This is a genomic window from Nonomuraea sp. NPDC052116, assembly GCF_040680035.1.
Classification (GTDB): Bacteria; Actinomycetota; Actinomycetes; order Streptosporangiales; family Streptosporangiaceae; genus Nonomuraea; species Nonomuraea angiospora_A.
This window is the reverse complement of record NZ_JBFAWA010000019.1, coordinates 56,578-113,858: the sequence shown is the minus strand read 5'-3', so window position 1 is coordinate 113,858 and position 57,281 is coordinate 56,578. Positions and strand designations below refer to the sequence as shown.

Annotated in this window: 49 protein-coding genes (1 of these 49 running past the window's edge); 27 read left to right on the top strand and 22 right to left on the bottom strand. The window is 71.0% G+C overall.

Annotation, left to right across the window (positions count from 1 at the left end; all coding sequences use genetic code 11):
* Positions 1–46: 46 nt before the first annotated feature.
* Positions 47–1,960: a hypothetical protein gene (locus AB0L65_RS32635; RefSeq protein ID WP_364253053.1), complete on the bottom strand. Its 1,914-nt coding sequence runs from the start codon at positions 1,958–1,960 to the stop codon at positions 47–49.
* A gap of 126 nt (positions 1,961–2,086) precedes the next feature.
* Between AB0L65_RS32635 and AB0L65_RS32630 the strand changes: the two genes are divergently transcribed.
* From AB0L65_RS32630 to nirD, 6 genes are all read left to right on the top strand, one after another.
* Positions 2,087–2,563: a GNAT family N-acetyltransferase gene (locus tag AB0L65_RS32630; protein WP_364253050.1), complete on the top strand. Its 477-nt coding sequence runs from the start codon at positions 2,087–2,089 to the stop codon at positions 2,561–2,563.
* Between the two features lie 207 nt (positions 2,564–2,770).
* The gene (locus AB0L65_RS32625; RefSeq protein ID WP_364253047.1) at positions 2,771–4,081 is read left to right on the top strand and encodes an MFS transporter; all 1,311 of its coding nucleotides are present in this window, start codon (positions 2,771–2,773) and stop codon (positions 4,079–4,081) included.
* 4 nt (positions 4,082–4,085) lie between these two features.
* On the top strand, positions 4,086–6,107 hold the full coding sequence (locus AB0L65_RS32620; protein ID WP_364253044.1) for a molybdopterin oxidoreductase family protein: 2,022 nt from the start codon (positions 4,086–4,088) through the stop codon (positions 6,105–6,107).
* Complete coding sequence (locus tag AB0L65_RS32615; RefSeq protein WP_364253041.1) at positions 6,104–7,498, top strand: FAD-dependent oxidoreductase; 1,395 nt, start codon at positions 6,104–6,106, stop codon at positions 7,496–7,498. The genes AB0L65_RS32620 and AB0L65_RS32615 overlap by 4 nt, the downstream gene beginning before the upstream one ends.
* Positions 7,495–9,921, top strand: a complete 2,427-nt coding sequence (nirB, locus tag AB0L65_RS32610) for a nitrite reductase large subunit NirB (RefSeq protein ID WP_364253038.1) — start codon at positions 7,495–7,497, stop codon at positions 9,919–9,921. Before AB0L65_RS32615 ends, nirB begins: the two co-directional genes overlap by 4 nt.
* Positions 9,918–10,238: a nitrite reductase small subunit NirD gene (gene nirD / locus AB0L65_RS32605; RefSeq protein ID WP_364253035.1), complete on the top strand. Its 321-nt coding sequence runs from the start codon at positions 9,918–9,920 to the stop codon at positions 10,236–10,238. Before nirB ends, nirD begins: the two co-directional genes overlap by 4 nt.
* Here nirD and AB0L65_RS32600 read toward each other — a convergent pair.
* Positions 10,193–10,861, bottom strand: a complete 669-nt coding sequence (locus tag AB0L65_RS32600; protein WP_364253032.1) for a response regulator transcription factor — start codon at positions 10,859–10,861, stop codon at positions 10,193–10,195. The genes nirD and AB0L65_RS32600 overlap by 46 nt on opposite strands.
* Positions 10,858–11,967, bottom strand: a complete 1,110-nt coding sequence (locus AB0L65_RS32595; RefSeq protein ID WP_364253029.1) for a histidine kinase — start codon at positions 11,965–11,967, stop codon at positions 10,858–10,860. Before AB0L65_RS32595 ends, AB0L65_RS32600 begins: the two co-directional genes overlap by 4 nt.
* Before the next feature lie 460 nt (positions 11,968–12,427).
* On the opposite strand from AB0L65_RS32595, the gene AB0L65_RS32590 reads away from it, so the two are divergent.
* Positions 12,428–12,946, top strand: coding sequence for a nuclear transport factor 2 family protein (locus tag AB0L65_RS32590; protein ID WP_364253026.1), 519 nt, complete (start codon positions 12,428–12,430; stop codon positions 12,944–12,946).
* A gap of 105 nt (positions 12,947–13,051) precedes the next feature.
* Here the strand turns inward: AB0L65_RS32590 and AB0L65_RS32585 are convergent, their stop codons facing one another.
* Positions 13,052–13,300, bottom strand: a complete 249-nt coding sequence (locus AB0L65_RS32585) for a hypothetical protein (RefSeq protein ID WP_364253023.1) — start codon at positions 13,298–13,300, stop codon at positions 13,052–13,054.
* Between the two features lie 130 nt (positions 13,301–13,430).
* On the opposite strand from AB0L65_RS32585, the gene AB0L65_RS32580 reads away from it, so the two are divergent.
* Positions 13,431–14,339: a hypothetical protein gene (locus tag AB0L65_RS32580; RefSeq protein ID WP_364253020.1), complete on the top strand. Its 909-nt coding sequence runs from the start codon at positions 13,431–13,433 to the stop codon at positions 14,337–14,339.
* A gap of 210 nt (positions 14,340–14,549) precedes the next feature.
* Here the strand turns inward: AB0L65_RS32580 and AB0L65_RS32575 are convergent, their stop codons facing one another.
* Complete coding sequence (locus AB0L65_RS32575; protein ID WP_357730370.1) at positions 14,550–15,209, bottom strand: FCD domain-containing protein; 660 nt, start codon at positions 15,207–15,209, stop codon at positions 14,550–14,552.
* A 92-nt stretch (positions 15,210–15,301) separates the two neighbouring features.
* Positions 15,302–15,706 (bottom strand): YbaB/EbfC family nucleoid-associated protein, encoded by a 405-nt coding sequence (locus AB0L65_RS32570; RefSeq protein WP_364253017.1) that lies wholly within the window; start codon positions 15,704–15,706, stop codon positions 15,302–15,304.
* A gap of 166 nt (positions 15,707–15,872) precedes the next feature.
* Here AB0L65_RS32570 and AB0L65_RS32565 point away from each other — a divergent pair, with 166 nt between their 5' ends.
* Both AB0L65_RS32565 and AB0L65_RS32560 read left to right on the top strand, forming a co-directional pair.
* Positions 15,873–16,181, top strand: a complete 309-nt coding sequence (locus tag AB0L65_RS32565; RefSeq protein WP_364253014.1) for a hypothetical protein — start codon at positions 15,873–15,875, stop codon at positions 16,179–16,181.
* Positions 16,181–16,936 carry a hypothetical protein gene (locus AB0L65_RS32560; protein WP_364253011.1) on the top strand — a complete coding sequence of 252 codons (756 nt, stop codon included), beginning with the start codon at positions 16,181–16,183 and terminating at the stop codon, positions 16,934–16,936. The genes AB0L65_RS32565 and AB0L65_RS32560 overlap by 1 nt, the downstream gene beginning before the upstream one ends.
* Before the next feature lie 17 nt (positions 16,937–16,953).
* Here AB0L65_RS32560 and ppgK read toward each other — a convergent pair whose 3' ends face one another.
* Positions 16,954–17,676, bottom strand: a complete 723-nt coding sequence (ppgK, locus tag AB0L65_RS32555; protein WP_364253008.1) for a polyphosphate--glucose phosphotransferase — start codon at positions 17,674–17,676, stop codon at positions 16,954–16,956.
* Between the two features lie 220 nt (positions 17,677–17,896).
* Here ppgK and AB0L65_RS32550 point away from each other — a divergent pair, with 220 nt between their 5' ends.
* Complete coding sequence (locus AB0L65_RS32550; RefSeq protein ID WP_350723076.1) at positions 17,897–18,952, top strand: TIGR03118 family protein; 1,056 nt, start codon at positions 17,897–17,899, stop codon at positions 18,950–18,952.
* A 281-nt stretch (positions 18,953–19,233) separates the two neighbouring features.
* Positions 19,234–19,917, top strand: a complete 684-nt coding sequence (locus AB0L65_RS32545) for a TenA family protein (RefSeq protein ID WP_364253005.1) — start codon at positions 19,234–19,236, stop codon at positions 19,915–19,917.
* Here AB0L65_RS32545 and AB0L65_RS32540 read toward each other — a convergent pair.
* On the bottom strand, positions 19,878–20,456 hold the full coding sequence (locus tag AB0L65_RS32540) for an HAD-IA family hydrolase (RefSeq protein WP_364253002.1): 579 nt from the start codon (positions 20,454–20,456) through the stop codon (positions 19,878–19,880). The two genes, AB0L65_RS32545 and AB0L65_RS32540, sit on opposite strands and share 40 nt — an antisense overlap.
* A gap of 108 nt (positions 20,457–20,564) precedes the next feature.
* On the opposite strand from AB0L65_RS32540, the gene AB0L65_RS32535 reads away from it, so the two are divergent.
* Positions 20,565–21,371 (top strand): DUF4253 domain-containing protein, encoded by an 807-nt coding sequence (locus tag AB0L65_RS32535; RefSeq protein ID WP_355194187.1) that lies wholly within the window; start codon positions 20,565–20,567, stop codon positions 21,369–21,371.
* A 46-nt stretch (positions 21,372–21,417) separates the two neighbouring features.
* On the opposite strand, the gene AB0L65_RS32530 is transcribed toward AB0L65_RS32535, so the two are convergent.
* Together AB0L65_RS32530 and AB0L65_RS32525 are read right to left on the bottom strand one after the other, a co-directional pair.
* A complete protein-coding gene (locus AB0L65_RS32530) occupies positions 21,418–22,251 on the bottom strand; it encodes an SAM-dependent methyltransferase (protein WP_364252998.1) in 834 nt (277 codons plus the stop codon).
* Positions 22,252–22,435: 184 nt separating this feature from the next.
* Positions 22,436–23,698, bottom strand: coding sequence for a Scr1 family TA system antitoxin-like transcriptional regulator (locus AB0L65_RS32525; protein WP_350723067.1), 1,263 nt, complete (start codon positions 23,696–23,698; stop codon positions 22,436–22,438).
* A 202-nt stretch (positions 23,699–23,900) separates the two neighbouring features.
* Here AB0L65_RS32525 and AB0L65_RS32520 point away from each other — a divergent pair, with 202 nt between their 5' ends.
* The 6 genes from AB0L65_RS32520 (at position 23,901) to AB0L65_RS32495 (ending at position 29,831) form a co-directional block, all read left to right on the top strand.
* Positions 23,901–24,647: a hypothetical protein gene (locus tag AB0L65_RS32520; protein WP_364252995.1), complete on the top strand. Its 747-nt coding sequence runs from the start codon at positions 23,901–23,903 to the stop codon at positions 24,645–24,647.
* Entirely contained in the window at positions 24,644–25,879 is a 1,236-nt protein-coding gene (locus tag AB0L65_RS32515; RefSeq protein WP_364252992.1) for a hypothetical protein, read from the top strand. Before AB0L65_RS32520 ends, AB0L65_RS32515 begins: the two co-directional genes overlap by 4 nt.
* A 12-nt stretch (positions 25,880–25,891) precedes the next feature.
* A complete protein-coding gene (locus AB0L65_RS32510; protein WP_364252989.1) occupies positions 25,892–26,104 on the top strand; it encodes a hypothetical protein in 213 nt (70 codons plus the stop codon).
* A gap of 84 nt (positions 26,105–26,188) precedes the next feature.
* The gene (locus AB0L65_RS32505; protein WP_364252986.1) at positions 26,189–26,893 is read left to right on the top strand and encodes a hypothetical protein; all 705 of its coding nucleotides are present in this window, start codon (positions 26,189–26,191) and stop codon (positions 26,891–26,893) included.
* Positions 26,890–28,056 carry an FAD-dependent oxidoreductase gene (locus AB0L65_RS32500; protein ID WP_350723058.1) on the top strand — a complete coding sequence of 389 codons (1,167 nt, stop codon included), beginning with the start codon at positions 26,890–26,892 and terminating at the stop codon, positions 28,054–28,056. Before AB0L65_RS32505 ends, AB0L65_RS32500 begins: the two co-directional genes overlap by 4 nt.
* 44 nt (positions 28,057–28,100) lie before the next feature.
* The gene (locus tag AB0L65_RS32495) at positions 28,101–29,831 is read left to right on the top strand and encodes a hypothetical protein (RefSeq protein ID WP_364252983.1); all 1,731 of its coding nucleotides are present in this window, start codon (positions 28,101–28,103) and stop codon (positions 29,829–29,831) included.
* A 57-nt stretch (positions 29,832–29,888) separates the two neighbouring features.
* Here the strand turns inward: AB0L65_RS32495 and AB0L65_RS32490 are convergent, their stop codons facing one another.
* Entirely contained in the window at positions 29,889–31,814 is a 1,926-nt protein-coding gene (locus AB0L65_RS32490; protein ID WP_364252980.1) for a Xaa-Pro dipeptidyl-peptidase, read from the bottom strand.
* Positions 31,815–31,886: 72 nt separating this feature from the next.
* Here AB0L65_RS32490 and AB0L65_RS32485 point away from each other — a divergent pair, with 72 nt between their 5' ends.
* Together AB0L65_RS32485 and hrpA are read left to right on the top strand one after the other, a co-directional pair.
* Positions 31,887–32,933 (top strand): ADP-ribosylglycohydrolase family protein, encoded by a 1,047-nt coding sequence (locus tag AB0L65_RS32485; RefSeq protein WP_364252977.1) that lies wholly within the window; start codon positions 31,887–31,889, stop codon positions 32,931–32,933.
* A 110-nt stretch (positions 32,934–33,043) separates the two neighbouring features.
* Positions 33,044–36,916 carry an ATP-dependent RNA helicase HrpA gene (gene hrpA / locus AB0L65_RS32480; RefSeq protein WP_364252974.1) on the top strand — a complete coding sequence of 1,291 codons (3,873 nt, stop codon included), beginning with the start codon at positions 33,044–33,046 and terminating at the stop codon, positions 36,914–36,916.
* Here hrpA and AB0L65_RS32475 read toward each other — a convergent pair.
* Together AB0L65_RS32475 and AB0L65_RS32470 are read right to left on the bottom strand one after the other, a co-directional pair.
* Positions 36,906–37,679, bottom strand: coding sequence for a Uma2 family endonuclease (locus AB0L65_RS32475; protein ID WP_364252971.1), 774 nt, complete (start codon positions 37,677–37,679; stop codon positions 36,906–36,908). The genes hrpA and AB0L65_RS32475 overlap by 11 nt on opposite strands.
* A gap of 46 nt (positions 37,680–37,725) precedes the next feature.
* Positions 37,726–39,729 (bottom strand): catalase, encoded by a 2,004-nt coding sequence (locus AB0L65_RS32470; protein WP_364252968.1) that lies wholly within the window; start codon positions 39,727–39,729, stop codon positions 37,726–37,728.
* 76 nt (positions 39,730–39,805) lie between these two features.
* Between AB0L65_RS32470 and AB0L65_RS32465 the strand changes: the two genes are divergently transcribed.
* Positions 39,806–40,459 (top strand): HAD family hydrolase, encoded by a 654-nt coding sequence (locus AB0L65_RS32465; protein ID WP_363966098.1) that lies wholly within the window; start codon positions 39,806–39,808, stop codon positions 40,457–40,459.
* Between the two features lie 104 nt (positions 40,460–40,563).
* Here the strand turns inward: AB0L65_RS32465 and AB0L65_RS32460 are convergent, their stop codons facing one another.
* Both AB0L65_RS32460 and AB0L65_RS32455 read right to left on the bottom strand, forming a co-directional pair.
* On the bottom strand, positions 40,564–40,890 hold the full coding sequence (locus AB0L65_RS32460) for a DUF5709 domain-containing protein (RefSeq protein WP_350723043.1): 327 nt from the start codon (positions 40,888–40,890) through the stop codon (positions 40,564–40,566).
* 147 nt (positions 40,891–41,037) lie between these two features.
* A complete protein-coding gene (locus AB0L65_RS32455; RefSeq protein ID WP_364252966.1) occupies positions 41,038–42,771 on the bottom strand; it encodes an ABC transporter ATP-binding protein in 1,734 nt (577 codons plus the stop codon).
* Between the two features lie 70 nt (positions 42,772–42,841).
* Between AB0L65_RS32455 and AB0L65_RS32450 the strand changes: the two genes are divergently transcribed.
* Positions 42,842–43,261 (top strand): MarR family transcriptional regulator, encoded by a 420-nt coding sequence (locus AB0L65_RS32450; RefSeq protein ID WP_364252963.1) that lies wholly within the window; start codon positions 42,842–42,844, stop codon positions 43,259–43,261.
* 3 nt (positions 43,262–43,264) lie between these two features.
* Here the strand turns inward: AB0L65_RS32450 and AB0L65_RS32445 are convergent, their stop codons facing one another.
* A complete protein-coding gene (locus AB0L65_RS32445; protein WP_364252960.1) occupies positions 43,265–44,302 on the bottom strand; it encodes an amidohydrolase family protein in 1,038 nt (345 codons plus the stop codon).
* Positions 44,303–44,363: 61 nt separating this feature from the next.
* Complete coding sequence (locus AB0L65_RS32440; protein ID WP_364252957.1) at positions 44,364–45,521, bottom strand: helix-turn-helix domain-containing protein; 1,158 nt, start codon at positions 45,519–45,521, stop codon at positions 44,364–44,366.
* Positions 45,522–45,627: 106 nt separating this feature from the next.
* Between AB0L65_RS32440 and AB0L65_RS32435 the strand changes: the two genes are divergently transcribed.
* The gene (locus AB0L65_RS32435; protein WP_364252954.1) at positions 45,628–47,730 is read left to right on the top strand and encodes a M6 family metalloprotease domain-containing protein; all 2,103 of its coding nucleotides are present in this window, start codon (positions 45,628–45,630) and stop codon (positions 47,728–47,730) included.
* Positions 47,731–47,847: 117 nt separating this feature from the next.
* A complete protein-coding gene (locus AB0L65_RS32430) occupies positions 47,848–50,328 on the top strand; it encodes a tetratricopeptide repeat protein (protein ID WP_364252951.1) in 2,481 nt (826 codons plus the stop codon).
* Positions 50,329–50,331: 3 nt separating this feature from the next.
* Here AB0L65_RS32430 and AB0L65_RS32425 read toward each other — a convergent pair whose 3' ends face one another.
* Positions 50,332–51,204, bottom strand: coding sequence for a hypothetical protein (locus AB0L65_RS32425; RefSeq protein WP_364252948.1), 873 nt, complete (start codon positions 51,202–51,204; stop codon positions 50,332–50,334).
* A 73-nt stretch (positions 51,205–51,277) separates the two neighbouring features.
* Here AB0L65_RS32425 and AB0L65_RS32420 point away from each other — a divergent pair, with 73 nt between their 5' ends.
* Positions 51,278–52,060 carry a tyrosine-protein phosphatase gene (locus tag AB0L65_RS32420; RefSeq protein WP_350723027.1) on the top strand — a complete coding sequence of 261 codons (783 nt, stop codon included), beginning with the start codon at positions 51,278–51,280 and terminating at the stop codon, positions 52,058–52,060.
* Positions 52,061–52,152: 92 nt separating this feature from the next.
* Here the strand turns inward: AB0L65_RS32420 and AB0L65_RS32415 are convergent, their stop codons facing one another.
* The 3 genes from AB0L65_RS32415 to AB0L65_RS32405 form a co-directional block, all read right to left on the bottom strand.
* Complete coding sequence (locus tag AB0L65_RS32415) at positions 52,153–52,710, bottom strand: RICIN domain-containing protein (protein ID WP_364252945.1); 558 nt, start codon at positions 52,708–52,710, stop codon at positions 52,153–52,155.
* Between the two features lie 353 nt (positions 52,711–53,063).
* Positions 53,064–54,104 carry a Gfo/Idh/MocA family oxidoreductase gene (locus AB0L65_RS32410; protein WP_364252942.1) on the bottom strand — a complete coding sequence of 347 codons (1,041 nt, stop codon included), beginning with the start codon at positions 54,102–54,104 and terminating at the stop codon, positions 53,064–53,066.
* A 209-nt stretch (positions 54,105–54,313) separates the two neighbouring features.
* The gene (locus AB0L65_RS32405; protein ID WP_350723021.1) at positions 54,314–55,213 is read right to left on the bottom strand and encodes a PAC2 family protein; all 900 of its coding nucleotides are present in this window, start codon (positions 55,211–55,213) and stop codon (positions 54,314–54,316) included.
* Positions 55,214–55,846: 633 nt separating this feature from the next.
* On the opposite strand from AB0L65_RS32405, the gene AB0L65_RS32400 reads away from it, so the two are divergent.
* Complete coding sequence (locus tag AB0L65_RS32400; protein ID WP_364252938.1) at positions 55,847–56,767, top strand: hypothetical protein; 921 nt, start codon at positions 55,847–55,849, stop codon at positions 56,765–56,767.
* 8 nt (positions 56,768–56,775) lie between these two features.
* On the opposite strand, the gene AB0L65_RS32395 is transcribed toward AB0L65_RS32400, so the two are convergent.
* Positions 56,776–57,281, bottom strand: the final stretch of a protein-coding gene (locus AB0L65_RS32395) for an ATPase (protein ID WP_364252935.1). Its footprint extends 1,600 nt past the window's final position; only the last 506 of its 2,106 coding nucleotides appear in the window; the start codon falls outside the window, past its right edge; its stop codon occupies positions 56,776–56,778.

The following is a 57,281-nucleotide window of genomic DNA, read 5'->3' as shown; positions in this document are numbered from 1 at the left end:
ATGGGAACCGCGCTCCGCCCCGAGGGCCGGTCCCGCCGCAGGTCAGCTACCGGGGCCGGTAGCAGCAGCGCAGCCCCGTCTGCACCGTGGCGCGCAGTTCCTCCCCGATCGCCTGGTCCACCGCCGAGATCCGCGCCAGCGCCCGCCTGATCGCCTTGCCCACGGCGATCCTGGCCCGCTCCTCGCTCCCCGTGAACGGCCGCGCCCGACCGCCGATGCCCGTCGCCGCCGTCAGCTCCGCCACCAGCCACTCGCGCTCCAGCCGCAGCCCCGCCGCCCGCTCCAGGTCGTTCATCGACTCCAGCTCGTCGATCTCCGCCTCCAGCTGGCCCAGCCGCTGCCGGTAGGTGTCCCTGGCCTGGTCGTCCAGCATCGGCTGGGCCGACCCGCCCTCGGGCTCGCGCGTCCACGACCCCGCGGCCAGGTCGGCGGCGAGGACCTCCCGGCCCGGATTGGCGACCAGCGTGGCCAGGTGCGCCATCCCGACGCTGTGGTCGACGAGCGCGAGCCGCCCGGCCAGCTCGACCTGCCAGTGCCGCCCGTGCCTGCGGAAGCGGCAGCCGTCCTGCCCCGAGGACGAGCGCCCGACCACGGACGGCAGCACCATGCCCAGCTCCCGGGCCTCCCGCGCGGCAGCGGCCTGCTCCCGGTTGGCCGCCTTGTCCCGCGTCCCGTCGCGCAGCGCCAGCGCCTGGCCCAGCCGCCACCTCGACAGCGCGGCGGCCGGCCAGTGCCCCAAGGCGAAGTTCCCCCGCACGGCCGCCCGCAGGTGCTCCACCGCCGTGGACAGGTCCCCGGTGGTGAGCGCGGCCATGCCCAGCGAGTGGTGCGCGGAGCCGAAGCAGGCCACGCCCAGGCTGGCGACCACCGGCAGGTCCGCGAACGGGCGCAGCAGCGCGTACGCGCGGGCGGCCGTGTCCGGGTCCTGCAGCAGGTGGGCGGTCTCCACGACGCAGTACATCGAGAGCAGCCAGGTGCTCGACCCCGGCATCTCCTCCACGCGCAGCCTGGCCAGGTGCCCGGCCGCCGCGCGCCGGTCGCCCGCGACGGCCGCGGCCAGCGCCAGGCCCGCCAGGTACGAGTTGTCGATCGGGCTCAGCGTGGGCGAGCTGACCAGGTCCGACAGCACGGGCAGCAGCTCGGCGGCCCGGCCCTGGAACCAGCGGATGGCGCCGAGCTGGCCGCCGTACCAGCCGGTCGCGTCCATGTCGCCGGCGGCCACGCCGCGCTCGAAGCACTCGCCGGCCCGCTTCTCGGCCTCGGCGAAGCGGCCCGCGCGGATGGTCAGCATGACCTCGATCGCCTCGACCACGTACCCGACCGCGAGGTGGTCGTGGCCGGTCAGCAGGCCGCGCAGCTCCTCCAGGCCGCGCTCCGCGTGCGGGTCCGCGGCCAGGTAGAGGTCGACCGTCCGCCACAGCAGGCCCATCAGCAGGTCGCCCCTGCGCTCGGTGACGGCCGCCTGGCCGATCAGCTCGCTCGCCAGCTCCAGCCTGAGCGCCGCGTGCTCGGGGCCGAGCAGGCAGTGGTGCGCCAGGCTCAGCGCCTCGGCCAGCGCCGCCCCGTCGCCGGAGCCCCTGGTCTCGGCCAGCAGCTCCATGATCGTGGTGTGCCGGCCCGCGCGGTAGTCCTCCTCGCCCCGCAACCGCACGCGCAGCCGCAGGGCCGGTGACGAGCGGGGGTCGATCAAGGACAGCGCGTGCCGCTGGCGGGCGCGTACCATCTCCGACTCCGCACATGTCCTGTGCTCGTGCACCCAGATCCCGCCCAGCCCCAGGGCCGCCCGCGCCAGCGACGACGGGTCGCCGCAGAGCTCGGCCAGCCGGTACGCCGAGTCGAACCAGCGCCGTGCGGTCTGCAGGTCGCCGTTCACGAACAGCGCCCGCTCGCCCAGCACGAGGGCCAGCTTGAGATCGGGGCACGAGGGCAGGAGTACCCCCGGTTGCTGTGCAACGCCCATCGGTTCCGCTCCCCTGTCCGATACCTTGCCTGAGCGTCTGCCACGGTCCCCGAATACCGTTCTGACAACTACGACGTTTGACACACTGGGCGGGTTCAATCCGGAGAGGGCCATACGCTGGGTGCCATGATTCGCCCCGCCACACCCGCCGACGTGCCCGAAATCGTCAACATGATCCGTGAGCTCGCCGAGTACGAGAAGGCCGCGCACGAGGCGAGGGTCACCGAGGAGCAGCTGCACACCGCGCTCTTCTCCGACCGGCCCGCCGCGTTCGTCCACATCGCCGAGCACGACGGCGAGGTGGCCGGCTTCACGCTCTGGTTCCTGACGTTCTCGACGTGGCGGGGCGTGCACGGCATCTACATGGAGGACCTGTACGTCCGCCCCCGGCACCGGGGTGGCGGCCACGGGGTCTCGCTCATGAAGGAGCTGGCCGGGATCTGCGCCGAGCGCGGCTACCAGCGCTTCGAATGGTCGGTGCTCGACTGGAACGAGCCCAGCATCGGCTTCTACGACAAGCTCGGCGCGGTGCGCCAGGACGAGTGGCTGAAGTACCGGCTGACCGACGAGCCGCTGCGGCGCCTGGCCGACCGCCAGGACTGATCGCTCACGTATCGTGACAAGCCACGCGTAAGATTACGGCTGATCATCAGCCCGTATTACGAGCAGGTTTCCTCCGTGACGCATGTGCGTGGCTTGTTACGCCGGTGAATCACACGTAACGAACGCACAGCCACGGATCGTCAAAGTGCGTAACGCGCGCTTCCTACTTTGGAGTTCCCCCCGGACGCCGAACGTAGGAGAAAGCCGATGGCGCGCTGGATCGCCGAGTGGCACCCCGATGACCCAGCTTTCTGGGAAAGCTCAGGCAAGCGCGTCGCACGGCGCAACCTGATCTTCTCGATCGTCGCCGAGCACCTCGGCTTCACCGTGTGGACGCTGTGGAGCATCGTGGCCACCAAGATGGGGGTCTACAAGTTCTCCACGGACCAGCTCTTCTGGCTGGTCGCGCTGCCCAACCTGGTCGGCTCGGTGCTGCGCGTGCCCTACACGTTCGGCCCGGCCAAGTTCGGCGGGCGCAACTTCACCGTGGTGAGCGCGGCGCTGCTGCTCATCCCGGCCGTGCTGCTCGGCGTGGCGGTCGGAAACCCGGAGACGCCGTACTGGCTGTTCCTGGTGATCGCGGCGCTGGCCGGGGTCGGCGGGGGGAACTTCGCCTCCAGCATGGCCAACATCACCTACTTCTACCCCCGCCACAAGCAGGGGGTCGCCCTGGGGCTGAACGCCGCGGGCGGCAACATCGGCGTCAGCTCGGTCCAGCTCGTCATGCCGCTGGTGATCGGCTCGCTCGGGCTGGCCGCGGCCGGGTGGTTCTGGATCCCGTTCATCGTCGTGGCCGGCGCCTGCGCCTTCTTCTTCATGGACAACCTCACCAGCGCCAGGGCCAACCCGCGCGAGCAGCTCGCGGTGGCGGGCAAGGCCCAGACCTGGATCATGTCGTTCCTGTACATCGGGACCTTCGGCTCGTTCATCGGCTACTCCACGGCCTTCCCGCTGCTCAGCAAGAGCCTCTTCCCCGAGGCCCCGTTCGCCGCCGTGGCGTTCGTCGGGCCGCTGCTGGGCTCGCTGATCAGGCCGGTGGGCGGCTGGCTGGCCGACAGGCTCGGCGGCGCCCCCGTCACGCTGTGGAACTTCGCCGGGATGGGCGGCGGCGTGCTGCTGGTCTGGGCGGCCAGCACCTCCGGCAACTTCTGGATGTTCTTCCTGTCCTTCCAGCTCCTCTTCGTCACCGCCGGCATCGGGAACGGCTCCACGTACCGCATGATCCCGGCCATCTTCCAGGCCAAGGCCGTCGCCGAGCGCGGCGAGGGCGAGGAGTCCCTGCTGTACGGCAAGCGCCAGGCCTCGGCCGCCATCGGCATCATCTCGGCGGTGGGAGCGCTGGGCGGGTTCCTCATCAACCGGGCGTTCGGGATGTCGTTCGCCGCGGCCGGGACCCCGGCGCCCGCCTTCCTCGCCTTCGGCGCCTTCTACGTGTCCTGCTTCGCCCTGACCTGGTGGTGCTACACCCGCAAGGTCGGCGCCTCGGTCGTGGCCAGCCTCGCCTATGCCCGGGTCTGACCCGATGAGTGAGCCCGTGAAGACACACTGCCCGTACTGCGCACTCCAGTGCGGCATGGAGATCGGCCCGGGACTGGCCATCAGCCCCAGGACCGACATCCCTGCCAACGCCTCCGGCGCGCTGTGCCAGAAGGGCTGGACGGCGGGCGAGCTGCTCACCAACGGCGAGCGCCTGACCACCCCGCTCCTGCACGGCGAGCCGGTGGAGTGGGAGGTCGCGCTCGACCACGTGGCGGAGCGGCTGTCCGCGATCCGCGCCGAACACGGCCCCGACGGCGTGGCCGTGTTCGGCGGTGGCGGGCTCACCAACGAGAAGGCCTACACGCTCGGCAAGTTCGCCAGGGTCGCGCTGGGCACCAGCCAGATCGACTACAACGGCCGCTTCTGCATGTCGTCGGCCGCCGCCGCCTCGATCAAGGCGTTCGGCATGGACCGCGGCATGCCGTTCCCCATCACCGACCTGGCCGAGGCCGACGTCGTGCTGCTGGCCGGCGCGAACGTCGCCGAGACCATGCCCCCGTTCGTGCGCCACCTGTCGGGCCCCCGGGTGATCGTCATCGACCCGCGGCGCTCCCAGACGGCCAGGCAGGCCTGGCTGCACCTGCAGCCCACGCCCGGCACCGACCTGGCCCTGGCGCTCGGGATGCTGCACCTGGCCATCGCCGACGAGCTCGTGGACGAGGCGTACGTGGCGGCCAGGACCACCGGGTTCGAGGAGGTCCGCACCTCGCTGGCCGCCTGGTGGCCGGAGCGGGTCGAGCGGATCACCGGGGTGCCGGTCTACCGGATGCGGCAGGCGGTCCGGGCGCTGGCCGCGGCGGGCAACGCGTACATCCTGACCGGCCGCGGCGCAGAGCAGCACGCCAAGGGCACCGACACGGTCAGCGCGTTCATCAACCTGGCGCTGGCGCTGGGCCTGCCCGGGCGGCACGGCTCCGGGTACGGGTGCGTGACCGGGCAGGGCAACGGCCAGGGCGGCAGGGAGCACGGGCAGAAGGCCGACCAGCTCCCCGGCTACCGCAAGATCGACGACCCGGCGGCCCGCGAGCACGTCGCGGGCGTGTGGGGCGTCCCGGCGGACAGCCTCCCGGGGCCGGGGCGGTCGGCGTACGAGCTGCTCGACGCGCTCGGCACCCCCGGCGGGCCGCGGGCGCTGCTGCTGTTCGGCTCCAACCCCGTGATCTCCGCGCCCGCCTCCGAGCACGTGGCCGAGCGCATCGCCTCCCTCGACCTGCTGGTGACCTGCGACTTCGTCATGTCCGAGACCGCGGCGCTGGCCGACGTGGTCTTCCCGGTCACGCAGTGGGCCGAGGAGACCGGCACCATGACCAACCTCGAAGGCCGCGTCCTGCTCCGCAACCGGGCCGTGGCCCCGCCCGAGGGCGTCAGGAGCGACCTCGACGTGCTCGCCGGGCTCGCCGAGCGGCTCGGGCACCGCCTGGAGACCGAGCCGGTCAAGATCTTCGACGAGCTGCGCCGGGCGAGCAAGGGCGGGGCGGCCGACTACTCGGGCATCACCTACGAGCGCATCACCGAAGAGAAGGGCGTCTTCTGGCCCTGCCCCGAGCCGGAGCACCCCGGCACGCCGCGCCCGTTCCTCGACTCCTTCGCCCACCCGGACGGCCGCGCCAGGTTCGTGCCCGTCCAGCACCGGCCCGCGGCCGAGGAGACCGACGCGGACTACCCGATCTACCTGAGCACCGGACGGGTGCTCGCCCACTACCAGAGTGGCGCCCAGACCCGCAGGATCGCGCCGCTCGTCCAGGCGGCTCCCGAGCCGTTCGTCGAGCTGCACCCGGACCTCGCCGAGCAGCTCGACATCTCGCCCGGGGACGTCGTACGGGTCAGCAGCAGGAGAGGCGAGGGGAAGGCCGTGGCCAGGATCAGCGACGCCATCAGGCGCGACACCGTTTTCATGCCCTTCCACTGGGAGGGCGCCAACCGGCTCACCAACCCGGCGCTGGACCCGACCTCGAGGATGCCGGAGTTCAAGGTCTGCGCGGTCAGGGTGGAGAGGGACACATGAGGCTCGTCGTCGTCGGCAACGGGATGGCCGGGTCGCGGCTGGTCAGCGAGGTACGGACCAGGGACCCGCACATCAGGATCACGATCTTCGGCGCGGAGTCGCGCCAGCCGTACAACAGGGTGCTGCTGTCCAACGTGCTGGCCGGCAGCTCGCGTCCCGAGCAGGTGAGGTTGCTCGAATCCTCCTGGTACGACGCCCACAACGTCGAGGCCGCCTTCGGCGACGCGGTCGCCCACATCGACAGGGAGACCAGGCACGTGGTGACCGAGGGCGGGCGGCGCGAGCCGTACGACCTGCTGGTCCTGGCCACGGGCAGCGAGGCCGTCGTGCCGCCGATCCCCGGCGTGGAGCGGGCCATCCCGTTCCGCACGCTCGACGACTGCGAGCGCATCATGGAGGCCGCCGACCAGGCCCGCAGGGCCGTGGTCGTCGGCGGCGGCCTGCTCGGCATCGAGGCCGCCCGCGGGCTGGCCGGGCGCGGCCTGCCCGTGACGCTGCTGCACCTGGCCGGGCACCTCATGGAGCGCCAGCTCGACGTCGAGGCGGGCGAGGTGCTCGGCGAGACGCTCGCCGGGCTCGGCGTCGAGATCCGCACCGGCGTCAGCGCCGAGTCGGTGCGGGAGGACGGCGTCCGGCTGGCCGGCGGCGAGCTGATCGAGGCCGACCTCGTCGTGCTGGCCTGCGGCGTCCGCCCCGTCACCGGGCCGGCCGCCGCGGCGGGGCTGGAGGTGCGGCGCGGCGTCGTCGTGGACGACGAGCTGCGCACCGACGACCCGTCGATCTTCGCCATCGGCGAGTGCGCCGAGCACGACGGCACCGTGTACGGCCTGGTCGCCCCCGCCTGGGAGCAGGCCTCCGTGGCCGCCGACGTGATCACCGGCGGCAAGGCCCTCTACCGGGGCTCCCGGCTGGTCACCAGGCTCAAGGCCAGGAGCGTCGAGCTGGCCGCCATGGGCGAGACCCAGCTCACGGAGGAGCACGCCGAGGTGGTGCGCTTCAGCCACCGGGCCCGCGGCACCTACCGCAAGCTCGTCATCCGCGACGGGCGGCTGGTGGGCGCGATCCTGCTGGGTGAGAGCGACGCCGTGGGGACGCTCACCCAGCTCTTCGACCGGGGCGCGCCGGTGCCGGGGGACCGGGCCGGGCTGCTGTTCCCCGGGCTGTCGTCGGCGCCGGTGGCCGACAGCCCGACGCTGATGCCGGACGCGGCCAAGGTCTGTCAGTGCAACAACGTGACCAAGGGTCAGATCAGGGCGTGCTGGGAGGCCGGGGCCCGCGACGTGGCCGGAGTGGCGGCCGCGACCAGGGCGACGACCGGATGCGGAACCTGCCGCGACGCCGTGGAGGGCATCGTCGGCTGGCTGTGCGAGCAGGAAGGGATTTCAGTATGAGCAGGATCGTCGTCGTTGGGTACGGGCCGACGGCCCACCGGCTCGTCGAAACCCTGGTGGACAAGGGCTTCGACGGCCGGATCACCGTGATCGGGGAGGAGCCGCGCCCGGCGTACGACCGGGTGGCACTGACCTCCTACCTCTCCGGCGTCACCGTGGAGGACCTCACCTACGAGGTGCCCGCGGGGGTCGTGACGAGGCTGAGCAGCCGGGTCACCGGGATCGACCGGGAGGCCCGCGAGGTCACCCTGGCCGACGGCGCCACCGAGCCCTATGACGTGCTCGTGCTGGCCACCGGGTCGGCGCCGTTCGTGCCGCCGGTGCCGGGCGCCGAGCACGCCTTCGTCTACCGCACCATCGACGACCTCGACGCCATCCGGGTGGCCGCCAAGGACGCGGTCGAGGGCGTCGTGGTCGGCGGCGGGCTGCTCGGCCTGGAGGCCGCCGACGCGCTGCGCGCGCTCGGGCTGAAGGCGCACATCGTCGAGATGAGCCCCTGGCTGATGCCGCGGCAGGTGGACGAGGGCGGCGGCGCGGTGCTGAAGTCCCACATCGAGGGCCTCGGGCTCGGCGTGCACGCCGGGGCGGGCGTCCAGGAGATCGTCACCGCGGACGGCCAGGTCACCGGGCTGCGCAAGCCGGACGGCACGGTGCTGGACGCGCAGGTCGTGGTCTTCTCGGCGGGCATCAGGCCGCGTGACGAGCTGGCCAGGTCGTCCGGGCTGGCGGTCGGCGAGCGGGGCGGCATCGTGGTCGACTCCTCGATGCTGACCTCCGACCCCTCGATCTACGCGGTCGGCGAGTGCGCGCTGGTCGGCGGCATGGTCTACGGCCTCGTCGGGCCGTGCAACACGATGGCCGAGGTGGCGGCCGACCGGATCATGGGCGGGTCCTCGGGCTTCGAGGGCGCGGACATGTCCTCCAAGCTCAAGCTGCTGGGTGTGGAGGTGGCGCAGTTCGGGGCCATGTCGGGGGCGCTCGACGTCACCTACATGGACCCGGTGGGCGGTGTCTACAAGAAGCTGTTCATCAGCGACGACGCCAAGACGCTGCTCGGCGGCATCTGCGTGGGCGACGCCTCCCCGTACACGTCCCTGCGGCCCTTCGTCGGCAAGGCGCTGCCCGCCTCGCCGTCCGACCTGCTCTTCAGCGGGGCCGGGGCCAGCCTCGACCTGCCCGACGAGGCGCAGGTGTGCTCCTGCAACAACGTGTGCGCGGGCGACGTCCGCACGGCCATCGCCGACAAGGGCGTCACCGACGTGCCCGGCATCAAGGCCTGCACCCGCGCCGGCACGACCTGCGGCAGCTGCGTGCCGATGCTCAAGCAGCTGCTGGAGAAGTCGGGCGTCGAGGTCAGCAAGGCGCTGTGCGAGCACTTCACGTACTCGCGGGCCGAGCTGTTCGACATCGTACGGGTCCGCAAGATCACCACGTTCTCCCAGCTCATCACCGAACACGGGCACGGCAGGGGCTGCGACATCTGCAAGCCGGCCGTGGCCTCGATCCTGGCCTCGCTCTACAACGGCCACGTGCTCGACGGCGAGCGGGTCACACTGCAGGACACCAACGACCACTTCCTCGCCAACATGCAGAAGAACGGCACGTACTCGGTCGTCCCGCGCATCCCCGGCGGCGAGATCACCCCCGACAAGCTCATCGTGATCGGCGAGGTGGCCCGCGACTTCGGCCTCTACACGAAGATCACCGGCGGTCAGCGCATCGACCTGTTCGGGGCCCGGGTCGAGCAGCTGCCGGAGATCTGGCGGCGGCTGGTGGACGCCGGGTTCGAGTCCGGCCACGCGTACGGCAAGGCGCTGCGCACGGTGAAGTCGTGCGTGGGCTCGACCTGGTGCCGCTACGGCGTGCAGGACTCGGTGGGCATGGCCATCGCGCTGGAGCTGCGCTACCGCGGCCTGCGCTCGCCGCACAAGCTCAAGTCGGCCGTCTCCGGCTGCGCGCGCGAGTGCGCCGAGGCCAGGTCCAAGGACTTCGGGATCATCGCCACCGAGCAGGGCTGGAACCTGTACGTCGGCGGCAACGGCGGCTTCAAGCCCCGCCACGCCGACCTGCTGGCGACGGACCTGAGCTCGGAGAAGCTCATCAGGACGATCGACCGGTTCCTCATGTTCTACATCCGCACGGCCGACCGGCTGCAGCGCACCGCCACCTGGCTGGAGTCGCTGGACGGCGGGCTCGACTATCTCCGCGAGGTGATCATGGAAGATTCGCTCGGCATCTGCGCCGACCTGGACGCGCAGATGGAGAACCACATCGCCACGTACGCCGACGAGTGGGCGGCCACGCTGGACGACCCCGAGAAGCTGAACAGGTTCGTCACCTTCGTCAACGCCCCCGGCGTGCCCGACCCGTCGATCGTCTTCGCCAGCGAGCGCGGCCAGATCAAGCCGGTGATGGCCCGATGAGCTGGACGCGGATCTGCGACTACGAGGCCATGGTGCCGGAACGCGGCGTCTGCGCCCTGGTGGGCGGCGAGCAGGTGGCCATCTTCCGCACCCACGACGGCACGCTGCACGCGCTGGGCAACCTCGACCCGTTCAGTGGCGCGTACGTGCTCTCGCGCGGCATCGTCGGCAGCAGGAAGGGCGAGCCGACCGTGGCCTCGCCGCTGCACAAGCAGGTGTTCTCGCTGGTGTCGGGGCGCTGCCTGGACGAGGACGCGGTGTCCGTGCCGATCTACCGGGTACGGGTGGCGGACGGCGGCGTGGAGGTCGGCGGCTGATCGCCCGCCAGGACCAGGCCCAGGTCGTAGGCTCGCACGACGGCCTGGGTGCGGTCTCTCGCGCCGAGCTTGTCCAGGACGTTGCCGACGTGCGTCTTGACCGTCTCCCTGGTGACGTACAGGGCGGCGGCGATCTCGGCGTTGCTCAGCCCGCGGGCCAGGTGACGCAGGACGTCCAGCTCCCTGGGCGTGAGGTCGTGGGCGGCGGTGGCGCGCGGGCGCGGGGCGGCGATGCGGCGCAGCGCGTCGGGGAAGAGCACGCCGTCCCGCAGCCGGATCGCGGTGACCAGGTCGGCGGCGGGGGAGCGCTTGAGCACGTAGCCGGCCGCGCCCGCGCGTAGCGCGCCCCAGACGAGCTGGTCGTTCTCGAACGTCGTGACCACGACGACCCGGGTGCGCGGCGAGAGGCGGGCCAGCTCCCGGGTGGCGCGCAGGCCGTCCATGCGGGGCATGCGGATGTCCATGAGCACGACGTCGGCCGCGCGGCCGAGCTCGACGGCGGCGTGGCCGTCGGCCGCCTCCCCGATCACCTCGATGTCGTCGTACGGGGAGAGCATGGTGGCCCAGCCGGAGCGGATGAGCGGCTCGTCGTCGGCCAGCACCACCCGGATCCCCCTGCTCACGCGGGCAGTGTCGCCGTCACCCGCCATGTGCCGTCCACCTCCTCCCGCTCGAACACCCCGCCGGCCAGGCGCGCCCGCATCCGCATCCCCACCAGACCGCGCCCCTCCCCGGGCGGCGCGCTCCCGGCCACCTCGTTCTCCACGACCAGCACGACCTCCTTCCCACCCCTTCCAGCGCCGCCCCTGACCGCGGTCACCTCGGGGTCGGCGCGGTGCCGGACGGCCAGGTCCACCCGGACCCGCCCCCGCCCGTGCCTGAGCGCGTTCGTGACCGCCTCCCTGGCGATGGCGTACGCCGCCCGCGACGCCGCCTCCGGCACCCGCTCCACCGGGTCGGCACGGCACTCCACGTCCAGCCCGTGCACGAGCGCGCCGAGGGCGGCCAGCGTGGGCGCCTGCGCCGTACTGCCCTCGTCGAGCACCCCGAGAAGTACGTCCAGCTCCTGCTGAGCGCCACGTGCGGTGCCCACCAGGTGGTCCAGCGACCGCTGGGCCACCGGCACCGTCTCCTGCCGTCCCAGGGCCGCCTGGGCCGCCATGGCCTGCACCAGGACGACGCTGAGCGCGTGCCCCACCGAGTCGTGCAGCTCCAGCGCCAGGCTCTGGCGGCGGCCGAGCTCCTCGATCACCAGCGACGGGTCGGAGCGCAGCAGCCTGCGCGCCACCCGCTGCTGCCCGGCCCCCGCCAGCACCATCACCGCCAGCACGGCCACGGCCATGACGGACACCTGCGCCAGGTCACCCTGAGCGGCCTGCGGGCGGGTGAGCGCGGGCGCCAGCGCCAGCACCCCGGCACTCAGCGTCGCCCCCACGAACAGGTGCAGCGCCGTCAGCACCCGCAGATAGACCGGGTCGGCGCGGTCCGGCACGGCCACCCCGAGCAGCTCCGACAGGGCGATGACCTCCAGCCGCGGCACCAGGGGCAGGCATGCCACCAGCGCCGACGCGGGCAGGCACGCCGCCCACAGCAGCAGCACCCGCGCCAGGGACACCTCCGTCACGAGCGCCACCGCCAGGACCACCGCCACCGGCGTCAGCAACGCCGCGCCCAGCAGCTGGTAGAGCACCGCCTTCCAGGGCTTCCAAGGTTTCCAGGGAACCGCCACGGCTCCAGAAGCTAGCCGACGGGCCCGGGGACCGCCTCCCTCGCACGGGGGAACTGGCTCGTCTTCCGCCTGCTCAGAGCGGGGTGATGCCGTTCTGGCATATCGGCTGCGCCGACGCCAGGCCGAGGGCTATGCTCCAGTCTCCACCGGGGGGTAGACGTGCGGGCTTCGATGGGTCAGTGGCAACACGCAACGCCGTCCTGAATCGATGCTGTCGCAACGTTCGGCGTCCTCGCGCTGGGGGAGGGGTTCGGGGTTCGCCTGGATTCGCGGCACTGGACGGACGCTATCGGCGGTGCCCTGTGCGCTGGTCTCGGGGCGGCAACGATCGCAACTCTGACCGGTCTCAGCCAAATCCAGTGAACCGTTACCGTGAGTAACACCCCAACGAGCTAAAGGCGGCGTGCGGAGTGGCCAAACGCCGCATTCGCGCATGGCGGGTGCGGGCATCAAAGCGGCCATGAGCAAGGTTTTTCAGCGCTGGGCACTTCTACCGGCGGCGATCGTCCCCGTCCTCCTGGTCGCCGGTTGCGACGTGGGCGGTGACCGTACGCAAGCGATGAAAGCGGCCGTGACCCCGACCGGGCCCTACACCAGGAGCCCGTCCCCGACCGGGACGGCGACGGCGGCCGGGCAGCCGCGCGGCGCGGTCGAGTCCTACTTCAACGCGCTCAAGGCGGGGAACGTGGACCAGATCGTCAGCCTGTTCACGGGCAACGCGGTGGTCGAGCTGGACGGCGAGGCCACGGCCGAGGGCACCAAGGCGATCCGCAGCCTCTACCAGCAGCAGTTGCAGGGCGCGACCGACCTGGTGTCGGCCGTGCACACCATCGTGGACGTGCGTACGGTCGGCGGCGAGAGCGCCGTCGTCCGCTCGGGGAGCAAGCAGGGGGACGCGCGCTTCCGCGAGCTGTTCCTGCTCGGCAAGGAGGGCGGGAAGTGGAAGATCTCGGAGTTCATGAACAACCAGTCGTCCTGACCGCCGGCGGCCCGGGAATGGGCCACGCGTCCTTTGCGGGACGCCCGCCGGGAATGGCGGGAATTCCGGGACGGATTCACCGGTCCGGTTAAGTCACGGGGCGGGCTACGACTGCGCGGTGCCGCGCGGGACGCGCGGGGTGATGCGGCCCTGGTCGATCAGCGCCAGGTAGACGGCGAAGGCGCCCCGTGCCCACGTTTCCGCCTGTCGCGCGGTCAACCTGATCTCCTCGCCCTCGTGCGAGACGATCAGGTATCCGCCCCAGGGCGTGCTCCGTCGCCACGCCACCAATACGTTCTCGAAAACGAGGACGTCGAGCATTGCGGTCACATATGCGCGTCCGGTGGCGGACACGGCGCAAGCCTCCTCGTTCCCCGCCGAATTCTCGCCTCTCCTCCATTGTGCGCGCCGTATCGGGAAATGTCGCAGGCCCCCGTCAGAACCTGGGCCGCGCCTCCGGTGTATCTGTACCGGAGGTGGTCCCATGAAGAGGATTCTGGCCGTGCTGGCCGCCGTGCTGGCCGCCGTGCTGGCCGGCACGGTGGCGCTGGCCCTGGGCGGCCTGCCCGCCGCCGCTGCCGGCGGGTGGGCGGTGACCTATCTGGATCCGGCCCCGTCCCGGTTCGAGGGCGGGACGTCGTACGCGCTGGGGTTCTGGGTGCTCCAGCACGGCTCCCATCCGTTCGCGGGGGATCTCGGGGCGGTCGGGCTGCGGTTCACCGGGGCGGACGGGAAGAGCCTGCGCTTCGGCGGCACGGCGCTGCCGGAGGCCGGGCATTACGCCACGTCGGTGGTGGTGCCTGAGGGGGTGTGGAAGGTGGAGGGCGTCCAGGGGCTGTTCCAGCCGTACGAGGTGGGGACGCTGACCGTTCCCGGCGGGCTGAAGGTCAATCCGGTGCCCGCAGAGATGGTGGCGCCGATGTCGGCGGAGAAGTCGTTCTGGGGGGCGGTGCGGCCGCCCGGGTTCCCTGATAAGGGTCCGGCGGTGATTAACCGGTCGCCGATGGGGCAGGGGAGTGCCGGTGCTACCGACGTGGGACGGGAAGGCTCCGGTGATACGGGTGACCGGCGGGGAAGCTCCGGTGGCACCGGTGCGGGGCAGGGATCCGGCGGGGTGCCTGTCTACGCGCTGGTGATCGCCGCCGTCGGTGGTGCGCTGGTCGCGGTGGTGGCTCTGTGGCTGCTGCCGCAGTCCCGCCTGCCGGGTCTGCCGCCTCGGCCGCCCTCGCCGGACGGGGCGTCGCCGAGGTGGCCGGCCCGCGTGGCGCGGCTGATCCGCCGGTCGCGCCGGTCGGAAGCCGAGCCGGACCCGCCCACGGGCACGCCGGACCCGTCGGACCCGCCCGGGCCGACGGGCTCGCCGGGGGAGACGATCGTCATCTCCGGCAAGTGATCGGCGGGCCCGGCGGAGAGACTGCCGGGGTGCGCCTGCGGCGCCGCTTTCCCGAGCGGCACCGCGTCGCAGGCCCACCCCGGTTCCGTCACGCGAGCCCCACCGCGTCCCGATGCCGCGCGAGCCCCACCGCGTCCCGACGCCGCGCGGGCCGGACGCGGCTCGATGTCGCGGGGGTCGGATCGGGTCCCTACGTCGCGGGGGCGGTGCTCAGAGGTCGCGTTCCTGCTGGTCGAGGATGGCGACGGAGACGGCGACCGCGCGGGCCGCGTCGCCGTCCTCGATGGCGCCCAGCAGGTCGTCGTGGGAGCTGTCCGGCGTCAGGGCCGCCTGCTCCTGGTCCCTGACGCTGTCGCGCAGGGCGTCGCTCATGCTGCGGTAGAGGTCGCCGAGCAGGGCGTTGTGCGCGGCGTCCGCGACCAGCAGGTGGAAGTCCACGTCCGCGTCCGCGAAGCCGTCGAGGTCGCCGGCGCGGGCGGCCGCGTCCCGGCGGGCCAGCGTCCGGCGCATCGCGGTCAGGTCCTCCTCCGTGCGCCTGCCCGCCGCGAGCCGGGCGGCCACGAGGTCGAGGCCGCGGCGCACGTCGATGATGTCCATGGCGGCCGCCGTGTCGAGCCGCCGGCGCAGGGCGACCTTGGACTCGTCGGTGGCGGTCACGTACGTGCCGTCGCCCTGGCGGGTGTGCAGGAGCCCGGCGTGGGCCAGGACCCGCACCGCCTCGCGCACGGACAGCCTGCTCATGCCGAGGCTCTGCGCGAGCTGGCTCTCGGACGGGATCTTGGTGCCGACCGGCCACACACCCCGCGCGATCTCTCGGCGGAGCTCGTCGATGGCGGCGTCCACGAGCGAGGTCCGAGCGACGTTTCGCATGCACCCTCTCCTCATCGGATGGAGAACACCCACCCTAAGAGCTATCGCCGAAGGCGGGGTAGTCCAGCCGGTGATCGGGGGCGCGCCGCCGGTCAGCGCCGGGGCAGGGCGGAGAGGAAGGCGGACTGGACGGCCTCGAAGCGGCGGCCGACGTCCCCGAGGTCGAACGGCAGGCGCTCGCCGCCCTGGGCCTCGGTGAGGCGCTCCTCCAGCTGGCCCCGGGCCGACAGCTGGGCCGCGCGCAGCGCCATCACGATCGCCTCTGCCAGCTCGTCGCTACCCATCGTGCGCAGCACCCGCGCGTCCAGGCGGATGTCCCGGACGAGGCCGTCGGCCTCCACGGTGGCCTGGATCCGGCCCCCGGCCGCGGTGCCCTCCCCGGTGACCTCGCCGAGCCCGTCCATGGCCGTGGCGAGCTTCGACATGGCCTCGTCCGCGCGCCGGCCGATCCTGTCCAGCTCCTCGGGCGTGACGGCGGCCGGGTCGAAGTCGAACATGCCATGACCTTCCTGTTCGTCGGCGCGACCAATGGAGTTGATCAAGATTTCCTGAACCCGTTGACAGCGGCTGGTTGCGCCCCGCCGAACATCCGGTGAACCCAGATGATCAACGCCTCCAAGACGACAAAGATGACCTTCGACGCAGAACACCTGAAGGAGCGACATGTCCACCCCGCAGGAGACAAGGGTCATCACGTCCAGTGTCATCGCCGCCATGGGCGAGCGCTACAACGACGTCTGGGCCGGCCTCATGAAGACCGGAGACCGCGCCTACGACACCGACCTCGGCGACGGCACGCTGGGGACGATCTTGGCGAGAATCCTCGGCCCGGCCTACGAGACGGCGCAGCGAGGCTGCACGGAGGCCCTGCGGGGCGGCGCCATCGCCTCCCGCGGCATCACCGACAGCCTGGCCACCTGCGCGGGAAACTGGCGCAGGGCCGAGCAGGCCAGCATCGTGGAGTACGTGTGATGCCGCCCGCGCCGTGGCCGATCATCCGGACGCTCAAGGGGCTCCAGCTGTACGCGGGCGTCCCGCTGGTGTCGCTGGCCCTCCTGGAGTCCCTCCAGATGGACGTCGACCGGGTCTCGGAGGTCGCCAAGGTCTGGAAGCAGATGGCCAGGGACCTCGACAACCCCGTGGAGGTGCTGGACGGCATTCCCGCCGAGTCCCGCCGCGGCTGGATCGCCGACGACCAGCGGGAGTTCTCCCGGGTGACCGGCAAGATGCACGCGGGCACCGAGGTCCTGCGCGACTCCCTCGACCAGATCGGCGACATCCTCGACGGCGTGGCCAACGCCTTCCGGCTCTTCAAGGGGGCGATGGCGACCTTCTCCACGATGGTCGCCGCCTCCAGCGTGTACGGGCTGTCGATGATGGTGCTGTCACCCGTGGGGGCCGTCCAGGGCCGCCTGTACCTGAGATGGCTGCTCAACGCCGCGGACAAGGTGCTGACCGTGATGATCGGCGCGCTCCTCACGTACTGCATGGGCCAGGCGACCATCGTCGCCTACCTGATCGCGCAGGGGCAGGCGCTGGCCGACATGGCCGAGCCGTACGAGCAGGACGGCTGGCCGGGGGCGAGGCTGCGCGAGGTCGACTTCGCCACCGTGAAGATCGACAAGTCGGCGTTCCCCACCTTCCAGTACCCCGAGGGGAAGCAGGCCCTGCCGGACGACACGAAGGACTTCAAGTGGGTGGCCCCGAGCCGGCCCGGTACGAAGTGAGCCCGGCCCGGAGCGGCTCATGAGCGACGGGAGGCGGCCAGGGCTGCGCCGATGATGCCGGCCTCGTTCTGGAGGGTGGCGGGGACCACGGGCGTGTCGATGTGGACGTGCGGCAGGAACTTGTCGGCCTTCCTGCTCGCACCTCCGCCGATGACGATCAGCGTGGGCGACAGCAGCATCTCCACGTGCCGGAGGTACTCCTCCACCCGCTCGGCCCACTTCTCCCAGGTCAGCTCGTGCTCCTCCCGCGCCCGCGCCGACGCCCGGTGCTCGGCGTCCTTGCCCCGCAGCTCCAGGTGCCCGAGCTCGGTGTTGGGCACGAGCGTCCCGTCGGTGAACAGCGCGCTGCCGATCCCCGTGCCGAACGTCAGCACGAGCACGGTCCCGCGCTCCCCGCGCCCGCGCCCGTAGGTCACCTCCGCCACGCCGGCCGCGTCGGCGTCGTTCAGCACGGTCGCCCCGCCGAACAGCCCGGCCGCGTCCACGCCGATCCACGAGCGGTCCACGTTGGCGGCCGTCAGCACGACCCCGTCCTTCACCACGCCGGGGAACGTCACCCCGACGGGACCGCTCCAGCCGAAATGCTTGACGATCTCCGCCACCGCTTCCGCCACCTCATCGGGCTTGGACGGCTGGGGCGTGGGAATGCGCAAACGCTCCTTCACCAGCTCGCCGGCCTCGATGTCGACAGGGGCGCCCTTGATTCCCGAACCACCGATGTCAATGCCCAACACGTTCATGTCAATCCCTCTCCCCTTCAGGACACGAAAAAACTCCTGTCCCGATATTTCCGGAACCGGCTGAACCGGCCCACAGCCCTCCACGTATCTCGCGTCACAAGCGCTAACTAGGAGGCAACGGATGCGGCCACGCATCATCACACTCTGCGCTGTTGCGGTTGTGTGGGGAGCAACTCTCACCACTCCCGCGCACGCCACCACAACCAGGAACCGATTCGACGTGATCAACCTTGTGTCGGACGTTCAGGGCAAAGCCCCGGTCACCGACGCCAAGGTCGTCAACCCGTGGGGCCTGGCCATGGGCAAGACTCTGTGGGTCTCGAACACCGGCACCGGCACCGCCACCGTCTACTCCGGCACGGGCAAGAAGGAGCAGACCGAGGTGTGGATCCCCGGCGGAGCACCCACCGGCCAGGTGTTCAACCCGGGCGAGGGCTTCACCGTCAAGGGCAAGCCCGCCACGTTCATCTTCTCCAGCCCCAGCGGAGCCATCACGGGCTGGAACAAGGACGTGGACCCGAAGAACGCGATCATCGGGGCCTTCACCCGTGGCGCCGACTACAAGGGGCTGGAGCTCGTCGAGACCGACGACGGAGACTTCCTGCTGGCCGCCGACTTCGCGAGCGGGCGCATCCACGCCTTCGACGAGGACTTCCGGCGCATCAGCCTGAAGAGCTGGCAGTTCCGCGACCCGGGCGTCCCCAGGACGTACAAGGCCTACAACGTGGCGATCGCCAACGGCAGCATCTGGGTGTCCTGGGCCCTGCGTGACCCGTCCACCGGCAAGCCCGAATTCGGCGAGGGCAAGGGCTTCGTGAGCCGCTTCAACGCCGGCGGGCGCCTCACCGGCCGCATCTCCAGGGTCGGGCTCAACGCCCCCTGGGGGATCACCGCCGCGCCGAAGGGCTGGGGACAGTACAGGGGCGCGCTGCTCATCGGCAACTTCGGCGACGGCACCGTGCACGCGTACAAGAACAGCCGCCACCTGGGCGCGCTGGCCACGGCCGACGGCAACCCGATCGTGCTGCCCGGCCTGTGGGACCTGGAGCCCGGCACCGCCACCAACGGCGGCGAGAACTCCATGTGGTTCTCCGCGGGCATCGACGGCACCAAGCACGGACTGATCGGCATCATCGCCCCGCAGGGCACCAAGCCGACGTCCACCGCGACGCCCACGTCCTCGCCGTCGAGCTCCCCGACGAACCACCCGTCGGGCCACCAGACGAGCGCCCCCAGTAGCCAGTCGTCCTCCCAGAATCCGTACGGCGGGTACTGAGCGGCGCTCTCTCGCCGTCGCCCCCGGCCTGGCGAGAAGCGCAGCTCGCCGAGCAAGGCCGGGGGCGGCGGTCACGCGGACGTTTCCGGCGCGGTTGGCGCGAGCCGCGCCGGAAACAACCCCCTTGTTGGTGCTTCCCGCCGCACCCTTACTCCTCGCCGCACTCCGGCTGAGGTCCCTGGGACGTCTTTGAGGGAATAAGGGAAGGGCTGGCTCCTCCCGGAGGACCTGGTGTCCTCCGGGAGGAAGGGGTTGAAGTTCGTTTTGGGTACGGTCGGATCGTGAGCGAGCGATCCTTCAGTGAATGGCTCAGGGAGCAGTGCGAGCCCGAGTGGACGGCGGTGGTGACGCACCCGTTCGCGATGGCGATCACGACGGGCTCGGCGCCCGACGACGGCATGCGACGCTACCTGGAGCAGGACTTCCAGTTCGTGGACGCGTTCACGGCCCTGCTCGGGGCGGCCGTGGCGAGCGCGGACACGTTCGAGGCGCGGGTGCCCTACGGGAAGTTCCTCGGCCAGGTGGCGACCACCGAGGAGAAGACGTACTTCCACCGGGCGCTGGCCGCGCTGAACGGGCGGACCGACGCGCCGACCGAGCCGGTGACGGCCGCGTTCAGGCAGCTCATGGACGAGGCGCGGACGTCACAGGACTACCTGCTGATCGTCGCCGTGCTCTGCGTGGCCGAATGGTGCTACCTGGGCTGGGCGTCGCGGGCCGAGCGGCCGCTGCCGGAGAGCTTCGTGCACCGCGAGTGGATCGAGCTGCACGAGGGCCCGGAGTTCCGGGCCTGGGTGGCCTTCCTGCGGGGCGAGCTCGACCGTCTCGGCGCGGACCTGGACGAGGAGCGCCGGACGGCGGCGCTGGACGTCTTCCGCCTGGCGGTCGAGCTGGAACGAGCCTTCTTCGACCAGGCCTCCGACCATCAGCCCAGTACGGCCGCCAGATCCTGGAACGAGCGGTAGTGGACGCCGGTCATGCCGAGCGCCCTGGCCGCCTCCACGTTCTGCAGCCGGTCGTCCACGAACAGGCAGCGCTCCGGCGCGACCCCGGCCCGCTCCGCGGCGATCTCGTAGATCCGCCGGTCGGGCTTGGCCACGCCCACCCTGGCGCTGCTGACCACGTCGTCCGCGAAGTACGTGAGCCCCAGCAGGTCGAGGTGCTGCTCCAGCGAGTCCGTGGCGTTGGTCACGATCACCACGGGCACGTGCTGCTGCGCCTTGGCCAAGAGCGCCCTGACCTCCTCGTCCACCCAGAACCGCACCTGTCCGAACTCGGCCACGGCCTGGCGGGCCCGCTCGTCGCCGCCGAGCGCGACGGCGACCGACTCCAGCCACTCCGCCTCGGTGGCCTGGCCGAGCGTGGCGGGCAGGATCAGCGCGGGGTCGAGGGCCGTCCGCATGAGCGGCAGGCCGTACCGGGCCTCGATGTCGGCCTGGGCGGCGTGGTCGAAGAGCCGGAGCACTCCATCAAGGTCAGACAGAACCGCGTCAAAGGGGATCACAGCCCCTCATTGTGACAGTCGTCAGCATTTCCCGCGTCGTCAAAGGTCCAAGGGCGACCGGCCGGACTACCATCTCCGAGACAGGATTCGGTATCGGAACGGTAGGGCATGAGCGCACGCGAGCTGGGGCGGCTGTTCGCCGATGGCGGCAGGGGGCACAGGCTGCCCGCGGGGCTGCCGCCGGGCGAGGTGGTCTGGCCCGATCCCGGCTACACCCGGCAGGGCCAGGCGCTCAGGCCGGCGTTCTGGATGAGCGAGGAGGCCGCGTCCGGCGAGGACTGGAGGCGCATGCGGGAGTGGCACCCGCACAGCGGCCTGTGGCCGGTGCTGCTGGACGAGTCGGCGCAGCCCTGGGGGGTCGGGCAGATCGTTCCGGACGATCCCCGCCAGATCGACCACTTCACCGCCGAGGGGTTCATGGCCGAGGTGTGGCAGGAGTGGGTGACCCAGATGCCGCAGGCCGCGCTGGAGGAGCTGGACCCGTTCGGGGCGATCTGTCCCGGCCCCGCCCCGCCCGGGATGCTCAAGGCGGCCCCCGAGGCGGTCGCCGACTGGCTCGCAGGCGAGCTGGCCGTCAAGGGGATGCCGCTCGGCCTGGTCGCCGCCCCCAGGAGCGCCGACGCGCTGGCCGTGATGGGCTGGCAGGGCGCGCTGCACCACAACGAGTGGATGATCCCGCTGGCCGCCGTGGTGCGCAGCTGGGAGGACCGGTTCGGCGCGCGGGTGGTGAGCGTCGGGTTCAACACCCTGGACCTGAGCGTGGCCGCGCCGCCGGTCGATCCGGAGCACGCGTTGCACGTGGCCGCCGAGCACTGGACGTTCTGCCCGGACAACATCGTCCAGGGGCCCGGTGACCTGCAGGGCTATGCCGAGCAGATCATCGGCGAGCACGCCTGGTCGTTCTGGTGGGACTGAGTCCGGCCGCGCGCACGACAGGGTGGCTCGGCCGGACCGTCCGGTGTCAGGGGAGGTGGGCCACGGCCCCGTAACTCCCCGAAGAACTCGGCTGTTCGGCGCAGGCGGTGTCGAGGCCGTCCGGCCGCCATTCCGGGATCCACACCAACCCCGGATCGACCAGCACCAGACCTTCGAGCAACGCCGCGACCTCCTCTCTGTTGCGAATCGCGTGACCTGGCAGCGTCATCGCCAGCAGGTCGTGAATCGCTCCCAGCAGCTCCGGCGGGACCGCGTCGAACGTGGTCTGCAGCAGCGACAGGTAGCTGCCTTCGGGCACCACCTGCCGGATCCGCTTGATCACGTAGTGGAAGTACTCGTCGTCGTTCAGGCTGTGGGTCGACAGCAGCAGCACGGCCATGGGCCGGTCCCAGTCGAGGAACGTCTGCAGGACCCGGTCATCGAGGATGTCGTCGATCTCGCGCACGTCGCCCTCTACGACGCGTACGAGGTCGGTGACGGGCTCGATGGTCGCCCGGGCTCCGGCCAGCACCATCGGGTCGTTCTCCACGTAGACCACACGGGGGACCGCGCCGCACAGGGCGTCACGGGCCACGTCGTGCAACTGTCTGCCCGCCGGCAGGCCGCTGGGCACTCCACTCCCGACAATGACGAACTGGTCCGCACCTTCGCCGGCCAGATGACGCACCACACGGCACAAATAGTGGAGCACGGCCCGTGCGGCCGTCGTCACGACGGGAGCGGCCTGGTCGTAGCGGCGCACTGCGTCTCTGTCCGCCACGAAGTTGTTCTTCCCACCCGTGGCCGCGTCGAGAACCCGGGTGATCCTGGCTTGGGTCATCTCCAGCTTCGCCAGGTTTCGGATGGCACGCTGACGCATTGAGTGTTGCCCCTTTCCCCTCGCCCACTTTCTCGGGAAAAGAATGATCCTTTCGGACCCCACTCGATGACCCAGAACTTATGATCCTCGCTGCGCGGCGGATGACAACCGGAAAAGCCATTAGTTTTCGGTATATCTGGCTAACCCGCTACCGTGAATAACGATCATCCATTAGGGAAGGAGATCACTTTCCGAGGGAACGCGAAAGCCGCTCGCGATGGAAATTCAACACCTCGAAAGTCTCTTCGCGGGTCGTCGTCGTCACCGACAGCTTGGTGAACGCCTGGTGGTACGCCTCCACCGCGGCGGTGTCGGTGATCAGCTCGTCGGACTCGATGCCGTGGGCGCACGCGATGTCCGCCTCGAACGCCTCGGCGAAGCGCCAGAGCGTGAACGGGCCGGTGCGCGGCACGTAGACGGGATCGTCCGTCGGCAGCACGTGGAGCGAGACGTTGGGCCGCTTGGCGTGCTCGATGAGCTGGTCGATCTGGCGGAGCTGGACGTGCGGCCCGACGATCGAGCGGGTCAGCACGCTCTCGTCGATGACCGCCCACACCACGATGCCGCTGTCACGGGCCACGGCCTCCTGGCGGGCCAGCACGAGGGCGAGCGCCTCGTCGACCGTCTGCTGCCCGAGCGTCGCCGGCCCGGTCACGGTGACGGCCGCCCTGGCGTATTCCTCGGTCTGCAGCAGCGGCGGGACGAACTGGGGGTGGTAGGTGCGGATCACCGTGGCCCGCTGCTCCAGCGCGTACGTGGTGGCCAGCCAGACCGGCACCGACTGCGCGTCGTACCAGGCGGCCTCGCGCTCGCCCCTGGCCAGCGACAGCACGTATTCGCGGATGGGCGGGGCGGTGACGCCGTAGAGGGCGAGCAGGCGCTCGGCGGTGATGGGGGCGGGCGCGATCCGGCCCTCCTCGATGGCCGGGATCGCGGCGGCTCCCTTGCCGATCGCCGTCTCCACCTGCGCGACCGACAGGTCGGCGGCCAGGCGCAGGCCGTGCAGCCGCCTGCCGAGCGCCCGGCGCTGCGGCCCGCTCAGCGGCGCGGCCGCCTCGGGGATGTCGGGGGAGGAGGGGGGCTCGGGCTCGTCGGGCAGTCCTTCGGCCCTGCGGGCCAGCTCGACCACGCCGCGCAGCAGGGTCAGGGAGCTCTCGGACAGCTCTGAGGTGCCCAGGCCGATGGCGGCCGCGCGCAGCTGGAGGTCCTCGACCGCGCCGGACTCGAGGTAGTCGTCACCGACCAGCCAGCCGACGCTCACCTGGAGGCACGAGGCCAGCGCCCTGAGCACCTGGAGCGTCGGGTTGGTCTGCTTGCCGGTGCGCAGCTGGCTGACGTAGGCGCGGGTGATGGGGATGCCCGCCTCCGTCAGGGCGGAGGCGACCTGCGCGCCGGTGAAGCCGCGCTTGGTCAGCGCAAGATCGAGCCGTTCGGCGAAGTTCGCCACGGCACACCTCCATCCACCGCCCGTGAACTTTTCCAGCGTAAGGGACGCGAGCCGCACTGTCCCCTGCCATGCGGGGCAGCTCTGCCCCGCGAGTAGGTATCAACTTATGCGCAAACTGTCAGTTGACATAGCCTCGCTCGTAAGCAGACTATCGGAGGGCATGGTAACTGTGGCTTAACAGTCGGGGAGGAGGTGGCCGGACGTGACCATGGAATCCTCGCACCTCGAAGATCTGCCCTCCACGGGGCAGGAGCGAGTGGTGCAGCGGATCTGCGCGCGCGTGGCCGGGCCGGCGGTGGGAGCCGGCGTTCAGGTCGCGAGCCTGCCTCTCGGTGGCCTCCAGGTCTGGCTGGACAGCCCTCGTCACCGTTGGCGCTTCTACCACCGGATGGCCCGCGAGCTGCGGCTGGCCGGCTGGCACACGGAGACGGGACCTGATCGGCTGCTGTTGCTCGGGTGGAGTGCGGTCTGCCTGAGCCACCGCGCCAGGATGCTGAGCGCGGCCCTGGCGGGACGGCTGGCCGACTTCGACAAGACGGCCTTCATGGCCGTCATGATCGCCACCCGGCTGCGCCACGAGGGGTTCCCGGTGGAGGAGCTCCCGGCCGAGGTGGAGACCCGCTGCCGCGACGCGCTGCGCTGGCCCGCCCGGCTGGAAGACCTCGACGGCCTGGAACGCCGGTCGTCGCTGGAGCCGCTGCGGCTCAGGCTCGCCCAGGTGGCGGGGCTCGAGGCCAAGGTCGGCTGCCGCTGCTGCGAACATCTCGCGCTCGCCTCGAAGGTCGCGCGCACGGTGGCCGGTGGTGCGGTGCCGGCCAGGTCGCGCGCACGTTCGTCGGCATCGTGCTCCGCCACGCCGGATTCCTCCCCGGGGGTTGGGCTGACCGAGCGCATGGTCTGCGTCAGCGTGCCCAACGTGGCAACCACCAGAGCGGGGACGGCGCGATGACGCCGACGCCCATCCCCGCGCACCGGGCCGCACCGGTCCTGGCAGCCGTGGCGTGGCCACGGCACCGGGTCAGGAGGCGGCCGGGTCACCACCTCGGCGTCGCCATGAGGTTCCCCGCCGCGTACGCGCTGCCGCCCGGCGCGCCGCCCACCGGCCAACGGCCCTGGGGCGTCGCGTTCTGGTGCGCGTGCGCAGGAGCGGGAATGCTGGCGTTGCTGTCAGACGGCGGGTGGCCGCCGGCCGATCACGGCCGACTTCCCCGCCTGGGACTGACGGCGGCGCTTGTGCCGCTGGCCCCGGCGCTTCCCCATCCCTCCGGCATCGCGCGGCACGTGCCCGACTTAGTCGGCGCGGTGCTGTCGACCAGCGCGTTAGCGGCTGGCGTGCTGGCCGACACGAGGGGGAGCGCCTGGGGCCGGCTTTATCGGCGTTCGCCGGGCCGTGCGGCCGCGGCCGCGGAGCCGATCGCGAGGTCGTACGCGGGATCGTACGCGACCTCGTGGCGGCACCGTGCGCGCGCGACCGGCCTGCGGCTCCGGCGACGTAGCGGACTCCCGATGGCGGCGGGCGCGTTCTGCCCGTCCGGTGCGGCGTCGTTCGCCGTGCTCGCCATGGGGCCGCCTTTTGTGGAGAAGGCCGGGCTCCTGTCGGCCGTGATCGCGGTGACTCCGGCGGCCATCCTGGCCGTCCGCCGCGTCGGGACCGACGGAGCCGTCTACGACGGAGGCTTTGCTCTGGGCGGAGGTTGCGCGCCGCTGCCGGCCCACTCGTCTTCCGACGGGTGGAGCCTGCTCGACGCGGTGCTGATGGGCGCCGGATTCGGCGCGCTCGCGGTCGGTCTTCTGGCGGGGGCCACCGCGAGCGCCGAACCCGGTCAGCACGCCTCCGCGATCGGCACCATCGGCACGTGGGCGATGCTGGGTGGAGTGATCGGCGCGATGGGCGCCACAGTGCTGATCGGCCGGCCGTTCTCGGAGGGGCCCGCTTCCGGGCCCGTCTCCGTCCTGGTGGCCGTTCTCCCGGCCGCCGTTCTGCTCGCCGCCACGGCGCTGGTGCGGGTCGCCGGGGCGTCGGGCCATGAGACCGAACCTCGATCTCAACGCGCGGCGGAAGAGGGGCCGGCGATCTTCCGTCGGCTCCTCGCCGAGCCGCGCGGCCACGTCAACCGAGTACGGAGCGAGGTTCTGGCCCGCTTCGCCACATACGACCGCAAGGTCGTCAACCCGCGATGAACAGGAGCGATCATGCTCACGGATGAACTGCGCCGATCACAGCCGCACGAGGTCCACGCACGCGGAGCGCGCCACGCGCCGCAGCCGTCCTGGGGCGAGGACCAGGGCGACGCGCCGCCGGTGGAAGAAGCGCCGCGCACCGTGCACAGGCTGCGCCGCATCCGCCCGGTGTCCGCGCGGGCGATCACCGAGATCGACCACGCGTTACGCCACCCGGTCATCTGACATCACACCCTTCCCGCACAGGAGGAGAACCCATATGCGCACCGTCCTCGCCCGGAGCCTTCAGTGAGCCGCGGGAGGGTGGGAGTGATCGTGGCGCCCGCCAACCCCTCGGCGGAGCCCGAGCTCACCCGCCTGCTCGGGTCGCGCGCCGACATGCACGTCACGCGCTTCCCGGTACGGCCCGGGCAGTCTCTGGCCGAACGGCTGGAAAGCTACAACGAGGCCCTGCCCTCCATGGTCTACGCGTTCGACGCCCTGCCGCTGAGCGCGATGGTCATGGCCTGCAGCGAGCCCCGCTACCTCCTCGGTCCCGATGAGGACCGCGACCAGTGCGCCGAGCTGTCGGCCGCGACCGGGGTGCCCTTCGCCTCGGCCACGCAGGCCACGCGCGAGGCGATGGAACACGCCGAGGTGAGCGACATCGTGCTGGTCTCCCCGTACCAGCCGTGGCTGACTGAGCTGGCCGAGCGGTTCTGGAAGACGGCCGGCCTGAACGTCACCCAGGTCATCCAGGTACGCGCGAAGAACGGCTACTCCTCGTACGCGGTCACCCCCTCCGAGCTGATCAGCCAGGTCGAACTGGCCGAGCTGCCGGCGGACGCGGTGCTGCTGTTCACCGGCACCGGCATGGCCACGCTGCCCGTGCTCGGCCCCCTCAGCGCCGGCAACGACCGGATCCTGCTGACCTCCAACCTCTGTACGGCCTGGTGGGCGCTGTCCAGGACCATCGGGCAGCAGGTGACGCTCGGCCGCGTGCCGCACCGGCGGTACATGGGAGGCGCGGCATGAACGGCGTCATCGTGGTGGGAGCGGGACCCGCGGGGCTGACCGCGGCGCTCTCGCTGGCCAAGGCCGGGATCCCGGTCACCGTGCTGGAGCGCGAGAGCGAGCTCAGCAAGCAGACCAGGGCCTGCACGTTCCACCCGGCCACGCTCGACCTCCTCGACGACCTGGGCGTGGCGTCCCAGCTCGTCGCCAAGGGCCGCGTCGTCGACCGGGTGCAGTGGCGCGACCGGTCCGGCATCGTGCTGGCCGAGATGGGCATGAACCGGCTCAACGGCCTGACCAGGCATCCGTTCAGGATCCACGCCGACCAGGCCGCGCTCACCCCGCTGCTGCTGGCGGCCCTCAGCGTCTACCCGGACGTGGACGTGCGGTTCGGCACCCACGTGGACGGCGTGGCCGAAGGCGGCACAGGGATCCGGGTCCGCGTCGGCCACACCTGGACGCGGGCCCGGTACATGATCGCCGCCGACGGCGCGCACAGCACGGTCAGGGGCTCCCTGGGCCTGCCGTTCCCCAGGTCCGCCTACCCGACGCAGGCGTTGCGGGTGTTCACCGACTCGCCGCTGGACCGGCTGCTGCCGAGCCTGGCGCCGCTGACGTACGTGCGGGACGTGCAGCAGTCGTGCACGCTGCTCGGGCTGCCGGACCACTGGCGGATCATCTTCAAGATCCCCTGCGACACGCACGAGCCGCTGTCGCCGCCGAACCTGTCCCTGCTGGTCCGCCGGGCCCTGCCGGGGGCGAGCGGGCCGATCCACGTGACGGGCGCCGACCGGTTCGGGCTGTCCAGGGGCGTGCTGACCTCGTACCGGTGCGGCCGGGTGCTGTTCGTGGGCGACGCCGCGCACCTGACCTCCACGGTCGGCGGGCTCAACATGAACGCCGGCATCCACGACGCGGCCGAGGTGGGCCAGGTGATCGCGGCCGTGATCGGCGGCTTCGCCCCGCCGGCGGCGCTGGAGGCGTGGGCCTGGCGGCGGCGCTCGGTGCTGCTGCAGCGGGTGATCCCGCCTCGCGAGACCCGGCTCGCGGGCGTGCGGGAACGTGACAGCGCCAGGCTGGCGGCCGCCATGGCCGGGCTGCGCGCCATCGCCGGAGACCCTGACGCGACACGTGCCTACCTGGCACAGGCCTCATTACTGGACACCGTGCCAGGGAAGAGGTGACGACCCCCCGTTCCGCGTACTGACTGGAGGAGGTGTGACGCCGGATGTGGCGAACCCTGTCTGACGACGCTCGCCAGGCCATTCGCGACCTGTGCGACAAGCACGGAGCCCGCCTCTACGACTACTGCCGCACGGAGCTCGCCGCTGGCGACGCCGAGCAGGCGGTGGCCGGTGCGATGCTGACGGCGCACCTGTACGCGGATCGCGTGGTCGATCCGGCCCTGCGGCGGCCCTGGTTGTACGCGGTGGCCCGCGCGCACCGGGCGTTCGTCGCCAAGCCCGCGAGCATCGGCTCGTGGTCGCGGCCCGGCCGGATGTCGGAACTGCTGCCCGAGGCGCTGCTCTCCCTGGAGCGCCCGCAACGGGAGCTGCTCGACCTGTCCATGCGCCACGGCCTGGCCGACGCGGAGATCTCCGTGCTCTTCGAGCTGCGCCAGGACGAGGTGCGGACCATCGTCACCCGGGCGGCGGAGTCCCTGGAGGAGTGGTTCGCCGCGATCATCGCCGCGCGGGGGCGCGACGGATGCCCCGACCTGACGGCACGCGTGTCGGCGTGGGTCGCGGCGCCCGGCCGGCGGGCCAGGGCCAGGATCGGCCGTCACATCCAGTCCTGCGCGACCTGCCGGGCCGCGCCCAGGACCATGTCGGCGGCGGCGCTGCTGCGCCGCCTGCCGATCACCACACTGCCCGGCACACTTCCCAACCGGCTGGCGTTGGCGCAGCCGTTGCCCGGCGAGGGGCCTCTCTGGCGGGCGGACGGCTTCCCCGTGCAGGCACGCACACTGGTGGAGACCGGTCCTTCCCCGGCTCCTCCGGTCGCCGACGCCACGCCGCAGATCCCGGTCGCCGACCCCACGACGGCGACCTCGGGAAAGCCCTGGTCGGCGGCGGGCGCGGCCGCCGCCGACCAGGAGCCCCCGGCGGCACCCGCCGTGCGCGGGCGGCACCCGTTCACGCCGCCGAGCCGTACGCGGGCCTTCCGCGGCGGCGCGTACGGGGACAAGCTCGTCTTCAGCGCCGCCATCAAAGGCTCGGGCAACGGCTCCCACAGCGAGGGCGCCATCATCCGGTACGGCGGGATCTCCCTGGGCGGCGATCTGGCCGAGCTGCGGGACGGGCAGGTTCAGGAGTTCTGGCGGGACCGGCTGGACGACGACGACCCCGAGGCGGGGCCGCCGATCAGGGCCGTGGCCAGGCTCGGCCTGATCGTGGGCGTGGGCCTGCTGGTGGCCGGGCTGGTCTGGGCCGTCGTGAACGCCCAGAAGCATCCCCCGACGCTCACCAAGGCCTCGGCGCAGACGGGCGGCCTGCTGGACGAGCCGTCGCGCTGGGTGGCCGGGGTGGCCCCGATGGCCGCCGGAGCCGGCCTGACGAGCATGGCCAGGAAGGCCGAGCTGCCCAAGCCCGCGCCCCCGGTGGCCGGGCTGTCGCCGGCGACGGCGTGGCTGGGCTCGGGGCGTACCGGAACGTTCGCGCTGTCGTGCGACGGACGCTGCGAGATCGTCTCCGCCAAGGGCACCGACGGCATCACCGTGTCCGGAAACACCTTCAAGGTGACCGCGCCGCTCTCGCGGACCGGCTGCTCCGGGCGGTCGAGCGTGGAGCGGGGGAAGATCACCGTCCGGTGGGCGGGCAGGGCGACCGGTGACGGCAAGACGACCGGCGGCACCAGCGCCGGGGCGGGCACCCTGACCATGAGCGTCGCCTGGACGGTCCGGCAGAAGGGCACGCGGACGACGCTCGACTACCGGCGCGGCGTCCTCTCCTGCGGGTGAGGGCCTCGGGCAGCGCGCCCGAGGCCCCCTCATATCGCTGGAAGCCCCCTCATACCGCTAGAAGAACGAGAACTCGCGATCGGGCTCGGGCAGCTCGACCCGGTCGGGACCGCGGAACGTGGTCGTGTCCTGCGGCACGTCCGCCAGCGGCGTGCCCAGGACGAACGGGACGACGACGCTGGACCTGGCCAGGTCGAGCGTCACGGTCGCGCCGGTGCCGGTCTCGTCGCTGTAGGTCGAGTCGGTGCCGGCCACCACGAGGCCGACCCGGTGGCCTTTCCTGAAGGTGTAGTCCTGCGGCAGCGTCAGCCACTTGACCGTCCCGTACGTGCCGGGCGGCAGCGGCGCGGCCTGGCTGAGCGAGTCGCGGTTCTGGACGTCGATCCAGCCGCGGGCGACGATCTCGAGCGGGCGGGTGGCCACGTTCGTGACGACCTTCTTGTAGCAGGCGTCGTCGGCCGCGGTGCTCTCGCCGTAGCAGTCCTCCTCGGTGAGCGTGGTGATGCCCTGGCCGCGGCGCCAGTCGACGCGGGTGCCGTCGCCGAAGTCGACGAGCAGGGCGGTCAGGTTGGAGGTGGGCTTGTCCAGCTTGACCCGCAGGTCCGCGGTGGGCGTGCCGGACAGGCGCAGGTCGAGCGGGAGCGCGCCCGTGGTGAACGCGACCCGTCCCGGGTTCGCCGTCCCGACGTCGGCCACCATGGCGCTCTCGGTCATGGCGACGTCGGTGAAGGAGGCGGTGCTGTTCCTGGCGGCGGGCTTCAGGCCGAGCGAGCCGTCGGGCGCGGGGCGAAGGGACGCCTTGAGCGCGAACGGCGCCGGCCAGTCGTGCTGGGTGGTCCAGCGGGCCGGGCCGATCTCGACGTCGGCGCGGGGCTCGTTCATGATCCCGTTGCGTACGCCGTGCAGCCAGTAGTCGAACCACCGGTGCAGGGTGTCCACCCAGAGCGCGCGCCGGCCCTCGAAGTCGAACGGGTCCACGTGCTGGGTCTGGCCGACCCAGATCTTGCGCGGCACGTTGCGGTCGGCCAGGGCCTTCCACCAGGTCGAGAAGTTGTCGGGCTTGACGTTGAGGTCGTTGACCGTGTGGACGACGAACACGCTGGCCTTGACCTTGGAGGCGTCGCCGAGCAGGCCCTTGATGTAGTCGCGCTCGGCCCAGAACGGGTTGAAATTGCCTGTGTCGTCCCCGTCCTCGGCGTCCATCCTGTCGCGCACGGCCTGGCACTTGGCCTCGGGGTCGGTGTCGACGTAGTTGGCCAGCCAGGAGGCGTAGTCGTGGTTGTAGATGACGCCGTTGGAGCGCTGGTACTTGTACCAGGAGCTGATGGCCGAGATGGGCACGATGGTCTTCAGGCCCTCGACGCCGGTGGCGGCGACGGCGTTGGCCAGAGTGCCGTCGTACGACTTGCCGATCATGGCGGCCTTGCCCGTCGTCCAGTCGGCCACGGCCGGGGTGCCGTCCGCCCTGAACGCCTTGGCGCGGCCGTTCAGCCAGTCGATGACGGCCTTGCCGCCCAGGACGTCAGCCTTGCCGCCGATGTCCGGGCAGCCGTCCGATCGGGTGGTGCCGAGCATGTCGACGTTGAGGACGGCGTAGCCGCGGGGGACGAAGTAGTTGTCGTAGAAGAGCGGAAATTTGGTGACATTTCCGGCGGCGTCGTAAATTTTGCGCTCTGCCTCGTTGCCGCGGCCCGAGTTGTCGTAGTACGGGCTCTCATCGATGATCACCGGCACCTTGAGCCCCGGGCCGGACTCCTTGGGCCTGATGACGTCCACGCGTACTCTGTCGAGTTTCCCGTCGAGGTCGCTGTCGACGGTTGACTCGACGTACACGTGCTCGCGGACCGCGTCCGCGTAGGAGAAGACCGGCTGCGTACTGCCGTTCTGGACGGTGATGGCGGGTGGTGCTGCCGCCGCCTGGGCGGGTATCGCGATCGCGAGGGTGAGGGTGACGGCGAAGAGGGCCGGGCGTAATTGTGGCACGCGTGACCTCCGGGACGTGGGCCGAATCACCCGCAATCTCTCAGACCGCCCGGAGCCTGACAAGATTTCCTCATGGACGTACGGGATCGAGTACGAGGCTGCCTCCTCGGGGGCGCGATCGGCGACGCGCTCGGGTCGCCGATCGAGTTCCAGTCGTGGCGGGAGATCCGCAGGGAGCACGGGGCCGAGGGCATTACCGGATATGTCACGACGTGGCGAGGAAGATCCGGTCTCATCACCGACGACACCCAGATGACGCTCTTCACCGTGGAAGGGCTGCTCCGGGCCCGCGCCGGCCACGCTGGTGGACCCCCGACCCCGTACCCCGAGGTGGTGGAGCCGGTGCGGCAGGCGTACCTGCGCTGGCTCGACACCCAGAACCACCAGGCCCCGCCGCCCGCGGACCGCCCGCACCGCACGGGCCGGCTGCGCGAGGAGACCTGGCTGTACTCGCGCCGGGCTCCGGGCAACGCCTGCCTGTCGGGCCTGCGTCAGCAGTTCCCGGGGCCGTCCCCGCTGGGGGTCCCGGGCCCGGTGAACCCGGACTCCAAGGGCTGCGGCACCGTGATGCGCTCGGCCCCCTTCGGCCTGGTCGCGCTCTCCGGCACGGCGGGGCCCGACCCTCGGGAGGCGTTCGAGGTGGCGGCGGCGTGCGCGCAGATCACCCACGGGCACCCGACCGGCTACCTGGCCGCGGGGGCGTTCGCCGCGATCACCGCGTGCCTCGTGGCGGGCGAGGCGCTGGAGCCCGCCGTCCACCGCGCCCTCGACCTGCTGGCGGCCTACCCGGCGCACGACGAGACCAGCGCGGCCCTGCGCGCCGCCGTGGCGCTCGCCGCCGCCGGCGGCGCGCACTCGCCGGAGCGGGTCGAGTCGCTGGGTGGCGCGTGGGTGGCCGAGGAGGCGCTGGCCATCGGCGTGTACTGCGCGCTGGCCGAGCCCTCCGTGGAGCGGGCCCTGCTGCTGTCGGTCAACCACTCGGGCGACAGCGACTCCACCGGCTCGGTGTGCGGCAACCTGCTCGGCGCCCTCCACGGCACCGGAGTCCTGCCCGCCGCCTGGCTGCGCCCCCTGGAGGGCCGTGACACGATCGAACGTCTCGCCGCCGAGCTGGTATAACCGGCAGGCGCCCCGGGCCGGGCGAGATATTGGGATGCGCGTCCCGCCGGTGTCGGGCAGCATGGTCGGTTGGCTCCGGGGACGCGGGGCTCAAATATCCTGAAAGCAGTATGGGAACGCCTTCCTTGTCCTCTCCACTCGCCGAGCTCCACTCCCGCCTGCCCGAGCTCATGCCGCGCGACCAGCGGCGACTGCGGCGCAGGCTCGACGGCATGCGCCGGGTCCGGTCACGTGACGCCCGGGACAAGATCGTCGCGGAGATCCTCGCCGACGTCGAACGCGCCGAGCAGCGGCTGGTCCGGCGGCGCGAAGCCGTACCGGTGGTGAAATATCCGGAAAACCTGCCGGTCTCCCAGCGGAAAGACGACATCCTGGCGGCCATCCGCGACCACCAGGTGGTGATCATCGCGGGCGAGACGGGCTCCGGCAAGACCACCCAGATCCCCAAGATCTGCCTGGAGCTGGGCCGCGGCGTACGCGGGCTGATCGGCCACACCCAGCCCCGCCGCATCGCCGCCCGCACGGTCGCCGAGCGCATCGCCGAGGAGCTCGGCACCGACCTGGGCGAGGTGGTCGGCTACAAGGTCCGCTTCACCGACCAGGCGAGCGACCGCACGCTCGTCAAGCTGATGACCGACGGCATCCTGCTGGCCGAGCTGCAGAACGACCGCATGCTCGACCAGTACGACACGCTGATCATCGACGAGGCCCACGAACGCAGCCTCAACATCGACTTCATCCTCGGCTACCTCAAGCAGCTCCTGCCCCAGCGCCCCGACCTCAAGGTCATCATCACCAGCGCGACGATCGACCCCGAGCGGTTCTCCCGCCACTTCGACGACGCGCCGATCGTCGAGGTCTCCGGCCGCACCTACCCGGTGGAGGTGCGTTACCGGCCGCTCGGCGAGGACGACGACCAGACCCAGGGCATCGTGGATGCCTGCCGGGAGCTGATCTCGGAGGGGCCCGGCGACATCCTGGTGTTCCTGTCGGGCGAGCGGGAGATCCGCGACGCCGCCGACGCCCTGGGCAAGGCCGAGTTCCGCAACACCGAGATCCTCCCGCTCTACGCCCGCCTGAGCGCCGCCGAGCAGCACCGCGTCTTCCAGCGCCACACCAGCCGCCGCGTCGTGCTGGCCACCAACGTCGCCGAGACCTCGCTCACGGTCCCCGGCATCAAATACGTCGTCGACCCGGGGTTCGCCCGCATCTCCCGCTACAGCCACCGCACCAAGGTGCAGCGGCTGCCGATCGAGGCCGTCTCGCAGGCCAGCGCCAACCAGCGCAAGGGCCGCTCGGGCCGCACCTCCGACGGCATCTGCATCCGGCTGTACGAGGAGGAAGACTTCCTCAGCCGGCCGGAGTTCACCGACCCCGAGATCCTGCGTACCAACCTGGCCTCCGTCATCCTCCAGATGACCTCGATCGGGCTGGGCGACATCGAGGCGTTCCCGTTCGTGGAGCCGCCGGACCGCCGCCAGGTCAAGGACGGCGTCAACCTGCTGCACGAGCTGGGCGCGTTCGACGTCCACGGCAAGCTCACCGGCGTCGGCCGCAAGCTGGCCGGCCTCCCCGTCGACCCGCGCCTGGGCCGCATGGTGCTGGAGGCCGAGAAGAACGGCTGCCTGCGCGAGGTCATGGTGATCGCCGCGGCGCTGTCCATCCAGGACCCGCGCGAGCGCCCGTCCGACAAGCAGCAGCAGGCCGACGAGAAGCACCGGCGCTTCGCCGACCCCGAGTCCGACTTCCTGGCCTACCTCAACCTGTGGAACTACCTGCGCGACAAGCAGCAGGAGCTGTCCTCCAGCGCCTTCCGGCGGCTGTGCAAGGCCGAGTTCCTCAACTACCTGCGCGTACGCGAGTGGCAGGACATCTACAGCCAGGTGCGCCAGTCGCTCGGCGCCCAGCCCAACAGCCAGCCCGCGCAGCCGTACCACGTGCACGCGTCGCTGCTGGTCGGGCTGCTGTCGCACATCGGCGTCAAGGACGTCATGGACAAGCAGCGGGGGCAGGACGGCCGGCGGCCGATCCAGGAATACCTCGGCGCCCGCAACGCCCGCTTCGCCATCTTCCCCGGCTCGGCGCTGGCCAAGAAGCAGCCGCAGTGGGTCATGTCGGCCGAGCTGGTCGAGACCTCCCGGCTCTGGGCGCGCGTCAACGCCAAGATCGAGCCCGACTGGGTCGAGCCGCTCGCGCAGCACCTGGTCAAACGCACCTACTCCGAGCCGCACTGGGAGAAGAACCAGGGTGCGGTGATCGCCCTGGAGAAGGTCACCCTGTACGGGGTGCCGCTCGTGGTGGGCCGCAAGGTCAACTACGGCCGCATCGACCCCGACCTGTCGCGTGAGCTGTTCATCAGGCATGCCCTGGTCGAGGGCGACTGGGACACCCACCACCGCTTCCTCAAGGACAACCGCAGGCTGCTCGGCGAGGTCGAGGAGCTGGAGAACCGGGCGCGCCGCCGCGACATCATGGTGGACGACGAGGCGCTGTTCGACTTCTACGAGCAGCGGGTGCCGGCCGACGTGGTCTCGGCCCGCCACTTCGACTCCTGGTGGAAGCAGGCCAGGCAGCAGACGCCCGACCTGCTCACGTTCTCGCCGGACATGCTGGTCAACGAGGGCGCCGACGTCAGCGCCCGCGACTACCCCGACACCTGGAAACAGCTCGGGCAGCGGATGAAGCTGACCTACCAGTTCGAGCCGGGCGCGGACGCCGACGGCGTGACCGTCCACGTGCCGCTGCAGGTGCTCAACCAGGTCAGCTCCGACGGCTTCGACTGGCAGATCCCCGGCCTGCGCGAAGAGCTGATCACCGCGCTGATCCGCTCCCTGCCGAAGGCCATGCGCCGCAACTTCGTGCCCGCCCCCAACTACGCCAAGCAGGTGCTGGAGGGGGTCAAGCAGGGCGGCGAGCCGCTGTTGGCGGCCGTGGAGCGCGAGTTGCTGCGCCTCACCGGCGTACGCGTGCCGCGCGAGGCCTGGCAGCTCGACCAGGTGCCCGAGCATCTGCGCATCACGTACCGGGTGATCGACGAGCGCAGGCGCACGGTGGCCGAGGACAAGGACCTCGACGCGCTGAAGCGCCGCCTCGCCCCGCGCCTGCGGGAGACGCTCTCGCAGGCCGGCGACGACCTGGAGCAGACCGGCCTGCACACGTGGAGCTTCGGGACGCTGCCGAAGGTGTTCGAGCAGGGCCGGATGAAGGGCTATCCGGCGCTGGTGGACGCGGGCGACTCCGTCTCGATCAAGATCTTCGACACGGCGGCCGAGCAGCGCCGCTCCCACTGGCCCGGCGTGCGCCGCCTGCTCCTCCTCAACGTCACCAACCCGGCCAAATCCCTGCTGGGCGGCCTGTCCAACCAGGCCAAGCTGGCGCTGTCACGCAGCCCGCACGGCGGGGCGGTGGCGCTGTTCGAGGACGTGGTCAACGCGGCCGTCGACAAGCTGATGCTCGACGCCGGGGGCGCGGCGTGGGACCCGGTGGCCTTCGACCGCCTCTACCAGCACGTACGGGCTCACCTCCACGACACGGCGGCCGACGTGCTGTCGAAGGTGGAGCAGATCCTGAGCGTCTGGCACGAGGCCGGGGCCCGGCTCGACGCCCTGCGGGCGAGCGCGGCGACGGACGACGTCCGCGACCAGCTCGGCAAGCTCGTCTACCGGGGCTTCGTCACGGCCACGGGCTACCGGCGCCTTTCCGACATTCTCCGATATATCCGGGCAATCGACCGCCGCCTCGCCAAGCTCCCGGAGGAACCCTGGCGGGACCAGGAGTGGATGGACCGGGTACACAAGATCGAGGACGACTATCACGATGTGTTGGAGAAGCTCCCTCGGGCGCGGCGAGGGGATCCGGACGTGGTGGAGATCCGGTGGATGATCGAGGAGCTGCGGGTGAGCTTCTTCGCCCAGACACTGGGGACGCCTACGCCGGTCTCGGAGAAGCGCATCACCAAGGCGATGGAGAAGCTCACACCATGAAGATCGAGGTGTCGAGCTCGAAGTTGACGGGGTCGGGCAGGTAGAGCGGCTTTCCCATGGGCTCCGAGTCGATCGTGCGATATACGCCGTCCTCGATGTCGCTGAACACAGTTACGCTCGGGGCCTTCGCGACCTGGTCGATCAGCAGGTAGACCGGCACCTCGCCCAGCGCGTAAAGACGCACCTTTTCCTCGCGGTCGTCGCGAACGCTGCTGGGCGAGACCACCTCGGTGACCATGATCACCCCAGTCGACAGCAGCTCATTACCCCATCGTTTGCAGTCGCGGGGCCACAGCACGTAGTCGGGCTGGAGTGAGTATCTGGGCCCATCGATGCAGATCTGCGGGCCATGTGCTCCGTGCCAGCCGCGTTCCTTGCGCAACGGACGCAGAGCGTAGGCCAGCTCGTCGCTGGTCAAGAAATGCTCAGGGGTGCCTGATGGGGTCATGACCAGTTTCCCTTCGATGACCTCAACCCGGAAGCCGGGGAGGGGGGGTAGGACATCGAACAACTCCCGAGCGGTGCGTGGCGTTCGGCGGCGTCGCACCGCAGTCGACTTCGGGTTGTCTTCTTGCTCTGCCTCGTCTGTGTGACGTTCCTCTTCGTCGGAGCCGGACTGCTGCTCCTCCTCCACGGCGTCGGCGTGGTCCTCCTCCACTTCCTCGGCGTCCGTGTGGAGCTCTTCTTCCACGATGGCGACCATGGAATCTTTCCCTTCGTATTCGAACGGACACGCTAAGTATTCCACCACGCGCACGCTCACGCCACACGAGTCGGCCGCCCCGAAGGACGGCCGACTCGCGTACCGGTCACGCCGGGACGGCGTCCACGTCGCGTTCGTAGAAGCGGTGGCCGGCCACCGCCGTCGCGAACTTCTCCGCGATCCCGTCCCCCATCACCACCCCCACGTCATTGGGCAGCCGGGCGGCCTCCAGGAGCTCCCGCCCCGACCCCACGGCCCCGATGGCCTTGCCGTGCTTGAACGCCTCCATGACGAAGAACCGCGCCCGCCCCAGCGAGGCCAGGGCCGCGCCGTCGGCGGCCACCACCGCGTCGTAGAGGACCGAGCTCGCCGCGCCGAGCTGCCGGTCCACCGGGATGCCGGCCACGGTGCCCTCCGCCGGGGCCAGCACCTCGCAGATGGCGCCCTTGCCCTCCAGGGACTCGCGCAGGGCGGTCACCTCGCTGGCGTCCGTCCCGTCCGCCATGAGGATGGCGACCTTGCGGGTGGCGATGCTCTGCGGCTGGCCGGTCATGCTGAGCGCGGGTGAGGCGTTGGAGTGGACCTCGGTCCTGGGCGGCTCGGGCAGGCCGAGGCCCTGGGCCACCTGGGCGGCCAGGTCGGGGTGGATCTGGCCCAGGTGCCGGACCACGCCCTCCTTGATGGGGGGCCGCTCCACGTGCCCGAGTTCGAACAGGAAGGCGGCCACGATGTGCCGCTTCTCCCAGTCCGCCATGCTGTTCCAGAACAGGGTGGCCTGGCTGTAGTGGTCCTCGAAGCTGGGGCTGCGCTCGCGGATCTTCACGCCGTCCACCCGCTCCTGGTAGTGCCGGTAGCCATCGGTGGCCTCGGGGCGGTTGCCGCTGATGGAGTTGGGCGCGTAACTGGTGCGCGACTCGTGGATCAGGTGCTGGTGGAAGCCGTCGCGCTGGTCGTTGCGTACCTCGTTCACCGGCCGGTTGACCGGGATCTGCGGGAAGTTGGGCCCGCCCAGGCGCAGGAGCTGGGTGTCGAGGTAGGAGAAGTTGCGGGCCTGCAGCAGCGGGTCGTTGGAGAAATCGATGCCGGGCACGACGTTGGCGGTGTGGAAGGCGACCTGCTCGGTCTCGGCGAAGAAGTTCTGCGGGTTGCGGTTGAGCGTCATCCTGCCGATGGGCCGCAGCGGCACCTGCTCCTCAGGGATGATCTTCGTGGGGTCGAGCAGGTCGAAGTCGAAGTCGTGCTCCCGCGACTCGGGCACGAGCTGCACGCACAGCTCGTACTCGGGGTAGGCGCCGCGCTCGATGGCCTCCCACAGGTCCCGGCGGTTGTAGTCGGGGTCGTTGCCCTGGATGCGCAGCACCTCGTCCCACACCAGCGAGTACGTCCCCAGCACCGGCCGCCAGTGCCACTTGACGAACGTCCCCTGCCCGGAGGCGTTCACCAGCCGGAACGTGTGCACCCCGAACCCCTGCATCATCCGGAAGCTGCGCGGGATCGCCCGGTCGGACATCAGCCACATGATCATGTGCAGCGACTCCGGCTGGAGCTGCACGAAGTCCCAGAACGTGTCGTGCGCCGACTGCGCCTGCGGGATCTCGTTGTGCGGCTCCGGCTTGACCGCGTGCACGAAGTCGGGGAACTTGATGCCGTCCTGGATGAAGAAGACCGGGAAGTTGTTGCCCACGAGGTCGAAGTTGCCCTGAGAGGTGTAGAACTTCGTGGCGAACCCGCGTACGTCGCGCACGGTGTCGGCCGAGCCGCGCGAGCCCGCGACGGTCGAGAAGCGCACGAACGTCGGCGTCGGCGTCGAGGTGTCGTTCAGGAAGGCCGCCGAGGTCAGGTCGCCGAGCGGCTCGTAGAGCCGGAAGACCCCGTACGCGCCCGCGCCCCTGGCGTGGACCACACGCTCGGGGATGCGTTCGTGGTCGAAACGGGTGATCTTCTCGCGGAAGTGGAAGTCCTCCATGAGCGTCGGCCCGCGGGTGCCCGCCCGCAGCGAGTCGTCCGTGTGATCGACCGGGACGCCCTGATCCGTGGTCATGGTGAGGTCGTCGAGTGGGACGCGATCGGCGTCGAGCTGGCGGTGCTTCGCATCACGCTCTGGCTTCATCAAGAAATCCCCCTTATAGGATTTGTCGGGCGCTTTGCCTGGGTGCCCGGCCGAACGGGTTGAAACGGGGGGATTGATGATCAAGGCCGTGGTGTTCGACGTCGGGGAGACGCTGATCAGCGAGGCGCGCATCTGGACGCGCTGGGCCGGGCGGCTGGGCGTGAGCGAGTTCGTGCTGATGGGCGCGCTCGGCGGGATGGCGGCGCTGGACCGCCCCCACATCGACGCCTTCGAGCTCATCCGCCCTGGCTTCGACGCGGACGCGGAGGATGCCGCCTGGGAGCGCGACGAGCCCGACGGCCTGCGCAACCACTTCGACGCCGACGACCTCTACCCCGACGTGCGCGACGCCCTGGCCGCCATCAGGGCGGCCGGATACCAGGTGATCATCGCGGGCAACCAGCCGGCGCGGGCCTACGGGGCGCTCGTCGCCATGGACCTGCCCGCCGACTCCGTGCACACCTCCGAGGGATGGGGCGTGTCCAAGCCGGACGCCGGGTTCTTCGCCAAGGTCGCGGCGGTCGCGGGGCGGGAGCCCGGCGAGATCCTCTACGTCGGCGACCGGCTCGACAACGACGTGCTCCCGGCCGCCGCGGCGGGCATGCGCACGGCGCTGCTGCGCCGCGGCCCGTGGGGCTACCTGCACGCCGAGCGCCCGCAGGCGGCGGCCGCCGACGCGATCATCGACGACCTGCACGCCGTGCTGCCCGTGCTGGAACGCCTCGGCTGAGTGCGAGTGCTGGAACGCCTCGGCTGAGCGCGAGTGCCGGAACGCGTCGGCTGAGCGCCCGCGCCGGAACGCCGCGCGAGCGGTGACGGCGGCGCGGGGACGGATCACGTGAGGTTCTCGTCGGAGTCGATGCGGATGGCACGCTCCTCCGCCGACAGGTCGTTCCCGTCGTCATCGCCCCAATCGAGGGCGATCTCCTCGCCTTCCGTGTCGGGCGCCAGCCCTTCGTCCGGCTGGGTCAGCCGGTGCTTGGGGCGGGGCTCGTGGAGCCGGTCCCTGGCCTCGCGGCGAAGGCGTTCGTCGAGAGTGTCCCGACGCTGGGGGTCGTCTTCCTTGACCTCGTGGTAGAAACCGAGATCCTCGGTCCACTCCTCGAACTCGATCGCCTGTTCGTCACTGAACCCGAACCGGTCAGGAGGTTTTTCGGTCATACGCGCCCCCTACCCAGGACGCGGCCCGAAATCCTATGACTTGGCCTTGCTTAGGGCCTGGGCCAACTCTTCCTTGTCCCTCCTCGACGCTGTGGTGGGCGTCGGTTGCCAGAGGGGCCAGGGCTACTCATGGGACTGGGATGATGCCTAAACGAGCTCGAGCGGATGATCCCTGCTCACCAGCGCCGCGTAGTGGCCGGCGCGGGCCATCAGCTCGTCGTGGGTGCCGCGCTCGACGATCTTCCCGCCGTCCAGCACGACGATCTGGTCCGCGTCGCGGACCGTGGACAGCCGGTGCGCGATCGTGATGGTGGTACGGCCCCGCGCCAGCGCGTCGAGCGCCTCCTGCACGGCCCGCTCGGTCTGCGTGTCCAGCGCGCTGGTGGCCTCGTCGAGGACCAGCACCGGCGGGTTGCGCAGCAGCGTGCGCGCGATGGCCAGGCGCTGCTTCTCGCCGCCGGAGAACCGGTAGCCGCGCTCGCCCACCAGCGTGTCGTAGCCGTCGGGCAGCGAGGCGATGTGGTCGTGGATGCGCGCGGCCCGCGCGGCCTCCTCCAGCTCCTCGTCGGTGGCCGAAGGCTTGGCGAAGCGCAGGTTGTCGGCGATCGAGGCGTGGAACAGGTACGTCTCCTGCGACACCACGCCGACCGCCTCGCTCAGCGTGTCGAACGTCAGGTCCCGCACGTCCACCCCGTCGATCGTGACCCGCCCGCCGGTGACGTCGTAGAGCCTGGGCAGCAGGTAGCTGAGCGTGGTCTTGCCCGAGCCGGTCTCGCCGACGACGGCCAGGCTGGCGCCCGCCGGGACCTTGAGGTCCACGCCGGTGAGGGTGGGGGTCTCGCCGTACGAGAAGTCGACGTCCTCGAAGCGGACCTCGCCGCGCACGTCCTTGAGCTCCCGCGTGCCGGGGCGGATGTCCACCGGCAGGTCCAGATACTCGAAGATCCGCCCGAACAGCGCCAGCGAGGTCTGCACCTCGACGCCCAGCCGCAGCAGCGAGACCATCGGCCTGAACAGGCCGGTCTGCAGGGTCGTGAAGGCCACCAGCGTGCCGACCGAGATCGCGCCCGTGTGGCCGACAGCCCAGTAGATCACCGCGGGCATGGCCGCCATGACGATCTGGATGGACGACTGCCGCCAGCGTCCGGCCATGCTCGTCCGCACGCCGAGGTCGGCCAGCTCGTCGGAGGCCCGGCCGAAGCGCTCGGTCAGCCCGTCGGAGCGGCCCATGGTGCGGCCGAGCAGGATGCCGCTGATCGACAGCGACTCCTGGACCATGGAGGCGATGCTCGCCAGCTTGCGCTGCCGCTCGTTGGTGATGCGCTTGCGCTCGCTGCCGACCTTGCGGCTGATCCACACGAACACCGGCATGAGCAGCAGCGAGACGACCGTCAGCCGCCAGTCGAGCGCGACCATGGCGACGATCGTGGCGATCACGGTGGTGAGGTTGGAGACCAGGGAAGAGGCGGTCGAGGTGACGACCGACTGCATGCCGCCGATGTCGTTGGCGATGCGCGACTGGACCTCGCCGGTCCTCGTGCGGGTGAAGAACGCCAGCGACATGCGCTGCAGGTGGCCGTAGACGGCGATGCGCAGGTCGTGCATCACCCGCTGGCCCACGGTGGTGGACATCAGCGTCTGTACGGCGTCGAACACACTGGTGACGACCGCCACCGCGATCATGCCCAGGGCCAGCAGCGCGAGCAGGCCGGCGTCCCTGCCGGGGATCGCCACGTCCAGCACCTCGCGCAGCAGGAAGGGCGAGGCCAGCGACACCAGTGACGACAGCAGGATGAGGGAACCCACCAGGGCCAGCCGGCCGCGGTAGGGGCGGAACAGCTTGATGATGCGCCCGAGGGGCGCGCGTGGTTCCTCCGCCAAGTGGCGCCTCCTTTCAGATGTCCACTCAAACAGAGGTTAACTCATATTTGTTCCGGCTAAACTTATCGACATGGGAGAAAAGGAGCTCGCCGAGCTCTTGCACCTGGTCAGCCGGCGGTTGCGGCGCGGGTACGTGGACCGGCTGGTCCCGCTGGGGCTCAATCCGGGGCAGGCGCGGGCTCTCCGGGCGCTCGCCGAGGCCCCGGAGCCGCTGCGGATGGTGCGGCTGGCGGACGAGCTGCGGATCGTGCCGCGCTCGCTCACGCCGGTGGTGGACGCGCTGGAGGAGGCCGGGCTGGCGCGCCGCGAGGTGGATCCCGCCAATCGCCGCTCCACGTTGGTGGTGATCACCCCCGAGGGCCGCCGGATGGCCGAGCGCGCCCGCGAGGCCCGCCGGGACGCGGGTCAGGACCTGTTCACGGTCCTGACGGAGGAGCAGCGCGACCAGCTCCGTGATCTGCTGGGCCTGGTGGAGTCCCAGTTCCGCTAGCGATCAGGCCGCGGGGAGTACGGTGCCGCCGAGGACGGTGCCGAGGCAGGGCGGCTGGGCCAGGAGCGCGGCGTACGGGTAGCGTCCGCGGGCGTCGAAGACGGCGAAGTCGGCGCGGGTCCCCGGGGCCAGCGACCCGATGCGCCCCTTGCCCCGGTGCATCCCCAGCGCCCGGGCCCCGCCCATGGTCGCGGCCGCCACCAGCCTGCCGTCCAGCCCCCGGGTCCGTAGCCCGAGCTCGCGGGCGTGCTGCCGGATGCCCCGCGCCACCCCGAGCACCCCGCCGGTGCCGCCGGTCGGACCGCCGTCGGCCCCGGTGCCGAGGGCGACGGTGTTGCCCTCGTCGAGCAGGGCCAGCACGTCGGGGGCGGGCGACGCGCAGACGGCCACCACGGTCTTGCGCAGCCGCAGCAGCTTGCGCTCCCCGGGGTCCAGGGGCCGGGAGACCGCCACGTGGCACAGCGGGCCCAGCACCCCCGCCTCGTCCAGCGCGGCGGGGGAGTGCCGGTCCAGATCGACCAGCAGGCGCAGCCCGAACGTCCTGGCCAGCACCGCCACGTCCTCCAGCACCTGTGGGTCCGGCGTGTGCGCCGCGATCCCCACCGGGCAGGGCCGGTCGACCTCGCGGATCGCCGTGATCACCGCGTCCCGCCCGCGGGTCTCCCACTCCTCCTCGCTCGCGCTGGTCACCTCGACGTACGAGATCCCGGGCACCCCGGCGGGCTCGGCCAGGTCGGAGACCACCCCCGCCCGCGCCGTCACCCCGGGTCCGGCGGCGAGCCCGGAGGCGGACCCCGCGGCGCGGGCGTCGACCAGCCCGGCCACGATCATGCCGGTCCACCGCAGCTCCTCGGCGGCGGGGAAGGACGTGGTCACCGAGGCCCGCGTGCCCACCTCGACCACCCGGTCGCCCTTGAGCGCCACGGCCCCGTCGCGAATGGGATCGGCGCAGACGGGCAGGACGAGCGGGCTGGAATGGACCACGACGGGCAGGGGCGCGCGCCTGTTCAGGACCGGACCGGCACGTTTCGCAGGCGGCATCGGCACTCCCGTCGGATCATCCCTGTCAGGGCATTAAACGTGAGCCCTGTCAGGTTCGCAATTAGGACAAATTATGCGATTCTCTCGGTAAATATCGACCGGAGAGGCGGGCGAGTTTCAGGCTCAGGTGCAGCGCGAGCCGCTCGCCCCCGTCCTTCAGGTCGGTACGGGCCAGCTCCTCCACCCGCTGCAGCCGGTAGTACAGGGACGTCCGGTGCAGCCGCAGCGCCCGAGAGGTGGCGACCGCGCTCCCGGCCAGGTCCAGGTAGGTCTCCAGGGTCTCCAGCAGCGGCAGGTACTGGGCGTCGGCCAGCAGTCCTTCCAGCCCCGGGTGCAGCTCCTGGTCGGGCAGCTGGGTGAGCATCCGGTAGACGCCGAGTCGCGCCCACTCGGCCGTACGCCCGAGCCCGGGCACCCGCGAGGTCACCTCCGCCGCGTGCCTGGCCTCCCGGTACGACTCCGCCGCCTCCGCCAGCGCCGGCCTGGTCCGCCCCACCCCGACCACCACCGGCACCGGCATGGCCGCGTGCAGCTCGTCGGGGGAGACCGGCGGCCCGGCGGTCAGCAGCACGGCGTGGTCGTAGCGGACCAGGTGCAGCGGATGGTGACCGTTCAGCCGCCGCCGCAACGCCAGCAGCCCCTGCTCCAGCCCCAGCCTGAGCGCCTCGTCCGGCTCGGCCCCGCGCGGCTTGGCCACCAGTACGGTCACCGGCTGCGCCTGCGGGAACGCGCCCGCCTCGATGAGCTGCCTGGCCGCGTCCCGCTCGCCCGTCAGCAGCCCGGTGACCGCCTCCAGCTCCCGGTGGGAGGCCAGCCCGGTGGCCAGGCTCTCGTGGAACAGGGCCAGCGCGAGCGCCGGGGCGGCGGCCACGGCCTCGGCGATCTCGGCGTCCGACATGGCCGGCTCCGCGTCGACGAACCACAGGAAGCCGAGCAGCGCGTCCGCGTGCCGTACCGGGACGCACACCCGTGGCAGCAGGCCGAAGTGCGGCGCGCCCGGGGTGCGCACGGGCCCGGTCGCCTCGTGCACGCCGGCCACCCGGAACCACTGCCGCACCTCGGGAGTGGTGCTGCGGCGCAGGATCGAGTCGCGGCGGATGTCGTCCATGGCGCCGTTCTGCTCGCTGTACGCCACGACGCGCTGCACGCGGTCCTCGAGCAGCAGGGGGCGGCCGAGACGCGCGGCGAGCTCGTCCACGGTCCGCTGGAGATCCGCCACACCAACACCTTTACGTGGATATTTCAACAATTGTCGGAAAGACGACTAGGGTTCTTCCCTACAACTGATCGGTGATCTCCGTCAATATCGTCTATACCGTCAATCCGTGATTGCCCCGAAGAAGCTGCTGAAGGGTTTGCTGGCGGCCATCGTGCTGATCCCGGTGAGCCTGATGGCGACCCCTGCTTCCGCAGCACCCCCCACCGATCCCGAGTATCCGTGGCGGCAGAACCACTGGCCGCAAACGCAGCCCTGGCAGCTCGACGAACCCGCCGACGCCCAGGCCCTGCGCTCCGACCCAGCCGGCGGCATCAAGCCGATTGATCCGCAGAACTGGGAGAATCCCGACAGCATGACGTGGGCGGACTACAAACGGCCGCCCGGCACCAAGTGGAACGACCCCGCCGTCAAGGGGTCGAAGCGCACGTTCAAGGGCGCGCTCGTGCTGCTCGACTACCCGAACCAGTCGTTCGTGGTGACGCAGCCCAAGGGCTCGACGATCTACGCGAACCCGAGCGCCGAGGCCCACGACGTCCCGCGCGACCAGGTGGCCAAGTTCTACCAGGACTTCCTCAACACCCCGAACGACCTCAACAAGGGTCACACCATCCACGAGTACTGGATGGAGGACTCGGGCGGCAGGTACGGGGTGGAGCTGACCGGGTTCGGGCCCTACACGCTGTCGGGCAAGGACCACGAGTACGCGATGGAGTTCCAGGGTGGCACCGGCTGCCCGGCGGGTGACACCTGCAACAAGAACCTGCGTACCGAGGGCAACGCCGCCTGGATCGCCTCCGTGGGCGAGGAGGTGGCCAAGCAGTTCGACTTCGTCTTCTACCTGAGCGCCGGTCAGGACGAGTCGGCCACCTGGCAGGAGTTCGGGATGATGAAGTTCCCGACCAAGGAGGACGTGCCGGACGAGTGGGGCCCGCCGGACCCCGCGCTGCCCAACTGGGTGGCCACCCGCTACGTCGACTGGACCTCGTGGCAGGCCGGCTCCAACTTCTGGCCGAACGCCCGCTTCGGCATCGACTCGGTCCAGGCCGAGAGCTCGGGCATGGCCGTCTACGCCCACGAGCTGAGCCACATCATGGGCATCGCCGACAACTACAACAACCCGTACGGCGTGCCGGCGCGCAGGGCGTACACGGGCGTCTGGGAGATGCTCAGCCGCGGCAGCTTCAACGGTCCCGGCGGCCCGCACTCCCGCTGGCTGATCCCGCCGACCGCCGGCGCGTCCATGGGCGCGCAGCACATGCTGCGCAACAAGATCAAGCTGGAGATGGTGGACGAGCAGAACGTCTTACGCCTCTCGCGCGAGGCGCTCGACGAGTCGGGCCTGGTCACCGCCCGGGTCGTGGCCCGCGCCGTCCAGCCGGGCAAGAACGAGCTGTCCGGCGTCAACATCTCCTTCGACACCGGCGACAAGAGCCCCGCCTGTGACGTCACGAAGAACCCGCTGTGTGACGGCGGCGGCTACGAGAACTACACAGTCGAGGTCGTGGACCGCGTGGGCACCGACTCCTTCACGCCCGACTCCGGCGTCCTGCTGGCCAAGACCAAGAACCAGGACCGGTCCCCGTTCGAGTGGGTGATCGACGCGAACCCGCAGGACATCGGCATGACCGACTACGTGCTGCCCGACGGGACGAAGGTGCCGATCACGGTCGGCGACTACCGCCAGCTCGCCGACGCCCTCTTCCACGCCGGCACGGACTCCGGCAGCGAGTACGAGTACGTCGACCAGGCCAACCGCCTGCACTTCTACGTCACCGACGTCAAGCGCGACCGCGACGGCGAGCTGTCCTACACGGTCGCCATCCGCTCGCTCGACGGCGCGGGACCGCAGAAGCGCGGCGTCAAGCTGCTCCCCTCGACCGGCCTGCCCACCGGCAAGAACATCTCCACCTGCAAGTTCCCGCTGTTCAACACCGGTAAGGCGGCCCCGGCGCAGGGGCAGCACCCGGAGGACGTCAGCGCCTACCTGAACTCCGACGTCTACCGGCTCAAGGCCGAGATCCAGGGCAAGGGCTGGACCGCCCAGCTCCCGAACGCGCTGGACTCCGTCGCGTTCGGCAAGCAGGACCTCGTCACCGTGAACGCCGTGCGCGGGACCGGCGGCGACCGCCTGGCCAGGGTCAAGCTCACCGCCACCTCGGAGAGTGACCCGAGCAAGACGGCCACGGCCACCTGTCATGTGATCGGCTAACAGATGAACGATGGGGTACGGCTGGCGCAAGCCGTACCCCATTGGCTTGAATTACCCCATGGGGGGTGTTCGTTGACAGGGGACCTACCTGACAAACCGCGCAAAAGACGCAGAAAGGTGCCATGGGCCGCGCCCATCTCCGCGGGCCTCGCGGCCGCCGCCGCGAGCGTGCTGACCGCCTCCGTGGACTGGGAGATCCCGCCGCTGGCCAAGGTCGCCGTGACCGGCGCGGCGGCCGTCCTCGTCGGGCTGACCACCTGGGCCACCACAGAGCCGCGCGAGCCCCGGCAGCAGGCGCTCCCCGCGCCCGGCCCGCACCCGCCCGACCAGTGGCCGCCGGTCCCCGAGCACTTCACCGGCCGCGCCGAGGCGCTGGCCGAGTTGCACGAGGTCTTCACCGAGCGCAGGAAGACCCCCGGCCTCTCACCGCCCCTCGTGGTCTCCCTGTACGGCCGGGGCGGCGTCGGCAAGTCGGCGCTGATGACCAGGTTCGCGCACGAGACGGCGGGCTGGTTCCCCGACGGCAGGCTCTACGCCGACCTGCGCGGCGGCGTGGACGCACCGGTACGCCCCGACGAGGTGCTGATCGGGTTCCTGCGCGCGCTGGACGTGCGCCTGACCACCGACCCCGGCGGCCTGGACGAGTTACGCAAGCTCTGGCTGACCTGGACCAAGGGCCGCAGGATCCTCATCGGCCTCGACAACGCCCACGACGCCGAACAGGTCAAGGCGCTGATCCCGGCCGAGCCCGGCTGCGCGGTGCTGGTCACCTCGCGCGCGCCGCTGTTCCTGAACGGCACCCATGACACGCGGCTGGGCGTGTTCAGCGAGGCGCACGGAGTGGAGCTGCTGGCCAGGCTGGCCGGCGGCGACCGGGTCGTCGACGACCTGGAGGCCGCCAAGGAGGTCGTGCGGCTGTGCGACTACCTGCCGCTGGCGATCAACATCTGCGGTGCCCGGCTGGCCACCCGCGAGCAGTGGAGCATGCGCGAGATGTCCGCCCGGCTGGCCGACACGCGCCGCCGTCTCGACCAGCTCGAAGTGGCCCCGACGGTGGACAAGAGCGTGCGCGCCTCCGTGCAGCTCAGCTACGACGACTGCACGGGCATGCAGCGCCGGCTGCTGCGCCTGCTCAGCGCGCTCACCGCGCCCGACGTGCCCGGCTGGGTGGCCGGCGAGCTGCTCGACAGCTCCGGGCTCGACGGCGCCGACCAGCTCGAAGCCCTCATCGACGCCCAGCTCGCCGAGTGCTCGGGCACCGACCAGACCGGCACGATGCGTTACCGGCTGCACGACCTGGTCAGGGTGTTCGCCGCGGAGCTGGCCGAGCAGGACGAGGCCGAGCGGCGCAGGGCGGCCATCGAGCGCGTGCTCTACGGCTACCGCCGCCGCGCCGAGGAGGCCGCGCAGAACCGCTGGCCGCAGGACTGGAGCAAGGGCGGACGCCGCTCCGACGCCGACGGGCAGGTCCGGGCCGGCGACTGGCTCAACGCCGAGCGGCTGACGCTGCTCGCCATGATCCACCTGGCCCGCCAGCTCCGGCTGTGGGAGCTGACCTGGGGGCTGGCCAGGGCGTTCTGCTCCCTGTGCCACTCGCTGCGCGCGTACTGGGCCGACTGGGTGGCCGTCGCAGAGCTCGGCTGCGAGGCCGCCGCGCAGATCGGCGACCGGCGCGCGCTGGCCATCGCGCTGCTCGACAGCGCCTCCGTGCACGGCGGCCTGGGCCTGCGGGAGCGGGCGCTGGAGGAGGCCAGGCGGGCGCTGGAGACGTTCGAGGAGCTGGGGGAGACCTGGTGGGCGGCCAGGGCCATGCGCACGATCGGCATGACGCTGTTCAGCGACGGGCACCTGGACCGGGCGCAGGACTATCTCATCGGGGCCATCACCGCGTTCAAGGGCGAGGACGACCTGTGGTGGATGGCCCGCACCCAGCGCAACCTCGCCGAGATGCGCATGTCGGAACGCCGTCCCGACGAGGCCAGGGAGCTGCTGGAAGACGCCCTGGAGATCTTCAAGCGGGACGGCAACCGCTACTCCGAGGCCCAGACCCTGCGCGTCTACGGCGAGGTGCTGGCCGCGCAGGCGCGCGTCGAGCACCGCGCGGGCGACCTCCGGCTGGCGGCCAACCTGTTCACCAGGGCCGGGTTCAGCCTCGACCGGGCCTCCGAGATGTTCAAGCAGAGGGGGGAGCTGTGGGAGGAGGCCCGCTGCCTGCGGGCCGCGGGGGAGGTCGGCGATCCCGACAACGGGCTGCGCGAGCTGGACTTCGTCCGGCGGGCCGAGAAGATCCTGGCCGCGCTGGGCGACTCGTGGGGGGTGGCCAGGACCGCCGTGTCGGCCGGGCGGGCCCTGGCGCGGCTGGGCCGGATCGAGGAGTCGGAGCGGGAGCTGCGGCGGGCGGTGCGGGGGTTCGAGGAGCTCGAGGACCGGTGGTGGATGGCCAGGAGCCTGCGCTACCTGGGGGAGGCGCACCTCGACGCGGGCGGCCGCGGGGCCGCGGTGGAGCCGCTGGAGCAGGCCAGGGACATCTACCGCAGCCTCGGCAACGAGGCCGGCATGCGCCGTACCCTGGAGCTCCTCAGACGCGCCGGCCCTTGACCCTCAGGCCAGGGGCGTCCTGATCAGCTCGCCCGCCGCCAGCCTGGCCTGGGCGATGCTCTCCTCGAACAGCTTGCGCACGTGCGCCGCCTGGTCGGCCAGCTCCCTGATGCGCTCGTGGGCCAGCTCGTCCCGCACGGTGTCGGCGATCAGCTGCTGGTACTCGGGGGTCTTGGCGGCCAGCGCCTCGAGTCGCCGGTGCGCGTGGTAGACCTTGTCCGCCTTGACCACCTGCTTGGCGTACTTCTCCAGGTGGCGGACCCGGTGTGACAGCGACGTCCAGGCGGCGTCCAGCGCGGTGGTGTAGGGCTTGAACGCGTCCTCCATGCCGGGCGGCAGCTCGCGCGGGACGATCTTGCCGTGCTCGGCGTGCATGGACGACAGCTTCCGCAGCCGCTGGGCGATCTGCCAGACCTCCTCGGGCAGTGAGACCCGGTTGTCGATGGTGTCGATCAGGCCGTCCCGGTGGACGCGGGAGGCCATGATCGCCTCGACCGCGTTCTGTGCCCTGCGCAGCAGCCTCTGGCAGGGGTAGTCCAGGTCCTCGGGGAGGATGAAGCGGTTGGCGTGGACCTGGGCGGCGCGGATCCGCCGCCGGGTCGATCGATAGGTGCCGTCCAACGCCATCCACCTGAACAGGACCAGCAGCCCGAGCCCCACACCGGGGACCAGCAGGGCCGGCGTGCCGGTCGCCACGGCGACCACCATCAGGAGGGCCGGGATCACGAAGAGGAGGGCAGGGTTCTTCGTGGTGTCCACGCGCACACCGGATCGAGCCATGCGGAGGATGTGCGGGCTGGACCGCAGCTCGACCGAGGTCTCCGGGTGCAGCGTTGGATCGATCACCAGCCGGGGCGGCAGAGCTCGTGGATCCATACGTTCATGCTGCGTTATGAACCTCGAATTCGCTCATATTTGGCGGACATATAGGGTCGCAATAATGGACGAGATGACGAGGTGGATAGACCTGGAAGGCGCGGTCAACGCGCGCGACCTGGGCGGATTGCCGACTCGCGACGGCGGCCGCATCCGGCGCGGGCGGATCTTCCGCGCCGACAACCTGCAGGGCCTCACGCCGGGTGACGTGGCGGTGCTGGTGGGTGAGCTGAAACTGCGGCACGTCGTGGATCTGCGCTCGAACGCCGAGGTCGCGATGGAGGGCCCGGGGCCGCTGACCCTGGTGCCCGAGGTGCGCCACCACCACTTGACGCTGTTCGCGGAGGGCGGCACGCACACCGACGTCGAGGCCGACACCATCGACGGCGACCGGGTGCTGCCCTGGGCCGAGCGCGGGCTGGACGAGGAACTGCGGGTGACCGGCTTCTACTTCGGCTACCTGCGCGACCGCCCGGACGCGGTGGTGGCGGCGCTGCGCGCGATGTCGCTGGACGACGGGGCGGCGCTGGTGCACTGCGCGGCGGGCAAGGACCGCACCGGAGTGCTGTCGGCGCTGGCGCTGGAGGTGGCGGGGGCGACCCGCGAGGCGATCGTCGAGGACTACGTGGCGACGGGGGAGCGGCTGGAGCTGATCCTCAAGCGGTTGCGGAGCAGCGCGACGTACCGGGGCGATCTGGACTCGCGGCCGGCGGATGATCACATGCCGCGGGCCCGGTACATCGAGCAGTTCTTCCAGGTGCTGGACGAGCGGTTCGGCGGGGCGATGGGCTGGCTGACCCGGCACGGCTGGACCGACGCCGACACGACCGCCCTCCACACCCGCCTCCGCGACTGACGCCACCCCCGGCCGCCTGCCGCGTGGCACAGCAGGCGGACGGCCCCGCGCCGAGGCGACGCGGGGCCAGGGTCAACACCTCCGGTTGGCGCTCATGGGGTTCGGAGACGCCAGATCTGGTTGGGGCGGTCCTTGCAGATCGCCTGCAGGACGTTGGCCCCGTGGGCACGGCTGGCGTCCTGAACGTCCAGGCACAGGCCGCTGTGCCGGGCGATCAGCTCGAAGGGGAGGCCGGTGCCGCGCCATTTCGGTCCGGGCATCGTCCGCATCCTCCACTGCTGGTTGTAGCCCGGGTCCCAGCAGTTCGCCTGCAGGACGTCGGCGCCGTGGAAGCGACTGGCGTCCTGTACGTCCAGGCACATGCCGCTGTGCCGGGCAACGAGCTTGAAGTAGCCGTTGTCGGTTCGCCTGAGAGCCCACTGCTGGTTGCGTCCATTCACGCAGTACGCCTGCAGAACGTTGGCCTTGTTGGCGCGGCTGGCGTCCTGAACGTCCAGGCATCTGCCGCTGTGCTCGGCGACGACCTCGTAGTAGGTGGTTTCGGCGTGGGCGACCCCGATCCCGGTGAGCGCGAGGCCGGCGGCTGCGGTCAAGGAGACGATGAGGGTACGGCGGACTGCTGCGAGGGACATGATCATCATTCGTGTCATGTGCTCCAGAGTGGGCGTGACCGGCGGATTTCTCATGAGTAGGGCCTACTCATTTCCGGGATCCCCGGTTCCTGGCGGCCCAGGCCGGAGCCAGGCCGCCGAGGAGAGCGGTGGGCTGGTGCGGGGAGATCAACACCGCGACCAGGGCGGCGAGGAGGAGCAGGGCGCACGCGTTCGCGGCGCGGAAGGCGCAGCCCGGACCGGCGGTGACGGTCCCCCAGCGGGGCGCCCGGAACGGACCGGCGAGGGTCGCCAGGGTCGGGACGACTCCGCCACCGCTGCCGCTGCCGTCGGACGACTCTGGTCGCCGCCCCGTCTGACCGGCGCGCCGCTCGCGTCCGGGCGGGTGGGTGTCAGCCCAGGTGGGTGACGATGCGCTGGGTGGCCGACAGGCGGGCGGCCTCGATGACGGTCAACGTGTCGATCACGCTCTCCGGGTCCACGGGCGGTGGCGCCCCCTCGCGCAGCGTCGCCACCACCCCGCGATAGAAGTCCAGGTACGCCCCCGGCTCCGTCCGCTCGGCACGATGGGCCTCCTCCGTGCCGAGCAGCCCCCAGCTCCCCTCGTCATCCTCCCCGAACTCCGGCGAACCGGGCGACATCCCCGCCCGCAACCGCTCCTCCTGCACGTCCATCCCGTACTTCACGAACCCGGCCGCCGAGCCCAGCACCCGGAACCTGGGCCCCCGCCAGGCCGCCACCGAGCTCATCCACAGATGCGACCGGGCCCCGCCCGCGTGCGTCAGCGCGATGAACGTGTCGTCGTCGGAGGCCACCCCCTCGCGCCGCACGTCGCTCTCGCAGTAGACCTCGCGCGCCGGGCCGAGCAGTTGCAGGGCCTGGTCCACCAGGTGGCTGCCCAGGTCGTAGAGGAGCCCGCCGATCTCCTCAGCGCCCCCGCTCTCCCGCCAGCCGCCCTTCGGCACCGGCCGCCACCGCTCGAACCTCGACTCGAAGCGCAGCACGTCACCCAGCCGCCCCTCCTCGACCAGCCTGCGGACGGTACGGAAGTCGCCGTCCCAGCGCCGGTTCTGGAACACGGTCAGCATGAGCCCCCGCTCCTTGGCCAGCCGCACCAGCTCCCGGCCCTCCGCAGCGGTCCTGGCCAGGGGTTTGTCCACGACGACGGGCAGGCCGGCGGTGAGCGCGGAGGCGGCGGTGGCCACGTGGGTCCTGTTGGGGGAGGCGACCACGACGAGATCGCACCGGCCCCACAGCTCCTCCACGTCGGGCACCGGGACCGCGCCGTACTTCTCGGCCACCTCGGCCTGGCGGGCGGGGTTGCCGGTCACGACGGCGGCCAGGGACAGGCCGGGGGTGGCGTGGATGAGAGGGGCGTGGAAATACGCTCCGGCGGTGCCGTAGCCGACCAGTCCGACCCGGATGTCAGTCATTTCCTCAGGCTATCCGGCACGCCCGTCGAGACCCCTCAGGCGGTGCCCGACCACGGCCCTGATCCCGGGGTCACGAAGGCACCACCCAGACGGCCCACGGGGCGGCGTGACGGCGGCCCGCCACGCACACCTGGTGAGCGTCACCCTGGACAGGCCCCGGCCACGTGCGGCGGGTGGCGTCGGCTCGGGCCACCGTAAAATATGGAAATCTACTCGTCGTCGCGCTCGGCGAGGAAGCGTTCGAACTGGGCGGCCAGTTCGTCGCCGGTGGGCATCGGGGTCGTCTCGGCCATCAGGTTCTCGCGCTCGGCGCCGCCCGCGAACGCGTCGTACTGCTGCTCCAGCCCCGTGATCGCGGTGGAGAGCTCGGTGGAGGCCTGGATCTGCTCCTCGATCTCCGTCGTCGTACGGCGGGCCGCGTCGCGCAGTCCGTCCAGCGGGAACACCAGCCCCGTGCCCCGCGTCACCGCCTCCAGGCCGGTGACGGCGGCGGTCGGGTACTCGGCCTGCGAGAGGTAGTGCGGTACGTGGATCGCGTACCCCAGCGCGTCGTGCCCCTGCGCCCCCAGCCGGAACTCCAGCAGCGCCGCCACGCTCCCCGGCACCTGGACCCGTCCGAACGCGCTCGTCTGGGAGTTGATCAACTCGGGCCGGCTGGCGTGCATCGTGAGGCCGAGCGGGCGGGTGTGGGGGACCGCCATGGGGATGCCGTGGAGCGTCACGATCTTGCTCACCTTCAAGCGCTCCACCAGGTCCGACACGGCCTTGGTGAACAGCTCCCACTCCCGGTCGGGCTCGGGCCCGCTCATCACCAGGAACTGCGTTCCCGTCGCGTCCTTGGCGACATGAACGGCCAATTCCGGGCTCTCGCACTCCACCCATCGGTCAGTGTCGAAGGTCATGATGGGCCGGCGAGACCGGTAGTCGAGCAGCCGGTCCACGTCGAACGTCGCCACGACCCGGTGCTCCAGCTCGGCCAGCAGGTGGCCCAGTGCGAGGCGTCCGGCGGCGCCCGCGTCGACAAAGCCGTCGAAGTGGTACAGCAACACCGGATCGGGCAGCTCGGGCGCGTCGTCTGCGAGCTCGTAGAGATCCTTCGGGTCGAACACGGTTGGACAGCCTTTCCCTAGGTACTCTTCACCAGAACCTACGGCGAGTCGGAACGATTCCGCGCACGGCACCCTATCGAGGGTCAATAGGACACATCGCCTCGGACCCGAAGATCGGGGGTTCGCAACCGGGATGTTCGCCCTGGCCAGGACGGGTGCCGCCGGGATGCCGAGGGCATAGGCCGAGGTCGGGGCGCCGGTCGATGCGACCGACGGCAAAGGTGACACTTTGCTGGTGCTCGCGGCTCATTACGGTCACGCCGGGACGGTTTCGCCTGCGCGTAACAGCGGGGCGCCGCTTCCCGCCGGGTCCGCGACCTCAATCTGACGCCGCTCGCCACGAAAAGGAGTCTGTCGTGGTCAGAGCGTTACCGAAGGAGGGCGACGATCGCCGCACGGGTCCGCCGCCGGCGTTGCGTGCGACGCGAATGTGGTAAATGACCAGTTTATCCAATGGTTCACGCAAAGCGATTCATAGTATGAAATAAGCACTAAAGGCCTCGAAGTTGCCGACTGTGGCCTTTCGTTCACCGCCTCGTCATGCTGGATGACGTGGCTACTTCTGCGCAAACATTTGGTAGGCGACCACTCCACATCCCTCCGTTGCCATGTCCGTTCCCGAACGAGATCCACGTGCACGCCGCGGAGGTCGACGCGGAGAGTCACGCATGGCTGGCCGCCACGAACATGCTCACCGGCGCCGAGGCGATCGAGCACTTCCGGCGCTCCAAAATCGGCCTGCTCGCGGCCCGGACCAACCCGACCGTGCCGCGTGACAGCCTCCGGTTGATCAACGACTGGTACAACTGGCTCTTCGCGTTCGACGACGCGTTCTGCGAGGGCGAGCTGATGGGACACCGGGCCTCTGCTCTGGCCCGCGCCCTGCCGCCGCTCCTCGAGATCCTCGACGGACGCAGGAAGCCGGACTTCGACGACCCGTTCGGCCTCGCCCTCGACGAGCTCCTGCACCGGATCTCCGAAGCCGCCACCCCCGCCCAGGTGGACCGGTGGCGGATCACGGTGAAGGAGTACCTGTTCGCCCAGATCTGGGAGGCGGCCAACCGCGAGGTCGACCTGATCCCCACCCCTGACGACTACGTGCTGATGCGCCGCATCACGGGGGCCACGTACACCTGCCTAGCGCTCATCGACGCCGGCGGCGGTTACCGGCTCGAGGCGGAGGAATGGCACCATCCCGACGTCCGCGCGCTCTCCGACCTGGCGTGCGACCTCATCGGCTGGGACAACGACCTGCTCTCGTACGCCAAGGAACGGGGGAACGACAAGGCCCGGCACAACCTCGTCACCGTGCTGGCCACGCACAAGTTCCTCTCCCTCCAGGACGCGTTGCGCGAGGTCGCGGAGATGCACAACAACGCGATCGCCGCGTTCATCGAGCGGCGCGCGACGCTGGAGCACTGGGCGTCGCTGCCGGTCCGCAAGTACGTACGGGGACTCGAACACTGGGTGCGCGGGCACATCGAGTTCTCCCTCGGCAGCGCACGTTACGTGCACGCCTGGCCTGACGGCACCCGCTGGCCCCAGGCGGTCTGAGGCCGGCGCTATTCAGAGGCGTCCGGCTCGCCACCGAGCGCGAGTTCGGACGCCTCGTCCAGGTCGAGCCTGGCGCCCTCCTCCAACGCGTTCTTGTAGGCCTGCTCGCCCATCCGCCGCACGCACTCGCGTACGCACACGTTGTGGTCGTCGGTCAGGAACGGCGCGCCCATCTGCGGCAGACCGGCCGACTTCCAGTTCTGCTGCAACGCGCCGAGCAGCTTGGCGGCCAGCGCCGGCTCGTCGTGCAGGACGAAGATGCGCGCGCAGGTCTCCAGCGCCAGCAGGGTGCCGAGCGTGTCGTGGAAGTGCCGCTTGATCCGCAGCCCCTCCCTGGCGCTCTGCAGCGCCTCCTCCGCCCTGCCGGTCGCGAGCCTGGTGAAGGCCAGCGCCCACTGCGCGTACGAGCTGACCCAGAGCTCGCCGCGCTCCCTGCACACCTGCAGGCAGTCCAGCAGCAGCGACTCGGCCTCGTAGAACTCACCCTGCGACGACAGCACCAGCGACAGCTCGA

Coding starts and splice junctions, on each gene's coding strand:
- AB0L65_RS32635 (WP_364253053.1), bottom strand. CDS start 1,960: ATGGGCGTTGCACAGCAACCGGGGGTACTCCTGCCCTCGTGCCCCGAT.
- AB0L65_RS32630 (WP_364253050.1), top strand. CDS start 2,087: ATGATTCGCCCCGCCACACCCGCCGACGTGCCCGAAATCGTCAACATG.
- AB0L65_RS32625 (WP_364253047.1), top strand. CDS start 2,771: ATGGCGCGCTGGATCGCCGAGTGGCACCCCGATGACCCAGCTTTCTGG.
- AB0L65_RS32620 (WP_364253044.1), top strand. CDS start 4,086: ATGAGTGAGCCCGTGAAGACACACTGCCCGTACTGCGCACTCCAGTGC.
- AB0L65_RS32615 (WP_364253041.1), top strand. CDS start 6,104: ATGAGGCTCGTCGTCGTCGGCAACGGGATGGCCGGGTCGCGGCTGGTC.
- nirB (WP_364253038.1), top strand. CDS start 7,495: ATGAGCAGGATCGTCGTCGTTGGGTACGGGCCGACGGCCCACCGGCTC.
- nirD (WP_364253035.1), top strand. CDS start 9,918: ATGAGCTGGACGCGGATCTGCGACTACGAGGCCATGGTGCCGGAACGC.
- AB0L65_RS32590 (WP_364253026.1), top strand. CDS start 12,428: ATGAGCAAGGTTTTTCAGCGCTGGGCACTTCTACCGGCGGCGATCGTC.
- AB0L65_RS32580 (WP_364253020.1), top strand. CDS start 13,431: ATGAAGAGGATTCTGGCCGTGCTGGCCGCCGTGCTGGCCGCCGTGCTG.
- AB0L65_RS32575 (WP_357730370.1), bottom strand. CDS start 15,209: ATGCGAAACGTCGCTCGGACCTCGCTCGTGGACGCCGCCATCGACGAG.
- AB0L65_RS32570 (WP_364253017.1), bottom strand. CDS start 15,706: ATGTTCGACTTCGACCCGGCCGCCGTCACGCCCGAGGAGCTGGACAGG.
- AB0L65_RS32565 (WP_364253014.1), top strand. CDS start 15,873: ATGTCCACCCCGCAGGAGACAAGGGTCATCACGTCCAGTGTCATCGCC.
- AB0L65_RS32560 (WP_364253011.1), top strand. CDS start 16,181: ATGCCGCCCGCGCCGTGGCCGATCATCCGGACGCTCAAGGGGCTCCAG.
- ppgK (WP_364253008.1), bottom strand. CDS start 17,676: ATGAACGTGTTGGGCATTGACATCGGTGGTTCGGGAATCAAGGGCGCC.
- AB0L65_RS32535 (WP_355194187.1), top strand. CDS start 20,565: ATGAGCGCACGCGAGCTGGGGCGGCTGTTCGCCGATGGCGGCAGGGGG.
- AB0L65_RS32530 (WP_364252998.1), bottom strand. CDS start 22,251: ATGCGTCAGCGTGCCATCCGAAACCTGGCGAAGCTGGAGATGACCCAA.
- AB0L65_RS32515 (WP_364252992.1), top strand. CDS start 24,644: ATGACGCCGACGCCCATCCCCGCGCACCGGGCCGCACCGGTCCTGGCA.
- AB0L65_RS32510 (WP_364252989.1), top strand. CDS start 25,892: ATGCTCACGGATGAACTGCGCCGATCACAGCCGCACGAGGTCCACGCA.
- AB0L65_RS32500 (WP_350723058.1), top strand. CDS start 26,890: ATGAACGGCGTCATCGTGGTGGGAGCGGGACCCGCGGGGCTGACCGCG.
- AB0L65_RS32495 (WP_364252983.1), top strand. CDS start 28,101: ATGTGGCGAACCCTGTCTGACGACGCTCGCCAGGCCATTCGCGACCTG.
- AB0L65_RS32485 (WP_364252977.1), top strand. CDS start 31,887: ATGGACGTACGGGATCGAGTACGAGGCTGCCTCCTCGGGGGCGCGATC.
- hrpA (WP_364252974.1), top strand. CDS start 33,044: ATGGGAACGCCTTCCTTGTCCTCTCCACTCGCCGAGCTCCACTCCCGC.
- AB0L65_RS32470 (WP_364252968.1), bottom strand. CDS start 39,729: ATGAAGCCAGAGCGTGATGCGAAGCACCGCCAGCTCGACGCCGATCGC.
- AB0L65_RS32465 (WP_363966098.1), top strand. CDS start 39,806: ATGATCAAGGCCGTGGTGTTCGACGTCGGGGAGACGCTGATCAGCGAG.
- AB0L65_RS32460 (WP_350723043.1), bottom strand. CDS start 40,890: ATGACCGAAAAACCTCCTGACCGGTTCGGGTTCAGTGACGAACAGGCG.
- AB0L65_RS32450 (WP_364252963.1), top strand. CDS start 42,842: ATGGGAGAAAAGGAGCTCGCCGAGCTCTTGCACCTGGTCAGCCGGCGG.
- AB0L65_RS32445 (WP_364252960.1), bottom strand. CDS start 44,302: ATGCCGCCTGCGAAACGTGCCGGTCCGGTCCTGAACAGGCGCGCGCCC.
- AB0L65_RS32425 (WP_364252948.1), bottom strand. CDS start 51,204: ATGGATCCACGAGCTCTGCCGCCCCGGCTGGTGATCGATCCAACGCTG.
- AB0L65_RS32420 (WP_350723027.1), top strand. CDS start 51,278: ATGACGAGGTGGATAGACCTGGAAGGCGCGGTCAACGCGCGCGACCTG.
- AB0L65_RS32415 (WP_364252945.1), bottom strand. CDS start 52,710: ATGACACGAATGATGATCATGTCCCTCGCAGCAGTCCGCCGTACCCTC.
- AB0L65_RS32410 (WP_364252942.1), bottom strand. CDS start 54,104: ATGACTGACATCCGGGTCGGACTGGTCGGCTACGGCACCGCCGGAGCG.